A 53955-nucleotide genomic window follows, 5' to 3' on the forward strand; every position below is an offset into this window, starting at 1 on the left:
CTTTGCCCGCTTGAAAGATTGGCGGCGTATCGCAACCCGTTACGACAGATGCGGAGACCTGTTCCTCTCCGCCATCTGCATCGCCGCCATCGTCATCTTTTGGCTGCCAAAATGAGTCCTGACCCTAACATCATGCAGCCAAATAAGGCTATCATAGCAATTGTTGGGATTTTCGTGGTGCGGGTGGAGGGACTTGAACCCCCACGCCTTGCGGCGCTTGGACCTAAACCAAGTGCGTCTGCCATTCCGCCACACCCGCGCCCCCTCGCAATTATCTAGGGCCAAGGGAGAAGTCAACGAAGACGCCCGGCCTGCCCAACCTGTGCCCGGCGCCCGAAATGCTGCCGCGGCGCCGAATTACGGATAGGCAAAACCGATAGGACAGGTTTGCTTCCGGGAGCGATTTTGGCAGGTGCCCTGACCGGCCTTTACAGCCAGTCCCGATTGCCGCTGCCGGTCAGTTCGGACAGCGTGACACCTTCGCGTTCCAGCCGCGCGTCGATATCCCGCGCGATCTGCGCCGCCAGCGAAAATCCCTGATAGACCAGCGCGGAATAAACCTGCACGGCCGAGGCGCCGGCGCGCAGCTTTTGCCAGGCCTGCTCGGCCGAGCCGATGCCGCCGACGCCGATCAGCGCCAGCTTGCCGCCGGTTTCGCGATAGAGCCGCGCCAGAATGCGCGTCGCCCGCTCGAAAAGCGGCGCGCCGGACAGGCCGCCCGCCTCGCCGGCATGGGGTGAATTCAGGCCGTCCCGCGACAGCGTGGTATTGGTGGCGATGATCGCATCGACGGGGGCGGCCAGCGCGACGGCCGCGATATCGGCCAGCGCGGCATCGTCCAGATCGGGGGCGATCTTGATGAAGACGGGCACTCGCCCGGGCAGTTCATCGCGGGCGGCGATCACACCTTGCAGCAATGCCGCCAGCGCCTGCGGCCCCTGCAGGTCGCGCAGCTTCTCGGTATTCGGCGAGGACACGTTGACGGTCAGGAAATCGGCCGCCGACCCGGCGGTGCGCACGACCTGCGCGAAATCGGCGCTGCGATCGGCGCTGTCCTTGTTGGCGCCGATATTCAGCCCGACCGGGATGCCCTGCGGATCGCGGGCCGGGCGGGCGGCAAGGCGCCGCGCGATGGCCTCGGCGCCGTCATTGTTGAAGCCGAAGCGATTGATGATCGCGCGATCCTCGGACAGGCGGAACAGGCGCGGCCGCGGGTTTCCCGGCTGCGGGCGCGGAGTCGCGGCGCCGATCTCGACAAAGCCGAAGCCCGCGCGCATCAGCGCGGGCAGGGCGCGGGCGTTCTTGTCATAGCCGGCCGCCAGCCCGACCGGATTGGGCAGGTCGAGCCCGGCCAGCATCAGCCGCAGCCGGTCCGAGGTCACCGGCCCGCCGGGCAGCGGAACCAGCCCGCGCGACAGCGCCATGATCGACAGATCATGGGCGCGCTCCGGGTCAAGGCGATGCAGCGCCGCCAGGCCCAGCCGCTCGATGGGGTTCATGCCAGTTCTCCGGTGATATGGCCGTCGGGGCCGGAAAGGATGTCGCGGCTCCACAGCACATCGCCGGCCAGCAGCTCGCGATAGAGATGCGGAAACAGTTGCCCGCCGCGCGAGGCCTCCCACCGCAGCCCGTCCAGCCCGTCGCTGTCGAGCGCCAGCAGGCGCAGCCCGGTTTCCCCTGCGAAATGGCGCGACAGGGTTTCCGCCACCTGCGGCCCGGTGGACAGATGAATATAGCCATCCGCCAGATCGACGGGCGCGCCGGAACTGCGCCCCTGCTGCGTGAATGCCTGAAACTCGCGGGCGCGGAAAATCTTGTAGATCAGCATGCGCGGTTCATGCGTCGCGCCGCCCGCTGCGTCAAGCGGTCTTGCGTGGCGCGGCCCGCCGCCGTTTCAGTCGGCGGTCTGGTCCTGCGGGCGCGGAGTATCCCCGCCCTGGTGAAGTTCCTCGGCCAGAAAGCGTTCGAACGCGTCCAGATCCACCGGATCGAACTGCCCGAATCCCTGCATCCAGACCGTCGCATGGCGCAGCCCGTCCGGTTCCAGCTTGCACCAGGTGATGCGCCCGCGCCGCTCCTGCCGGATCAGCCCCGCCGCCGCCAGAACCGCCAGATGTTTCGAGATCGCCGCCAGGCTGACCGCGAAGGGCGCGGCCACATCGGTCACGGCCATGTCATCCTCCAGCAGCATGGCCAGGATGGCCCGCCGCGTCGGATCGGCAAGGGCCGAGAATATGGCGTCCAGCGTGACGATCTGCCTGTCCATCCGCTTCGTTTAACCTGCGGGTTGAATATGGACCGGATGGCAAAGCCGCCGCAAGGGCGCCATTCCTGCTGATCGACGGAAAATAATATCATTTATTTTCAATATATTACCATGTTCCCGGCGGCGCTTGACTCATCGCCGTGCAGCCCCTATCACCGCGCCAAGCGAGTAACGGGGATGTGCGCCTTGGCCGAAAAGCCCGACGATGAGGCGGATCGGCTTCGCGACGCGGATCGCTTGCGCGCCCTCGAGACCCGTCTGAGCGAGCGGAGGGCCGAAAGGCGACCCTCGCGCGGAGGGGAGCATATCAGCCAGGCGAACATGGCCTGGCGCATGGTGACCGAACTTGTGGCCGGGCTGGTCATTGGTTTCGGGATCGGTTTCGGGCTGGACTATCTGACCGGCCTGCGTCCGGTCTTTATGGTGGTCTTTGTGCTTTTGGGCCTTGCGGCCGGCATCAAGACCATGATCAGGACCGCGAACGAAATAGGCAGGACACCGGGGCGGCCCGGCGACGACAAGGATGAGTGACGATGGCGACAGAAGAAGCGGGCGGTCTGGCTTTTCATCCGATGGAGCAGTTCGAGGTTGCGCCGCTGTTCGGTGACGGGCCGGTAAGCTGGTACACGCCGACCAATGCGACGCTGTGGATGGCGCTGTCGGCGCTGGCCATCGTCGGCCTGCTGGTGGTCGGCACCCGCGGCCGGGCGATCGTGCCGAACCGGGTGCAGTCCATCGCCGAGCTGCTTTACGGCATGGTCCGCAAGATGGTCGAGGACGTGACCGGCAAGGACGGGCTGAAATATTTCCCCTATGTGATGACGCTGTTCTGCTTCATCCTGTTCGCGAACTTCCTGGGCCTACTGCCGAAAAGCTTCTCGCCGACCTCGCAGATCGCGATTACCGGCGTGCTGGCCGCGCTGGTCTTTGTCGGCGTCACCGTCCTGGGCTTTGTCAAAAACGGTGCGCATTTCCTGGGCCTGTTCTGGGTCAGTTCTGCGCCGCTGGCGCTGCGCCCGGTGCTGGCCGTGATCGAGCTGATCTCGTATTTCGTGCGCCCGGTCAGCCATTCCATCCGACTTGCCGGCAACATCATGGCGGGCCATGCGGTGATCAAGGTCTTTGCCGCCTTTGCCGCGGTGGCCGCGCTCGCCCCGATCTCGATCCTGGCCATCGTCGCCGTCTACGGCCTCGAAGTGCTGGTATGCCTGATCCAGGCCTATGTCTTCACCATCCTGACCTGCGTCTATCTGAAGGACGCGCTGCATCCCGCGCATTGACGCGCCGGTTCGCGGATCAGGTAAATCGAAAACCCTTTCCAAAGCCTCAAGGAGCATGAATAATGGAAAATCTGGGTCAACTGGGACAGTATCTCGGCGCCGGTCTGGCTTGCATCGGCATGGCGGGCGCCGCCATGGGGGTGGGCAATGTCGCCGGCAACTACCTGTCGGGCGCGCTGCGCAACCCCTCGGCCGCCGCTTCGCAGACCGCCACGCTGTTCATCGGCATGGCCTTTGCCGAAGCCCTGGGCATCTTCTCGTTCCTGGTCGCGCTGCTGCTGCTGTTCGCAGTCTGATCCTTACTGCCATCCTTGCGGTTGGGTGGGGGCATGAGGCGCCCACCCGATTGTGAAACGACCGGCATGGGGTAGGATATGTTCAGCCTGTTGCAACAAACTGCGGCCGATGCGGCGCATGAAGCGGAAGCGGCGGTTTCGGCCGCGGCCGAGGCTGCGAACGCACCCGGCATGCCGCAGCTCAATACCGACTATTTCGGCAACCTGATATTCTGGCTGCTCGTCGTTCTGGCGGTGATCTACTGGGTGCTGTCGCGGATCGCGCTGCCGCGCATCGGCGGGGTCCTGTCGGATCGTCAGGGTGCGATCACCGGCGATCTGGTGGCGGCCGAAGAGTTCAAGCACAAGGCCAAGGAGGCCGAGGCCGCCTATGACAAGGCGCTGGCCGATGCCCGTGCCGAGGCGCAGAAGATCGTCGCCGCGAACAAGGCCGAGATCCAGAAGGATCTGGACGCCGCCATCGCGAAAGCGGATGCGGAAATCGCCGCGCGCGCGGCCGAATCCGAGAAGCGCATCTCCGAGATCCGCGCCTCGGCGGCCGAGGATGCGCGCAGCGTTGCGCGCGAGGTGACCGCCGCCCTGGTCGAGAATTTCGGCGGTGCCGCCGATCCGGGCCAGGTCAATGACGCGGTCGATCAGCGACTGAAGGGGGCGCTGCAATGAAACGTCTGAGCGTTCTGCTGGCCCTGATGGCAAGCCCCGCCCTTGCCGCGACGGGGCCGTTCTTCTCGCTGGCGAATACCGATTTCATCGTGACGCTGGCCTTTCTGGTCTTTGTCGGCATCCTGATCTATTACAAGGTGCCCGGCATCGTCGGCGGGCTGCTGGACAAGCGCGCCGACGGCATCCGCAACGATCTGGCCGAGGCCCGCCGCCTGCGCGAAGAGGCGCAGGAGATCTATGCCAGCTATGAGCGTCGCCAGCGCGAGGTCAGTTCCCAGGCCGATGAGATCGTCGCCAATGCCAAGCGCGAGGCGACCGTCGAGGCCGAAAAGGCCAAGCAGGCGCTCCAGGTTTCGATCGAGCGCCGCCTGAAAGCGGCCGAGGAGCAGATCGCCGGCGCCGAAAGCGATGCCGTCCGCGCCGTGCGCGACCGCGCGATCGTGACCGCCGTCGCCGCCGCGGCCGAGATCCTTGGCAAGCAGTCGAGCGCGGCCGAGCGCAGCGCCGGGATCGACAAGGCCATCGACGAGGTTGCGCAGCGCTTGAACTGACCCGGGGCGCAAGGGCCTCCCGAGGGAAGCATGATCTTAAACACCCCGGATCGCAGGATCCGGGGTGTTTTCCTGTGGGTGCGGGCCTTCCGGTCAGGGGATGAAATTGCCCAGCCAGTTGCCATGCGCCCAGCCCGGCCTGTTATCGGGCCCGAAGGTGATCGCATGCCATGCGCCGCGCTTGCCATATGTGCCCACGCGCTCGCCGTTATAGACCGCGCCGATCATCGGATAATCCGTGCCGGGGCCGCTGCGGACGGCCAGAAAGCCATCGCCGTTCGGGTCCAGCCCCATGACCTCGGCGGCGCCGAAACAGGCTGCCTGGGCGTCGGGCGGGCAATAGGTGTCGAAAGGCACATCGAGCGATTGCGCCTGGCCGGGCGAGATCCAGCTCAGGACAAGGATGGCGGCGACCGGGACGGACCGGCTGGCGGAAATCATCGGATCCTCCTTGCTGCGAACTTTGGATGCGACATGGATTCTACACGAGGATGCGACTGCGGTCATAAGCGTTTGCGCCCGCCGCCCTGTCCTTTTTTGCAGGTCCCGGGGCCGGACCGTGCAAAACGGCAAGGGCCGGCGGTCACCCCGCCGGCCCCATGCCTTGAACTCCGCCGCCGCGATCAGCGGGTCGGGATGATCAGGATCTGCACGCGACGGTTCTGGGCGCGGCCCTGCACCGTGTCGTTCGAGGCGACCGGCTCGCTCGCGCCGCGACCCGAGGTCGAGATGCGCGAAGTGGCGACCCCGCCGGCGGTCAGGATGCCCGCGACGGATTGCGCGCGGCGCACCGACAGGTCCTGGTTATAGGCGGCCGAGCCGGTGCTGTCGGTATGGCCGATCACCTGGATATTGCTGTCGGGATATTGCTGCAGGTTGCGCGCGATGGTGTAGAGATCGTTCTGCCCCTGCGCGCCGACGGCGGTGGAATCGGTCGCGAACAGCGTCGATTCCGGCATGGTCACCGACAGGTAATTGCCGTGGTTCACCACCTGGATATTCGGATTGTTCAGCGATTGCTGCAGCGCCTTTTGCTGCCGGTCGAGGATCGCGCCGCCGATGCCGCCGATCGCTGCGCCCAGAATGGCGCCGCGTGCCGCGTCGCGGCCCTGATCGTTCTTGTCATCGTCGCGGATCGCACCCAGAACGCCGCCCACGACAGCACCACCCAGGGCGCCCTGCTGGGCGCGGCTCATCCCGGACCCGGTCTGATTGCCATAGGGATCGGTGGCGCAGGCGCCGAGGGCGATCACCCCGGCCGAGGCCAGAAGCAGCGAAATGCGGGTTTTCATTCTTTTACCTTTCCTTTGCGGGCGATTCCTGGTCGCCTCTGCTGTTGCCGGGCCAGCGGTTCAGCCGTCCCCGAGGCTGCTGGTCTAAACATCGCCAACATGGCACGGGTTCCCGGCCAAGACCACAACAAGACGCATGGAATCGGGCGCTCTGGCTCACAAGAGAGCGAGAGCGGGCGGCGCGATGCTTGCCCCCTCGCGCGCCAGCAGGGCGCGCTTGACCGAGGCGCCCCAGTGATAGCCGCCGATGCGGCCATCGCTGCGCGTCACCCGGTGGCAGGGCACCGCCCAGGAGACCGGGTTCTGCCCGACCGCCGTGCCGACGGCCCGCAGCGCGCGCGGGCGGCCGATGATCTCGGCCAGGGTGGCATAGCTGATGACCTGACCTCGGGGGACCTGGATCAGGGCGCGCCAGACCTGCAACTGAAAGCCGGTGCCCGACAGGCGCACCGAAATATCGCCGCGTCCCGCGACAAGTGCCTGGATCGCCGGGGCCAGGGCCTCGGGGGCGGGAACGGTCCGTGCGCCGGGCCAGCGCGCCAGCAGGTCCGCCAGAACCTGATCGGCGGGCGTTTCGCCCGCGAAACCCAGCCCCCAGAGCAGGCCCGAGGCCCCCATGGCGACCACCTGTCCCAGAGGCGTGTCGAACTGCCCCAGGCAAAGCACGACTCCCGCCTGAGCCGCAGGAAGGGTGGTGACCGTGATGCGCAGCCCGTCCCCGGGCGGGGTTGGATTCGGGTCGAACAGCATTTCCGTCATGCGGGCCTCGTTCGTCTGTCGCGGGGTTCATCCGTGGATCAGGTTAGCGCATGCGCCCGGCAAATCCAGTCACGGCCTCGCGCGGATGCTTGCGCCCGGCGCGCGCCCGGGGCATCAGACGGCATGGCACGCGCATCGACCCGTCGTATTCCCGCCGCATTGCCCTATGGCATGCAGGTCCAGTTCTTTTCGCGGCTGCGCGCGGCGAATCCGCAGCCGGTGACGGAACTGCAATATGTCAATGCATTCACCCTGCTGGTGGCGGTGGCGCTGTCGGCGCAGGCCACCGATATCGGCGTGAACAAGGCCACCAGGAACCTGTTTTCCCGCGTGACCACGCCCCGGCAGATGCTGGATCTGGGCCTTGAGGCGCTGACCGAGGAAATCAGGACCATCGGCCTGTTCCGGCAGAAGGCGAAGAATGTCATCGCCCTGTCCCGGCGCCTGGTCGAGGAATATGATGGCGAGGTGCCGCAATCGCGCGCCGCCCTGATGACGCTGCCGGGGGTGGGGCGCAAGACCGCCAATGTGGTCCTGAACAGCGTCTTCGGTTTCCCCGCCCAGGCGGTCGATACCCATATCTTCCGGGTCGGCAACCGCACCCGCATCGCGCCGGGCCGCGATGTCGAGGCGGTCGAGCGCGCGATCGAGGATAACGTGCCCGTCGAGTTCCAGCAGAATGCCCATCACTGGCTGATCCTGCACGGCCGCTATATCTGTCAGGCCAAGCGGCCGCGCTGCCGCATCTGCCCGCTGGAAGACCTTTGCCCCTATGAGGAGAAGACCGAATGACGACCCCCTATGTGATCGGGATCGGCAATGCCGTGATGGACGTGATCGCGCCGGCATCCGAGGCGAGCCTTGAGCGGCTGGGCATCGGCAAGGGGATCATGCAGTTGATCGACCGCGAGCGCTCGGAATTCCTGATGGCGGCGCAATCGGCCGACAAGGGGGCGCAGAAGGCGCGGCTGGTTCCCGGCGGCTCGGTCGCCAATACGCTGGCCGGGCTGGGCATGCTGGGCTTGCGGACCGCCTTTATCGGCCGCGTCGCCGCCGACCCGCTGGGCCTGAGCTATGCCGAGCAGACCGAGGCGCAGGGCACGGTCTTTGTCAATCCGCCGGTGGCGGGCGAGGTGCTGCCGACCTCGCGCTCGATCATCTTCGTGACGCCCGATGGCGAGCGGTCGATGAACACCTATCTGGGGATCTCGGCCGAGCTGAGCGGCGAGGATGTGAACCCCGCCACCTTCAGCGGCGCGGACTGGCTGTTCCTCGAGGGTTATCTGTTCGACAAGGATACCGGCAAGGCGGCGTTCCTGAAGGCGGCCGAGGCGTGCCACGCGGCGGGCGGGCAGGCGGGGATCGCGCTCAGCGATCCGTTCTGCGTCGATCGCCACCGCGCCGATTTCCGGCGTCTGGTCGCCGGGCCGATGGATTACGTGATCGGCAATATCCATGAATGGCAATCGCTCTATCAGGTCGAGGATCTGGAAGAGGCGCTGGCGCTTGCCCGCGCCGATTGCGACACGGTGATCTGCACCCGCTCGGGCGAGGATGCGATCCTGATGCGCGGCGATGAGCGGGTGACGGCGCCGGTCCACCGCGTGGTGCCGGTCGATGCCACCGGCGCCGGCGATCAGTTCGCGGCCGGGCTGATCTACGGGCTGGCCATCGGCGCGCCGCTGGCGGCGGCGGGGCGGATGGGCTGCATTGCCGCGGCCGAGGTGATTTCCCATGTCGGCGCGCGGCCCGAGGCCGATCTGCGCGCGGCGTTCCGTGCCGAGGGGCTGATCTGACCGCGCCGCTTGCGCGGTGGCATGGATATTTATCTGAAGAAGAAGGGCAGGGGTGGTTCCCTGCCCTTTGTTGTTGCGCGGCCGGCGCGGTTCACGCCGCCTGTTTGCCGGCGCCGAACCTGTCGTAGAAGGTTTCGCCGCTGGCGGCCATTTCGCGCAGCAGGTCCGGGGTGCGGAAGCGGTCGCCGAATGTCGCCGTCAGATGGTCGGAGATTTCCGCCGCGCGTGCCGCGCCCAGAATGTCCAGCCAGCCGAAGGGGCCGCCCGACCATGGCGCGAAGCCCCAGCCCAGAATCGCGCCGACATCGCCTTCGCGGATGTCTTCGAGCACGCCTTCTTCCAGAGCGCGGACGGCTTCGAGCGACTGGGCGAACATCAGGCGGTGCTGGATATCGGCGAATTCGGGCTGGCTGTCGGCTTCGGGCCATTCGGCCTTGAGTCCGGGCCAGAAACCCTGGCGCTTGCCCTTGTCGTCGTAATCGTAGAAGCCGGCCCCGGATTTGCGGCCCAGGCGGCCCTGATCGAAGAGCTTGAAGATCACCGCATCCACCGCATCATCGGGATAGGCGTCGCCCATCGCGGCCCTGGTCGCCCTGGCGATCTTGACGCCCAGGTCGATCGAGGTTTCATCGACCAGTTGCAGCGGTCCCAGCGGCATGCCCATCATCTTGGCGGCGTTTTCGATCAGCGTCGGGCTGACGCCTTCGGCCACCATGCGGATGCCTTCGTTGATATAGGGCAGGATGCAGCGGTTGGCGTAGAAGAAACGCGCGTCATTCACCACGATCGGGGTCTTGCGGATCTGGCGCACGAAATCCAGCGCCTTGGCCACGGCGCGGGGGCCGGTCTCGCGTCCCTTGATGATCTCGACCAGCGCCATCTTGTCCACCGGGCTGAAGAAATGGATGCCGATGAACTGCTCGGGCCGGGCGCTGGCCTTGGCCAGTTCGCTGATCGGCAGGGTCGAGGTATTGGTGGCGAAGATCGCGTCCGGCGGGATCACGGCCTCGGCCTTTGCCGTCACCTCGGCCTTGATGGCGGGGTCCTCGAACACGGCCTCGACGATCAGGTCGCAGCCGGCAAGTGCTGCGTAATCGGTCGTTGGCGTGATGCGGGACAGGACCTCGGTCTTTTTCTCCTCGGTGGATTTCTTGCGGCTGATCGCCTTGTCCAGCAGGGTTTCGGAATAGGACTTCCCCTTGTCGGCGGAGTCCTGTTTCGCGTCGATCAGCACCACCTCGATCCCGGCCATGGCGCTGACATAGGCGATGCCGGCGCCCATCATGCCGGCGCCCAGGATGCCGACCTTGCTGACCGTCTGGTCGGGGGCTTCGGGGCGGTTCGCGCCCTTTTCCAGCGCGCCCTTGTTGATGAACAGGCTGCGGATCATCGCGCTTGAGCTGGGGTTCATCAGGATATTGGTGAACCAGCGCGCCTCGATCTTCAGCGCCTGGTCGAAGGGCACCATCGCGCCCTCATAGACTGCGCTGAGCAGCGCCTTGGCGGCCGGATAGACGCCCATGGTCTTGCCATGGACCATGGCGCTGGCGCCCACGAAGGTCATGTAACCGGCCGGGTGATAGGGGTCGCCGCCGGGCATCTTGTAGCCCTTGGCGTCCCAGGGTTTCACCAGATCGGCCTCGCCTGCATTCAGCACCCAGTCGCGCGCCGCGGCCAGCGGATCGGCCACGACCTCGTCGATGATGCCGGCGGCCTTGGCCCGCGCCGGATCGCTGAGCTTGCCCTCGAGCAGGAAGGGCGCGGCGGCCATGGCGCCCAGCTTGCGGGTCAGCCGGGTGGTGCCGCCGGCGCCCGGGAAGATGCCGACCATGATTTCCGGCAGGCCGATCTTGGCCCTGGGGTTTTCGGCGGCAAAGATGCGATGCGTGGCCAAGGGCAGTTCCAGCCCGATCCCCAGGGCCGTGCCGGGCAGGGCGCTGGCGACCGGCTTGCCGCCCTTCTTGGTCTTGAAATCCATGCCGGCCAGCTCGATCTTGCGCAACACGCCATGGAGCCGCGTGACCAGGCCAAAGATCGCCTCGGCGCCGCCCTTGTCGCGCAGCGAGCCGATGACGTTCAGATCCATGCCGCCGGCGAAATCCGCCTTGCCGCTGGTGATGACGATGCCCTTGACGGCATCATCGGCCAGAGCCTGGTCGATCAGCGCGTCGAGTTCGCGGATGCCGGCCTCGCTGAGCACGTTCATCGACTTGCCGGGCAGGTCCCAGGTGATGGTGGCGACGCCCCGGGCGTCGGTGTTCATGGTGAAATCGGTCATGTTTCCCCTCCTCAGACGCGTTCGATGATGGTGGCCGCGCCCATGCCGGACGCGATGCACAAGGTCGCGAGACCCAGGTTCTTGTCCTGGCGTTCCAGCTCATCAAGCAGCGTGCCGATGATGATCGCGCCGGTGGCGCCCAGCGGGTGGCCCATGGCGATCGAGCCGCCGTTCACGTTGATCAGCGCCGGGTCGATCTGGAAGGCCTGCTGAAAGCGCAGCACGACGCTGGCGAAAGCCTCGTTGACCTCGAAAAGGTCGATATCGCCGATCGCCATGCCGCTATCCTTCAGGATTTTCTCGGTCACCGGGACCGGGCCGGTCAGCATGATCGTCGGGTCGGTGCCGATCTTGGCGGTGGCGCGGATGCGGGCGCGGGGCTTGAGCCCATGGGCCTTGCCGAATTCCGCATTGCCGATCAGGACGGCGGCGGCGCCATCGACGATACCCGAGGAGTTCCCGGCATGGTGGATATGCTCGATATGGTCCAGATGCGGATATTTCAGCATCGCCACCTTGTCGAAACCGGGCATGGCCTCGCCCATCTCCTTGAAGCTGGGCTTCAACCTGGCCAGATCCTCGGTGCTGGTGCCGGGGCGCATGTATTCGTCGCGGTCCAGAATGGTCAGGCCGTTCTGGTCAAGAACCGGCACGATGGATCTGGCGAAACGGTTTTCCTGCCATGCCAGCGCCGCGCGGCGCTGCGATTCGACGGCCAGCCCATCGGCCTGTTCGCGGGTGAACCCGTATTCGGTGGCGATGATATCGGCGCTGATCCCCTGCGGCACGAAATAGGTCTTGAAGGTCAGGCTGGGATCGACCGCAATCGCCGCGCCGTCGCTGCCCATGGCCACGCGGCCCATCATCTCGACGCCGCCGGCGATATAGGCGTCACCGGCGCCGCCCTTGACCTGATTGGCGGCCAGGTTCACCGCCTCCATGCCCGAGGCGCAGAACCGGTTGATCGCCAGGCCGGGGATCGATTCGTCCAGATCCGAGGCCAGCACGGCCGAGCGCGCCAGACAGCCGCCCTGCTCCTTGACCTGGGTGACATTGCCCCAGATCACGTCCTCGACCGCGTGACCGTCGAGATTGTTGCGCTCCTTGACGGCGTTCAGGAGCCGCGCCGACAGCGCGACCGAGGTGACTTCGTGCAGGCTGCCATCGGGGCGGCCCTTGCCGCGCGGGGTGCGGGCGGCGTCATAGATGAAAGCGTCGGTCATGGGTCCTCCTGTTAAGCCCGGTCGGAAGGATTGCCGGGCATCAGATCGTAAGGGTGTTTCCAGCCGGGGAGCGCGCTGATCGCGCCCAGCCAGCGTTCGATATGGGGCCATTCGGCGCGGTCGAAGCCGAATGGTTCCGGGTAGAACAGGTAGCCGCAACAGGCGAAATCGGCGATGGTCGGGGCCTGATCCGCCACCCAGTCACGCCGGGCCAGATGGTCGTTCAGGATCCTGTAAGCCGCCCTGAGGCGCCCCTGCAGATAGTCGATGGCGCCCTGCGGGCGCTTCTCGGCGGGCAGGAAGTTCGCCAGGAAGCGGGCGGGCCCGGCCTGGCCCGACAGTTTGTGATTGTCTAACATCAGCCAGCGCAGGGTTTCGTTGCGATCGCTGCCAAGGAATTTTCCGCTTCTCTCGGCGAGATGCAGCTGGATCACAGCGGATTGGGTCAGCGTCAGCCCGGCCTCGCGAAAGACCGGAACCTCGCCCATTTCGTTGAGCGCCCGAAATTCGGGGCTGCGGGTTTCGCCGTTGAAGAAATCGACGTGAACCGCCTGCCAGTCATAGCCTGCCAGTTCCATGGTCAGCGCCGCCTTGTAGGCATTGCCGCTTTCGCCGAAGCACCAGAGCTGCGCGGTCATGGTCTCTTTCCTTTCCATGGCCGGGGGCGCTGCCCCCGGACCCCCGGGATATTTTCATGAAGAAGAACGGGGCGCGTTAACCCGAGCGTAACCCTTCACGTCTATAACCGTCGATGCGGTACAGGCTGGGAAGCCGATGACCGCTGAAGGAGAAAGCCCCGCTCCATGGCATTGATGCCTTTGGCCGCGCATGGATCGGGGCGGCTCGTTTCTTCTTCAGTCAAATATCCCCGCCGGAGGCATCCGGCCGTGCCGGCGGGCCCGGAGTTTTCAGAATCGGTCGGCCGCCAGCGCCATGACGGGCTCGGCACCCGATTGAATGCGTGCCAGATGCGTTGCCGTGGCGGGCAGTTCCCGCGCCATGTAATAGCGCCCGGTTGCCAGCTTGGTCTCGTAAAACCCTGCGTCACCGCGGCCCTCGGACAGTGCCTTGCTGGCCGCCGCCGCCATGCGGGTCCACATCAGGCCCAGGGCCACATGGCCGAACATACGCATGAAATCATAGGAGCCGGACAGCGCGGCATTGGGATTCCTTGCGCCGTTTTCCATGAAGAACACGCCTGCCGCCTGCAGGTCCTTCGACGCCGCCTTGAGCGGGTCGAGGAAAGCGGATTTCAGCGCCTCGTCGCCTTCGAGCGATTTGATCGTCTGTTTGACCAGTTCGAAGAAGGCCATGATCGGCTTGCCGCCATCTGCCGCCAGCTTGCGGCCCACCAGATCCAGCGCCTGCACGCCATTCGCGCCTTCGTAGATCATGGTGATGCGGGCGTCGCGCACGAATTGCGACATGCCCTGCTCCTCGATATAGCCATGGCCGCCATAGACCTGCTGCGCCTGTACCGCCGACTCGAAGCCCCGGTCGGTCAGGAAACCCTTGATCACCGGCGTCAGCAGCGAGACCAGCCCGTCGGCCTGTTCGTCGCGTCCCAGACGCGCGCGGTCGATCAGGTTCGCGCCCCAGAAGGCCAGTGCGCGCGCACCTTCGAGAAAGCTCTTCTGCTCCATCAGGTTGCGCCGGATATCGGGATGCACGATCAGCGGGTCGGCCGGACCCGAGGGGTTTTCGGCCCCGGTGACGGCACGGCCCTGCAGGCGCTCGCGGGCATAGGCGACGGCGTTCTGATAGGCATGTTCCGCGATGGCATAGCCTTGCAGTCCGACGCCCAGCCGGGCCTCGTTCATCATCGTGAACATGGCGCGCATGCCCTTGTGAAGATCGCCCAGCAGCCAGCCTCTGGCGCCGTCGAAATTCATCACGCAGGTCGAATTGCCATGGATGCCCATCTTTTCTTCGAGATTGCCCACGCTGACCGCATTGCGATCGCCGAGGGTGCCATCCTGTTTGACCAGGAACTTGGGCACGATGAACAGGCTGATGCCCCTGGTGCCTTCGCCGCCGCCGGGGGCCTTGGCCAGCACCAGATGGATGACGTTTTCCGCCATGTCGTGATCGCCGGCCGAGATGAAGATCTTCTGCCCGGTGATCAGGTAGCTGCCATCGTCCTGCGGCTCGGCCTTGGTGCGCAGCAGGCCCAGATCGGTGCCGCAATGCGGCTCGGTCAGGTTCATGGTGCCGGTCCATTCGCAGCTGACCATCTTGGGCAGATAGGTCTGTTTCTGCTGATCGCTGCCATGGGCATGGATCGCGGAATAGGCGCCGTGGGTCAGGCCCTGATACATGGTAAAGGCCATGTTCGCGGCGGTGAATATCTCGCCCGCGGCCGTGCCGATGACATAGGGCATGCCCTGACCGCCATATTCGGGATCGCAGTCCAGCGCCGTCCAGCCGCCCTCGCGCATCTGGTCAAAGGCGGCGGCGAAGCCCTCGGGCGTATGGACGACGCCGTTTTCCAGCCGGCAGCCCTGCCGGTCGCCGACGGCGTTCAGCGGTGCCAGCACCTCGGAGGCCAGCTTGCCGGCGGCATCAAGGATCGCCTCGGTGAACTCGGGATCAAGATCACCATATGCGGGAAGATCCTGTTTCGAGATCTCCAATACCTCGTGCAACACGAATTGCATGTCGCGGAGGGGGGCGGAGTAGGCGGTCATGGGTTCCTCCTCGGGAAACGGTCGTCAGGTTTCCGTTTTCAGTTTCAGCAGATTGGCCTCGCCCTCGATGAGTTGCTGGCGCAGTTCTTCGATGGCGGCACCCAGTTCGACATATTGGCGTTCCATGTCGGAAAGACGCTCGCGGCCGGTTTTCAATACAGCCTCGGTCTGGGCGATGTTGTGATCGGAGGGATCGTAGAGTTCCAGGAGCTGGCGGATCTGTTCGAGCGAGAAGCCGAAACGCTTGCCGCGCAGGATCAGGGTCAGCCGCGCGCGGTCGGAACGGCCGTAGAGCCGGTGCTGGCCACGGCGCTGCGGAAAGAGAAGCTCGCGCGACTCGTAAAATCGCAGGGTGCGCGGCGTCACGTCGAAGACATCGCACATCTGGCGGATGGTCATCAATTCGGCGCTCATGGCCGATACCCTCCCAGCTCGTTCATTTCACCGCCGCCTGTATAAGCCGGGTTTACGTCTGCGTAACCCGCGACGTCGCGTCAGAAAATGGTCGTCAGGAGGAGGCTACCCCAGATTGGCCGCCCGGTGCCAGATTTCATCCCGCCGAGGCGTCGCCCGCCATCTGGTCCAGCAGGCGCAGCGTCTCGTCGCGCAGCTCGCGCAGGTCCTGCATCGAAGTGTCCAGCTCTTCGCGTTGCTTCTGCAACTGGTCCAGCTGGCGATTGGCCATGCCGATCCAGACGCGATACTGCTCTTGGGTTCCCTTTTCGCCGTAGATCAGCAGCCATTGCCGGATTTCCTCGAGCGAGAAGCCAAAGCGCCGGCCGCGCAGGATCAGCTTCATGCGGGCGACCTCGCGGGCGCCGTAAAAGCGCGAGCGCCCCTCCTTCCGGGGGCTCAGCAGCTCGATATATTCGTAATAGCGCAATGTCCGCGGCGTCACGTCAAAGAGCGCGCACATCTCCTTGAAGGTAATATTTTCGTCATCGGGCATCGTAAGTCTCTATCCCGGGATGCAGGTTCCGGGAAGCCTAGCGTGGCGCAGGGTCAAACTCAACCATGTCGGTGCGGGCTTGCCAGCGGGTATCGGATCGCTACCATCGCCGTGCCGGGACAGCGAAGGACGGGGTGGCGATGCCGGAGCACGAAGACCAGGAGAAACGCAAGCGCATCGCGCGGCAGTTCATCGAGGCGATTCCCCATGCCCAGGCACTGGGGCTGGTGATGGACGATATCGGCCCCGACGGCGCTGCGATCTCGTTGCCCTGGCATGCCGATCTGGTGGGCGATCCGCGCAGCGGGGTGATTCACGGCGGGGTGATCTCGGCGCTGATGGACACCTGCAGCGGGGCGGCGGTGATGGCGCATCCGACCTGTCCCCGCTCGACCGCGACCATCGACCTGCGCATCGACTACATGCGCGCCGCCACGCCCGGGCAGGCGATCCGGGCCAAGGCGCATTGCTATCATGTCACGCGTTCGGTCGCCTTCGTGCGGGCCTGGGCGGCGGATGACGACGAATCGCGCCCCGTGGCCACGGCCACCGGCGCCTTCACCATCGAGCGCTGAGATGGCGGACCGCAACGAACCCCTGGCCGCCATCAAGTCGCGGCGCGACAAGGCGCTGGCCGCACTGGTGGATGGCGTGCCCTATATCCGCTGGCTGGGCATCGCCTTCGACCGGCGCGGGGATGAGCTGACCGCCGTTCTGTCCTATGACCGCAAGCTGATAGGCAACCCGGCGCTGCCGGCCATCCATGGCGGAGTGACGGCGGCATTCCTGGAGGTCACCGCCATTGTCGAGCTGGCATGGACCGCCATCTGGGACGATATGGAAGAGGGGCGCATCGCCCCCGACGCGGCGGTGCCCGACAGCCTGCCGCATCTGCCCAAGACGATCGATTTCACCGTCGATTACCTGCGCTCGGGCCTGCCGCGCGACGCCTATGCGCGGGCGCAGGTGGTGCGGTCCGGGCGGCGTTATGCCAGCGTCCGTGTCGAGGCCTGGCAGGACAATCGCAGCCGGCTTTTCGCGCAGGCGACCGGGCATTTCCTGATGCCGCAGAACGGCTGAGCCATGGCCGGGACGCTTGCGGCCGCCGCGCCGCCGCGCGAGATCACCAATCGCCGCGTGCTGGCGATCGCCCTGCCCATCGTGCTGTCGAATGCGACGATCCCGATTCTGGGCGCGGTCGATACCGGCGTCGTCGGCCAGCTTGGCCGCGCCGCGCCGATTGGCGCGGTCGGCATCGGCGCGGTGATCCTGGCCTCGATCTACTGGATATTCGGGTTTCTGCGCATGGGCACTTCGGGGCTGGTGGCGCAGGCGCATGGCGCCGATGACGGACCCGAGGCGGGGGCGCATCTGCTGCGCGCGCTGGCCATCGGGCTGGGCGCCGGGCTGGCGCTGATCGCGCTGCATGTGCCGCTGTTCGCCGCGGCCTTCCGGCTGGCCCCGGCCTCGGCCGAGGTCGAGCATCTGGCCCGGCAATATCTGGCGATCCGGATCTGGGGCGCGCCGGCCACGATCGCGATCTATGCGGTGACCGGCTGGCTGATCGCGATCGAGCGGACGCGCGCGGTGCTGGTCCTGCAACTGCTGATGAACGGGCTGAATGTGGGGCTGGATATCTGGTTCGTCCTGGGGCTGGGCCAGGGCGTGGGCGGCGTTGCGGCGGCGACGCTGATCGCGGAATGGTCCGGGCTGGCCCTGGGGCTGTGGTTCGCGCGCCACGCGCTTCGCGCCGCCTGGGGCCGGGCCGGGCTCTGGGCGCGCGACCGGGTCGAGCGGCTGGTGCGGGTGAACGGCGATATCCTGATCCGTTCGGTCCTGTTGCAGGGCTCGTTCACCAGCTTCATGTTTCTGGGGGCGGGGCTTGGCGATGTCACGCTGGCCGCCAATCAGGTGCTGATGCAGTTTCTGGGATTCGTCGCCTATGGACTAGACGGCTTTGCCTTTGCTGCGGAATCGCTGGTCGGGCAGGCGATCGGGGCGGGCCGCGCCGACCGGCTGCGCCGCGCGGTGCGGCTGACCTCGCAATGGGGGGCGGTCGGCGCGGCCGTGCTGGCGGCGGCATTCGGGCTGTTCGGCCCGGCGATCATCGACCTGCTGACCACCGCGCCCGAGGTGCGCGAGACCGCGCGGATCTACCTGCCCTGGCTGGTGGCGGCGCCGCTGATCGGCATTGCCCCCTGGATGCTGGACGGCATCTTCATCGGCGCCACCCGCACGCGCGAGATGCGCAATGCCATGCTGGTCTCGGTCGCGATCTATGCCGGGCTGGTCGTGGCGCTGCCGGTCTTTTTCGGCAATCACGGGCTTTGGGCCGCGGTCATGGCGCTGAACGCGCTGCGCGGGCTGACCCTGTGGCGGCTTTATCCCCGCATCGCACAGGCGGCGGGGGCATAAGCGCGCGCGCCCCGGACCGGCCGAAGCGTCGGGCCGGAGCGTCGGATCATGCGTTCGCGGTGACGGCGATCAGGCCTCGTCGATCAGCTGCTGGCGCGCGATGACGCGCAATTCGCCCATCTTGTCGCGGATCGTGGTTTCGTCGGCGATGCCCTCCAGATCGGCCGCGAGCCTGCGGAACACGTCCTCGTCGCCGGGTTCCTCGAAATCCGAGGCGATCACGGTCTGGACATAGTTGCGGGCATCCTCGTCCTTCTTGCCCAGCAGTCCCGCGGCCCATTCGCCGAGCAGACGGTTGCGGCGCGCTTCGGCCCTGAAGTTCAGTTCGGCGTCGCGGGCGAATTTCGCCTCATGCGCGCGCTTGCGATCGTCAAAGGTGGTCATGGCGGCCTCCGGCTAAGGGGTTGTCCCTGGATCATAGCGCAGGATATGCCCAGCCGGGCGCCCTATCGCAAGCCCGTATTGCCCATGACCCCGTTTCTGGCCTATAGCCGCTGTAACACAGTCACCTTGCAGGCGGGAGACGCGCAGAATGGCACCAAGGCGCAAGAAAATCTACGAAGGCAAGGCCAAGATCCTTTACGAAGGCACCGAGCCGGGCACCCTGATCCAGTATTTCAAGGACGATGCGACCGCCTTCAACGCCCAGAAGAAGGCCACGATCGAGGGCAAGGGGGTGCTGAACAACCGCCTGTCCGAATTCTTCATGTCGGGGCTGACCAATATCGGCGTGCCGAACCATTTCATCCGCCGCATCAACATGCGCGAGCAGCTGATCCGCCAGGTCGAGATCATCCCGCTGGAGGTGATCGTCAGGAACTTTGCCGCCGGATCCATCGCCAAGCGGCTGGGACTCGAGGAAGGCACGCCGCTGCCGCGTCCGATCGTCGAATACAGTTTCAAGAATGACGAGCTGGGCGATCCGATGGTCAGCGAGGAATATATCATCGCCTTCGGCTGGGCCAGCCAGCAGGATCTGGACGATATCGTGTCGCTGGCGCTCCGGGTGAACGATTTCCTGTCGGGCGTGTTCTTCGGCGTCGGCATCAAGCTGATCGATTTCAAGATCGAGATCGGCCGGATCTGGGACGGCGATTTCATGCGTCTGGTCGTTGCCGACGAGATCAGCCCCGATTCCTGCCGGTTGTGGGATGTGAAGACGGCGCAGAAACTGGACAAGGATGTGTTCCGCCGCGACCTTGGCAGCCTGACCGATGCCTATACCGAGGTCGCGCGCCGGCTGGGCCTGATGCCCGCCAATACCGCGACCATCACCAAACCGACGCTGATCAACTGAAAGGCCCGAAAATGAAAGCCCCGTTCAAGGCCCGTGTCACCATCATGCTGAAGGACGGGGTTCTGGACCCTCAGGGCGAGGCGATCCGGCATGCGCTTGGCGGTCTGGGGTTCCAGGGCGTCGAGGGCGTGCGGCAGGGCAAGGTGATCGAGCTGGATCTGGCGGCGGGCGATGCCGAATCGGCCCGGGCCGAGGTGGCGCGGATGTGCGAATCGCTGCTGGCCAATACCGTGATCGAGAAATACGCCGTCGAGATCCTTTGATCCGCCGGACCGGGGCGCTGCCCCGGACCCCGGGATATTTCGGTGAAGAAGAAGGCCGGCGATGCGGGAGGGTGTCGCGTGATCGACCGTCTGTCGATGTTCATGGTTCTGGCGCGCGAGCGGCATTTCGGCCGCGCCGCCGAGGCCCTGGGGATCACGCAGCCGTCGCTCTCATCAGCCATCAAGGCCCTTGAGGAACAACTGGGCGTGCAGCTTGTGCGCCGCGGGTCGCGCTATCAGGGGCTGACGCCCGAGGGCGAGCGCGTGCTGGAATGGGCGCGCCGGATCGTCGCCGATGCGCGCGCCATGCAGGCCGAGATGGAGGCCTCGCGCAGGGGCGTGTCGGGGCTGTTGCGGATCGGCGTGATCCCCACCGCCATGCCCCGCATCGCCGAGCTGACCGGGCCGTTTCTGCGCCGCCATCCCAATGCCGGGGTCTCGATCCTGTCGCGGTCATCGGATGAGATCCGCGATCAGATCGAGGCGCTGGAACTGGATGCCGGCGTCACCTATCTGGACAGCGAGCCCCTGGGCCGGGTGCAGAGTTTGGAACTGTATCGCGAGACCTATTGCCTGATCGCGCGCGACAGCGAGACCGGTCCGGTGAGCTGGGATGACGCGGCGCTGCGGCCGCTTTGCCTGCTGACGCGCGACATGCAGAACCGCCGCATCGTGACCCGGCATCTGCTGGAGGCGGGAGGGGATGCGGCGCCGCGGGTCGAATCGACCTCGATGCTGGCGATCCTGTCGCATGTCGCGACCGGCGACTGGGCGGCGATCCTGCCGCAATCGCTGGCCCAGGGACTGCCGCTGCCCGATGGCGTCAAGGCGCGTGCGCTGACCGGCAACGGGCATCTGGTCGGACTGGTGACGGCGCGCCGCGAGCCGCATCCTCCGCTGGTCGAGGCGTTGCTGCGGGCGGCCCGGTCAATAGATTCTTTCAATTGATAGACGGGACATTGTAATTGTTTTAGCTATCGACGGTCGCTAGTCTGGTTCGACGATGAAAGAGCCAGGACCGACCCAGCCATGACCATGACAGCGTTCTCCGCTGATTCCCGCGAGCGTCTTGACGCCATCATTGCCGCCCATCGTGACCGCGAGGGGCCGCTTTTGCCGATCCTGCACGATGTTCAGGCCGAATGGGGGTTCATTCCCGAAGAGGCGCAGCCGGTGCTGGCCGAAGCCCTGGGGATGACCCGGGCGGAAATTCATGGCGTCGTCAGTTTCTATCACGATTTCAGGGATAAGCCGGCCGGATCTCATGTCCTGCGCCTGTGCCGGGCCGAGGCCTGCCAGTCGATGGGAGCGGATGCGCTGGCCGATGAGGTTCGCGCCGCGCTTGGCATCGATTTCCACGAGACGACGCCGGACGGGCGGCTGACGCTGGAGCCGGTCTTTTGCCTGGGGCTGTGCGCCTGCGCGCCCTCGGCGCAGATGGGCGAGCGGCTGCTGGGCCGCGCCGATCTGGGCAAGGTGCAGCGTATGGTCGCGGAGGCGGGCGCATGAGGGTCTGGGTTCCGCTTGATGCCGCCGCCCGCGCATTGGGTGCCGATGAGATCGCCGCCGGGCTGGCCGGGGAGTTCGATGTCACGCGCAACGGCACGCGCGGCATGATCTGGCTGGAGCCGCTGGTCGAGGTGGAACGCGACGGTGTGCGCCATGGCTACGGCCCGGTTGCGCCCGAGGATGTGCCGGCGCTGGCCGAGGCGATCCGTTCGGGCGCGGATCATCCGCTGGCACTGGGGCCGGTCGATGACCTGCCCTGGATGAAGGCGCAGAAGCGGCTGACCTTCGCCCGCGTGGGCGTGATCGACCCGCTGTCGCTTGAGGAATATCAGGCCCATGGCGGGCTGCTCGGGCTGCGCCGCGCCATCGAGGCCGGGCCGCAGGCCATTGTCGATGAGGTCACCGAATCCGGGCTGCGCGGGCGCGGAGGGGCGGGGTTCCCGACCGGCATCAAGTGGAAGACGGTGGCCGGCGCGCCGGGGCCGCGGAAATACATCGTCTGCAATGCGGATGAGGGCGACAGCGGCAGTTTCGCCGACCGCATGCTGATGGAGGGCGATCCGCTGACCCTGATCGAGGGCATGGCGATTGCCGGCATCGCGACCGGCGCCACGCAGGGTTACGTCTATATCCGCAGCGAATACCCGGATGCGATCCGGATCATGGACGCCGCGATCGTGGCGGCGCGGCAGGCCGGCGTGCTGGGCGCCTCGGTCCTGGGGTCCGGGCATGCCTATGACATGGAGGTGCGCGTGGGCGCCGGCGCCTATGTCTGCGGCGAGGAAACCAGCCTGCTCAACAGCCTTGAGGGGCGGCGCGGCACGGTGCGCGCCAAGCCCCCGATCCCGGCGCTCGAGGGGTTCTTGGGTCGGCCGACCGTGGTCAATAACGTCATCTCGCTGGCCAGCGTGCCCTGGATCATGGCCCATGGCGGGGCGGCGTATGCGGCCTTGGGGATCGGGCGCTCCAAGGGCACGATCCCGATCCAGATCGCCGGCAATGTCCGCCATGGCGGGCTGTTCGAGGCCGCTTTCGGCATGTCTCTGGGCGAGATCGTCAACGAGATCGGCGGCGGCACCGCCTCCGGGCGGCCGGTCAAGGCGGTGCAGGTGGGCGGCCCGCTGGGAGCCTATATCCCGCCCTCGGAATTCGACGTGCCCTTTGGCTATGAGGAACTGGCCGGGCGCGAGGGGCTTTTGGGCCATGCCGGCATCACCGTGTTCGACGACAGCGCCGACATGCTGAAACTGGCGCGTTTCGCGATGGAGTTCTGCGCCGTCGAAAGCTGCGGCAAATGCACGCCCTGCCGCATCGGCTCGGTCCGGGGGGTAGAGACCATCGACCGGATCGCGGCGGGCGACGTTGACGCCATCCCGATCCTGACCGATCTTTGCAATACGATGAAATGGGGTTCGCTTTGCGCCCTGGGGGGCTTTGCGCCCTTTCCGGTGATGTCGGCGCTGACCCATTTCCCCGATGATTTCAGCGGGCGCGGAATGCCGCGCAAGGAGGCCGCAGAATGAAGGATTTCATTATTCCCGACCGCGACATGGGCACGCCCCCGGTCAAATCCGATGTCACCGTGAACCTGACCGTGGACGGCATCGCGGTCGCCGTGCCCGCCGGCACCAGCGTGATGCGCGCGGCCGCCGTCGCCGGCATCTCGGTGCCGAAGCTTTGCGCCACGGATCATGTCAGCGCCTTTGGCTCGTGCCGTCTTTGCGTGGTCGCGATCGAGGGCATGCGCGGCGCGCCCGCCTCCTGCACGACGCCGGTGGCCGAGGGCATGGTGGTCCATACCCAGACCGAGGATATCGCCCGCATCCGCAAGGGCGTGATGGAGCTTTATATCAGCGATCACCCGCTGGACTGCCTGACCTGCGCCGCCAATGGCGATTGCGAATTGCAGGACATGGCCGGCGCCGTGGGTCTGCGCGAGGTGCGTTTCGACCCGGGCGCCAACCATTTCATGCAGCGCGAGGCCGGGGCACCGAACCCCGAATATCGGCCCAAGGACCAGTCGAACCCCTATTTCACCTTCGATCCGGCGAAATGCATCGTCTGTTCGCGCTGCGTGCGCGCCTGCGAAGAGGTGCAGGGCACATTCGCCCTGACCATCGAGGGGCGCGGCTTTGACAGCCGGGTGTCGGCGGGGATGGACAGCGACAATTTCCTGTCCTCGGATTGCGTCAGTTGTGGCGCCTGCGTGCAGGTCTGCCCGACCGCCACGCTGATCGAGAACAAGGTGATCGATATCGGCACGCCCGAGCATATCGTGAAGACCACCTGCGCCTATTGCGGGGTGGGCTGTTCCTTCGATGCGCATATGCGCGGCGAGGAAGTCGTGCGCATGGTGCCCAGCAAGGACGGCAAGGCGAACCGGGGCCATAGCTGCGTCAAGGGGCGTTTCGCCTGGGGTTATGCCACCCATCAGGACCGCCAGACCCGGCCGATGATCCGCGAGAACATCACCGATCCCTGGCGCGTGGTCGGCTGGGACGAGGCGCTGGATTTCGCCGCCTCCCGCCTGAGGGCCGCGCAACGGGATCACGGGGTCGATGCCATCGGTGTCATCACCTCGTCGCGCTGCACCAATGAGGAAACCTATCTGGTCCAGAAACTGACGCGCGCGGTCTTTGGCAACAACAATACCGATACCTGCGCCCGGGTCTGCCATTCGCCCACCGGCTACGGGCTCAAGACGACCTTCGGCACCTCGGCCGGGACGCATGATTTCGATTCCGTCGACGATACCGATCTGGCGCTGATCATCGGCGCCAATCCTACCGACGGCCATCCGGTCTTTGCCAGCCGGCTGCGCAAGCGGCTGCGGCAGGGGGCGGGGCTGATCGTGCTGGACCCGCGCGAGATCGACCTGCTGAAAACCCCGCATATGGGGCAGGGGCTGCACCTGCCCTTGCGGCCGGGCACCAATGTCGCCGTGCTGACCGCCATCGCGCATGTGATCGTGGCCGAAAAGCTTTATGACGAGGATTTCATCCGCAAGCGCTGCGACTGGGACGAATTCGCCGCCTATAGCGAATTCCTGCTGGACCCGCGCCATTCCCCCGAAGAGGTCGAAAAGCTGAGCCGCGTGCCCGCCGATCTGATCCGGCAGGCGGCGCGCGCCTATGCTGCCGCGCCGCGCGCCAGCATCTATTACGGGCTGGGCGTGACCGAACATTCGCAGGGCTCGACCACGGTGATGGCGATCGCGAACCTGGCCATGATGACCGGCAATATCGGCGTGCCGGGCACCGGCGTGAACCCGCTGCGCGGCCAGAACAACGTCCAGGGCTCCTGCGACATGGGCTCGTTCCCGCATGAATATCCGGGTTACCGCCATGTCTCGGACCCCGAGGCGCGGGCGATCTATGAACGCGCCTGGGGCGTCAGCCTGCGCGAGGAACCGGGGCTGCGCATCCCCAACATGTTCGACGAGGCGCTGGCGGGCCGTTTCCGGGGCCTGTATTGTCAGGGCGAGGATATCGTGCAATCCGACCCGGATACGAAACATGTGACCTCGGCGCTGTCGGCGATGGATATCGTCATCGTCCACGACCTGTTTCTGAACGAGACCTCGAATTACGCGCATGTCTTCCTGCCCGGATCGAGCTTTCTGGAAAAGGATGGCACCTTCACCAATGCCGAGCGGCGCATCAACATGGTCCGCCGCGCCATGACGCCCAAGAACGGCTATGAGGACTGGCAGATCACCCAGATGCTGGCCAACCGGATGGGGGCGGGCTGGGACTATACCCACCCGCGCGAGATCATGGCCGAGATCGCGCTGACCACGCCCAGCTTCTCGGGCGTGACCTATGATCTGCTGGACCGCGAAGGCTCGGTGCAATGGCCCTGCAACGAGGCCGCGCCGCTGGGCACGCCGGTCATGCATATCGACGGTTTCGTGCGCGGCAAGGGACGCTTCATCCACACCGAATATGTCGCGACCGAGGAACGCAGCGGCGCCCGCTTCCCGCTGTTGCTGACCACCGGGCGGATCCTTTCGCAATATAACGTGGGCGCGCAGACGCGGCGGACCGACAACACCGTCTGGCACCCCGAGGACGTGCTGGAGATACACCCTTCGGACGCGGAAAACCGCGGCATTCGCGATGGCGACTGGGTGCGCGTGGCCTCGCGCTCGGGGGAAACCACCTTGCGGGCGACGATCACCGAACGGGTGGCGCCCGGTGTGGTCTACACGACTTTCCATCACCCGGCGACCCAGGCCAATGTGGTGACCACGGATAATTCCGACTGGGCCACGAACTGCCCCGAATTCAAGGTGACGGCCGTGCAGGTCAGCCCCTCGAACGGCCCGTCGGACTGGCAGGAGGAGTATCGCAGCCATTCCGAACTTGCCCGCCGCATCCTGCCCACGGCAGCCGAGTAACCCCGTGAGGGACGCAGGCTCCGGCGTGATGCGCTGGCAGGATGGCGGCTGGCTGGAGGCCGCCCCGCCGCCCGCGCCGCAGGAATGTCCGGTGGCCATCGTCATCGACGGCATGTCCCAGGCGGTGCTGATGGCGACGCCGCGGGATCTGCGCGATTTCGCCCTGGGCTTTGCCCTGACCGAGGGGCTGATCGCCGCCCCCGGCGATGTGCTGGACTATGAGCAGGCCGAGGTGCAGACCGACGGTTTCCCGGCGCGAGAGGCGCGGCTTTGGCTGCGTCCCGGCCTTGCCGCCGGGCTGGCCGAACGCCGCCGCAGCATGGTCGGGCCGGTGGGTTGCGGGCTTTGCGGCGTGGACAGCATCGCGGCCGCCCTGCCGCCGGTCGTCCCCGTCGCCTCGGACTGGACGATGCCGCCCCTTGATGTCGCCCGCGCCATGGATGCACTGGCGGGCGGGCAGGTTTTGCGCCGCGAAACCCCCGCGATTCACGGCGCCGCCTTCTGGGACGGCAGCCGCGCCATCACGCGCGAGGATGTCGGCCGCCATAATGCGCTGGACAAGCTGGCGGGCGCGCTGGCGCAGGCCGGCGCGGATGCTGGGCAGGGTGCGATCGTCATGTCCTCGCGCCTGTCTGTCGATCTGGTGCAGAAGGCGGCGCGGATCGGCGCGCCGGTGCTGATCGGCGCCAGCGCCCCCACGGGGCTGGCGCTGCAATGGGCGGAACGCGCCGGCATCACCCTGATCGCGCGTGCGCGCGGCGCGAATTTCGATCTTTACACCCACCCCCGGCGCATCGCCGGCAACCGAGGCCCCGATGTCTGACAATTCCGACAAGCTGATCCGCATGGCCGGCCAGATGGCCGATTTCTTTCGCAGCCAGCCCGACCGTCCCGCGCCCGAGGCCGTGGCCGAGCATATCAACGATTCCTGGACCTATCGCATGCGCCGCGACCTGATCGAGCGGATCGAGGCCGGCGCCGAGGCCGATCCCATCGTGCGCGCGGCCGTCGCCCATATCGAACTGCCGCCCAAGGCATAGTGGCGCCGATTTTGCCCCTGCCGCGCGGGTTTGCGCCGTGATAGCGTGGCGCCATGGCACAGCTTCCCTCCCGACAAGAGATTCTCGACTGGGTATCGGATCATCCCGATGCCACGGCGAAACGCGATATCGCCAAGGCCTTCGGCATCAAGGGCGCCGCCCGGATCGAGCTTAAGCGCCTGCTCAAGGAGCTTGAGGCCGAGGGGCTGCTGGAGCGCCGCCGGCGCCACTACCTTGACGCCGAAAAGCTGCCCCCCGTCACCGTGATCCAGATCCTGCCGCCCGATGCGGATGGCGATCTGTTCGCGCGTCCGATGGAATGGCAGGGCGAGGGGCCGATGCCCCGCATCCTGTATGCGCCGCTCAAATCCGACCCGGCCATTGCCGCCGGCGAACGCATCCTGGCCCGGCTGATCGAGGTCCGGGGCGAGGATCACCAGTATCAGGCCCGGCTGATCCGCCGCATCGGCACCGTGAAGCACCGCATCGTCGGCATCTATCGCGAAAGCCGCAACGGGGCCGAGGGTGGCGGCCGCATCCTGCCCATCGACAAGGGCTCGGACAAGGAATGGCAGGTGCGGCCGGGCGATGCCCATGGCGCGCAGAACGGCGAATTGGTCGAGGCCGAGCAAAGCGGCCCGCGCGGCCGGCTTGGCCTGCCCGTGGCGCGGATCGTGGAGCGTCTGGGCGATCCTTCGGCACCGCGCGCGGTCAGCCTGATCGCCATTCACCAGCATGGCATTCCCGACGATTTCCCCGATGCGGTGATGGCCGAGGCGGATGCCCAGAAACCCGCCACGATGAAGGGGCGCGAGGATTTGCGCCACCTGCCGCTGGTCACCATCGACCCGGCCGATGCGCGCGACCATGACGATGCCGTGGCCGCCGAAACCCATGCGGATGGCGGCGCCACGCTCTGGGTCGCCATCGCCGATGTGGCCCATTATGTGCGCCCGGGCAGCGAACTGGACCGCGAGGCGCGCAAGCGCGGTAACTCGACCTATTTCCCCGATCGCGTCGTGCCGATGCTGCCCGATATCCTGTCGGGCGATCTGTGTTCCTTGCACGAGGGCGTGGACCGTCCGGTGATCGCGCTGCGCATGCGGCTGGACGCGCAGGGCAACAAGACCGGCCACAGCTTTCACCGTGCGATGATGCGATCCGCCGCCAGCCTCAGCTATGAACAGGCGCAGGCGGCCGCTGACGGCAAGCCCGATGCGCAGACCGAGGCGGTGCTGGACAGCGTGATCCGGCCGCTCTGGGCGGCTTATGAGTTGCTGAAATCGGCCCGCGCGCGCCGCCAGCCGCTGGAGCTGGACCTGCCGGAACGCAGGATCGTGTTGACCGGGGACGGGCGGGTGAAATCCGTCAATTTCCGCGACCGTTTCGACGCGCACCGGCTGATCGAGGAATTCATGGTGCTGGCCAATGTCGCCGCCGCCGAGGAACTGGAACGCCTGCGCCGCCCGCTTCTGTATCGCGTGCACGAGGAACCCACGGCCGAGAAGCTGGACGCGCTGCGCGAGGTGGCCGAGGCCTCGGGCTTTACGCTGGCCAAGGGGCAGGTCTTGCAGACCCGGCATCTGAACCGGCTGCTGGAACAGGCGGCGGGGTCGGATTTCGACGAGCTGATCAATATGACCGCGCTGCGGAGCATGCAGCAGGCCTATTATTACCCGGAAAATTACGGCCATTTCGGGCTGGCGCTGCGCTCCTATGCGCATTTCACCTCGCCCATCCGGCGCTATTCCGACCTGATCGTGCACCGGGCGCTGATCCTGGGCCATAAATGGGGCAAGGACGGGCTGTCGGACTGGGATATCGAGAACCTCTCGGACACCGCCAAGCAGATCAGCGATACAGAGCGGCGCTCCATGGCGGCCGAGCGCGACACGACCGACCGCTATCTGGCCGCCTATCTGGCCGACCGGGTCGGGGCCGAGTTTTCGGGCCGGATCAGCGGCGTGCAGAAATTCGGGGCCTTCATCCGGTTGGACGAGACCGGCGCCGACGGGCTCCTGCCCATTCGCGAGATCGGCAATGAATATTTCCACTATGACCCCGATGCGCAGGTGCTGCTGGGGGCCGAGACGGGGCTGGAAATCGGCATCGGCCAGCGCGTGACCGTGCGCCTGTCCGAGGCGGTGCCGCTGACCGGCGGGCTGATGCTGGAACTGCTGGAACTGGAAGGCCGCGCCCTGCCGCAGGGCAGCGGGCGGCGCGGCAAGGGCAAGGGGCCGGTGCGCAAGCGTGCGACGCAGGCCCGGCTGGCCGAACTGAAGCGGGCGCAGAAACGCAGGCGGGTGCGCCGCGCCAGATGACCGGGACGAAAAAAGGCGGGCCATGGCCCGCCTTTTCGTCTTTTCCCGGGATTGCGCGGGCTAAAGAAGCAGCAGCCCCGCGCCGATCACCAGGCCGGTCACCAGCAGCATGACCACGCAGAAACCCATGATGTCGCGCGCCTTCAGCCCGGCAATGCCCAGCATCGGCAGCGCCCAGAAGGGTTGCAGCAGGTTGGTCCAGGCATCGCCCCAGGCCACGCCCATGGCGACGCGGGCGATATCGGCGCCAAGCGCCTCGGCCGCGGGCAGCATGACCGGGGCCTGCACCGCCCATTGGCCGCCGCCCGATGGCACGAAGATATTGACGATGCCGCCGGCGATGAAGCTCCAGAAGGGCAAGGTTTCGGCGGTCGAGATCGAGACGAAGAATTCCGACATGCTGGCCGCCAGGCCCGAGCCGGTCATGATCGCCATGATCCCGGCATAGAAGGGGAACTGGATCACGATGCCCGCGCCGCCCTTGACGGCGTTGTCCAGTGCCGAAAGCAGGCTGCGCGCGGTGCCGTGCAGCACGACGCCCAGGAACAGGAAGATGGTGTTGACCACGTTCAGGTTCAGCCCGCCGCCGCCGGCGAAATACATCACCAGCCAGATCACGCCGGGAATGCCCACCAGCCACATCAGGATGCGGCTGTTCTCCATCCGCTCGGCGGGGGTGTCGGGCGCGATGGGGGCCGGCTCGGGCGCATCCTCGAGCTTGGCGCGATCGACCAGGACGGTGTCCTCGTCGCTGGGCACCATCATGCGGTTGGCGATCGGCATGACGACGACAAGAACCGCGACGATGGCAAGGTTCCACCAGGCAAAGATGGTCTCCGAGGTCGGGATCAGGCCGATCTGATCCTCGGTGAAATGGCCCGGCGTCGAGATGGTCAGCGGGATCGAGCCGGAAATGCCGCCATGCCAGATCACGAAGCCGGAATAGGCGGCGGCGACCAGCAGCCGGTAATCGACCCGGACCTGCCGCGCCAGTTCACGCGCGAAGATCGCGCCCACAACCAGGCCAAAGCCCCAGTTCAGCCAGGCGGCGGCCAGCGACACCAGCGTGACCAGCACCACGGCCGATCCGGCCGAGCTTGCCAGCCCCGCCAGCCGGGCCAGCAGCGCACGCACCGGCGGCGAACTGGCAAGGATATAGCCGGTGACCAGCACCAGCAGCATCTGCATCGAGAATTCCAGCAGTTTCCAGAAACCGTCGCCCCACATGCGGATGACGGCGGTGGGGCTGTTGCCCTCGAAGATCATCGCACAGGCGGCGGCGATGATGGTCAGGACCAGCACGAAGATGAAGGCATCGGGCAACCAACGCTCCATCAGGCGCGTGGCCGGGCGGGACAGGGCGCGCAACATGTTGTGGGGACTCCTTATGTGAACACTCTGGAATGATTGTTGCACAGGATTTTTGAAAGTCCACCATCAGGAATGGCAAAAGCTGTGGGTTGCTGCCGCGCAACGCGAAAAAGGGCGGCCGCGGCCGCCCTTTCATCGCGTTCGTGATATCGGGGCGCGATCAGCCGATGGCGGCGGCGCGCACGTCATCGTCGATCTTGTCGGCATATTGGGCGAAATTGTCGCTGAACATGCCGACCAGCCTCAGCGCCTGGGCGTCATAGGCGGCGGGATCCTTCCAGGTCTGGCGCGGATCCATCAGCCGGTCGTCGACGCCGGGCACCGAGACCGGCACCTCGAAACCGAAATTCGGATCCTTGCGGAACTGGACATCGTTCAGCGAGCCGTCGAGCGCCGCGGTCAGCAGGGCGCGGGTCGCCTTGATCGGCATGCGGTTGCCGGTGCCATAGGCGCCGCCGGTCCAGCCGGTATTGACCAGCCAGCAGCTGGCGCCGGTCGCGGCGATCTTTTGCTGCAGCAGCTTGCCATAGACCTCGGGGCGGCGCGGCATGAAGGGGGCGCCGAAGCAGGTCGAGAAGGTCGGCGTCGGTTCGGTCACGCCGATCTCGGTGCCCGGCGTCTTGGAGGTGAAACCGGACAGGAAATGATACATGGCCTGCGCCGGGGTCAGCCGCGCGATCGGCGGCAGCACGCCATAGGCGTCGCAGGTCAGCATGATGACGTTTCTGGGCTGCCCGCCGACCGAGCTTTCCGAGGCGTTCGAGATCATGTCCAGCGGATAGGCGGCGCGCATGTTCTCGGTGATCGAGCTGTCGTCGAAATCCAGCTCGAGCGTGTCGGGATGATAGACCATGTTCTCGATCACGGTGCCGAATTTCGAACAGGTGGCATGGATCTCGGGCTCGGCCTCGGCGCTGAGGTTGATCGTCTTGGCGTAGCAGCCGCCTTCGAAATTGAAGATGCCCGTATCCGACCAGCCATGTTCGTCATCGCCGATCAGGACGCGCGACGGATCGGCCGAAAGCGTGGTCTTGCCGGTGCCCGACAGGCCGAAGAAAATCGCCGAGTCGTCGGGGTTTCCGATGGCGTGATTGGCCGAGCAATGCATCGGCATGATGCCCTTTTCCGGCAGCAGATAGTTCAGCAGCGTGAAGACGGTCTTCTTGTTCTCGCCGCCATAGGCGGTATTGCAGATCAGGATCATCTTGCGCTCGAAGTTGATCGCGATCACGGTTTCCGAACGGCAGCCATGGCGCGCGGGATCGGCCTTGAAGCTGGGGCAGTTGATGATGGTGAAGCCGGGGGTGAAGCCGGCCAGTTCATCGGCCCTGGGGCGGCGCAGCAGGTTGCGGATGAACAGGCCGTGCCAGGCCAGTTCGGTGACCACCCGCACGTCCAGCCGATGGGCCGGATCGGCGCCGCCGAACAGGTCCTGCACGAAATAATCCTTGCCCTTCATATGTGCCAGCACGTCGGCATACAGGCGATCGAAGGCATCGGGTTCCATCGGGCGGTTGTTTTCCCACCAGATCGTGTTTTCGACGGCGGGGGTGCGCACCACATGCTTGTCCTTGGGCGAGCGGCCGGTATGCGCGCCGGTCGTGACGAGAAGGGTGCCGCCCAGTCCCACGCGCCCCTCGCCGCGCCGCACTGCCGCCTCGATCAGGCCGGGTTCGAGCAGGTTGTAATAGACATTGCCGAGCTCCGTGATTCCCTGGTCTTCAAGACGGCAATTCGGATTGACGCGCGGTTCGGTCATGGCACCTGTGCTCCTGAGAATGGCTCTGGCCGACAACCGGCCGTTGCGGACCTATAGCATGGCATATTCGTTGATAAAGCGCACTTATGGGCAAGGTTAGCGCAACCAGAGTTGGTTAGCGCAATCATTTGCGCAACCTTGGCTTTATGCCTCGGAAATCGTCACAAGGAGGTGCCGCAAGCGGGGCCGCGACGGGATGATTCGCGGTGCCGGACCACAGGGGGAGCCGATGATCCTGCATGCATCCTGCGTCGCCCATTGCGGGCGCGGGCTTCTGATCCTGGGGCCGTCGGGCGCCGGAAAATCGACGCTCGCCCTTGCGATGATGGCGCTTGGCGCGTCTCTCGTGGCCGATGACCGCACCCTGTTGCATGGCGAAGCGGGGCGGATCATGGCCGATTGCCCGCCGACGATCCGCGGCAGGATCGAGGCGCGCGGCGTCGGTATTCTGAAAGCGCAGGCTTGCGGACCTGTCGAACTGGCTCTGGCGGTCGACCTGGGTCAGGCTGAACCGGAGCGTCTGCCACCTCTGCGCCGGTTCGATACTTCCCTGGGGACTCTGCCGCTTGTGCTGGGGGCGGGGCGCGTTCATCTTGCCTCAATATTATTGCAGTATCTTGACGCAGGGCGCGCGGATACGGAACTGGACGATGGTGAATGACGCAATGTCGGAAATGCGGTGGTCGCAGGATGAACAGGCGCAGCGGCTGGTGCTGGTGACCGGCCCGTCGGGCGCGGGGCGCTCGACCGCGATCAATGTGCTTGAGGATCTGGGTTACGAGGCGATCGACAACCTGCCGCTGTCGCTGGTGCCGCGGTTGCTGGACGGGCCGGTGCGGCCGGTGCCTCTGGCGCTCGGGCTGGACGTGCGCAACCGCGACTTTTCGGCCGCCAACCTGATCGAACTGACCGACCGCCTCACCCGTTTGCCCGAATATGCGCCCGTGGTGCTGTTTCTCGACTGCTCGACCGAACAGCTCCTGCGGCGCTTCAACGAAACCCGCCGCCGCCATCCCCTGCGATCCGAGGGCGCGCCTCTGGACGCCATCCTGGCCGAGCGGGACATGCTGGCGCCGATTCGCGCCCGCGCCGATGTGCTGGTCGACACCTCCGAACTGTCGCCGCATGATCTCAAGGCGGAACTGGCGCATTGGTTCGTGACCGAGCCGGGCCGGCGGCTGACCGTCTCGGTGCAGTCGTTCTCCTACAAGCGCGGGGTGCCGCATGGCCTGGACATGATGTTCGACTGCCGTTTCCTGGCCAACCCGCATTGGGAGCCGGAGCTGCGCCCGCTGGACGGCCGCGACGCCTCGGTTCAGGACTTTGTCGCCGCCGATCCCCGATTCGCCGAATTCTTCCAGAAAGTGCGTGATCTTGCACTTTTCACCCTGCCTGCCCATGTGGATGAGGGTAAGGCCCATCTGGCAATCGGCTTCGGCTGCACCGGCGGGCAGCACCGATCTGTCACAATGGCGGAAAAAATGGCGGATGCGCTTGCGAAAGCAGGCTGGCAAGTGTCAATTAGGCATCGGGAACTTGAACGCCGTGAAAAGGCGCCGGCACCTGCGGATGATGGTCGCGAACAAAGCACACATGCAGCCGGTGCCGGGGCTTGACGGCTGTGCGTGGTGGAAGGAATTGATCGGGATTGTCATCGTGGCACATGGGGGGCTGGCGCGGGAATATCTTGCGGCGGTCGAGCATGTTGTGGGGCCGCAAACGGGCATCAGGGCTGTGGCGATCGAGGAAAACCACGATCGGGGCGAAAAGCAGGCGGAAATCTGCGTCGCGGCCGATTCGGTGGATTCGGGCGCCGGCGTGGTCGTGGTCACGGACCTGTTCGGGGGCTCGCCCTCGAACCTGTCCTTGCTGGCCTGTGCTGCGCATAACCGGTCGATCCTTTACGGGGCGAATCTGCCCATGCTGGTCAAGCTGGCAAAATCGCGCAAGATGCCGGTTGCCGATGCCGTGGCGCTGGCCAAGGATGCCGGGCGCAAGTACATCAACAGTTATGACGTCAGCCCGGCCGACATCCTTCCGATCCCAAAACGCGTTGCTTCATGAATGAACAGATGAACGGGGCCGTCACCCTTGAACTGGCGATCATCAACGAAAAGGGCCTGCATGCGCGGGCCAGCGCCAAATTCGTCGAGACCGTCGAGCGATTCGATGCCCAGGCCATGGTCGAAAAGGACGGGATGAGCGTGTCGGGTGATTCGATCATGGGGCTGTTGATGCTGGCCGCGCCGCGCGGCAGCATGATTACCGTCGTCACCAAAGGCGCGCAGGCGGCCGAACTGGCCGATGCTCTGAGCGCGCTTGTCAGAGATTATTTCGGCGAAGGCATGTAGGGGCGGTCCGCAGTTTGGCCCGCGAATCCTATCATCACGGAAATTTGCGCCAGGCATTGGTCGAGGCCACGGTCAGCCTGATCGAAGACAAGGGGCCGCAGGCCTTTACCCTGGCCGAGGCCGCCCGGCTGGCCGGCGTCAGCGCGGCGGCCCCCTATCGGCATTTCACCGGCCGCGACGATCTGCTCGAGGAGGTCGCCCGGCAGGGCTTCGAGGAATTCGGCGACCGGCTGGAGGTTGCCTTTGATGCCGGCCGCCCCCGGGCGCTGACCGCCTTTTTGCGCATGGGGCAGGAATACCTGAACTTTGCGGCGGCGCGGCGGGGCTATTACATGGCCATGTTCGAATCCGGCATCTCGATCACCGGAAATCCGGGGCTGTCGCAGGCCGCTGACCGGGCGCGGGGCGTGCTGGTCCAGGGGGCCGAGGCGCTGTTTCACGAGACGTCCGGGGACCGGCGACCGCCCGCCGGCATGGTGGCGGATCATATCTGGGCGCTCAGCCATGGCGTGGTCGAACTGTTCAGCCGCGGCAAGCCGGGCAGCCGCTCGCCGATCTCGCCCGCCGATATGCTGGAAAGCGCTGCGCTGATCTATCTGCGCGGGCTGGGCGCGATCGCGGACTGAAAAATTTGCAGCCCCACCCTTGACGCAGGCGCCTGGGTTCCTCATCTATGTAAATGTAATTAACATTCACATGGAAGGGAACGCATATGAATACCGAAATCGCCCCGCGCCCCTCTGCCATCGACCGGATCGGCCAGATTCTGGCCAGTATCCGCGACTGGCTGGATGAGCGCGGCAAAGGGGCCTGGATCGTCGTCATGATCCTTGGCTTCATCGTCGTCTGGCCCCTCGGGCTGGCCATTCTGGGTTATATGATATGGAGCAACCGCATGTTTTCCTGCCGTCACGGCCATGAACGCCGCAGCCGCCATTCCGCCCCCTCGACCGGGAATTCCGCATTCGACGCCTATCGCGAGGAAACGCTGAAGCGGCTTGAGGACGAGCACCGCGAGTTCCTGGGCTTTCTGCAAAAGCTGCGCGAGGCCAAGGACAAGGCCGAGTTCGACCAGTTCATGGAAAGCCGCACGCCGCCCGCCAAGGAGGCGCAGGCCTGACACGACGCGGGCCGGGGAACTCCCCGGCCCGCTGCTTTATGCGGCATCACCGCTCAATAGGAATACTGGCGGTAGATCGGGGTCAGATCGCCCGCCCATTCGCCGTGATACCTGTCCAGCAGTTCATCGGCGGGCACCTTGCCCGTCTCGATGCTTTCCTTCAGCGCGTTCAGGAAATGGGTCTCATCGGGGACAAGGCCGCCGGCGCCACTGCGGGCGCGGGATTTCAGACCGGCTTCGGCGATCTCCAGCACCTGACGCGCCAGATCGCGCATGACCGTGCCGTCAACCCGCGCATCCAGCGCATGAAGCCCGGCCTCGCGCCGCCAGGCCTCGCGGGTTTCGGCGCTCCAGCCCTTGACCAGATCCCAGGCCGCATCCAGCGAGGACTGGTCATAGATCAGCCCGACCCAAAGCGCGGGCAGGGCGCAAAGCCGCCGCCAGGGGCCGCCATCGGCGCCGCGCATCTCGATGAATTTCTTGACCCGGGCCTCGGGGAAGACGGTGGTCAGGTGATCGGCCCAGTCCGACAGCGTCGGCACCTCGCCGGGCAGGGCGGGCAGGCGGCCGTTCAGGAAATCGCGGAAGGACTGCCCCAGGGCGTCGATGTACTTGCCGTCGCGATAGACGAAATACATTGGCACATCAAGGACATAGTCCACCCATCTTTCATAGCCCATGCCGTCCTCGAAGGCAAAGGGCAGCATGCCGGTGCGGGCATCGTCGAGATTCTGCCAGATATGCGCGCGCCAGCTTTTCCAGCCGTTCGGCTTGCCGTCGAGAAAGGGTGAATTGGCAAAGAGCGCATTCGCCACCGGCTGCAGGGCCAGCGCCACGCGCAGTTTCCGCACCATGTCCGCTTCCGAGGCGAAATCCAGATTCACCTGAACGGTGCAGGTGCGATACATCATCTGCCGGCCCAGCGTGCCGACCCGGCCCATGTAATCGGTCATCAGCCGGTAGCGGCCCTTGGGCATCATCGGCATCTGGTCCTGGCTCCAGACCGGCGCCGCGCCCAGCCCGATGAAGCCGGCGCCCAGCCTGTCGGCGACGGTCTTGACCTCGGCCAGATGGCTGTTCACCTCGTCGCAGGTCTGGTGAATGTTCTCGAGCGGCGCCCCCGAAAGCTCCAGCTGGCCCCCCGGTTCCAGGCTGATATTGGCGCCGTCGCGCTCCAGCCCGATGATGTATTCGCCCTCGAGCACAGGGGTCCAGCCGAAACCGTCGCGCAACCCTTCGAGCATGGCCCTGACCGAGGGCTGGCCGGCATCCGCGTCATAGGGCAGGGGTTGCAGATCGGACTGGCGATAGCCGAATTTCTCGTGCTCGGTGCCGATGCGCCATGCCTCGCGCGGCTTTTCGCCCGCTGCCAGATATTCGGCCAGTTGTTCGCGGCGCTCGATCGGGCCGCCGCCCTGCTGGGGTATGGACATCGGTGGCCTTTCGTTTGCCGTGGGTGTCACAGGTGGCAAGCGCGACGCGTCAAGTCAAGGTATCGCGTGCGGGTCTGGTCCAAAGGGTCTGGAAGGCGGGCGCGTCGCCGGCAAGCGCGGCCGAAACCCGCCCCATGTCGATTCCGGGCAGCGTGGCAAAGGCGCCGGCCAGCATTTCCGCCCCGGCGGCATCGGCGGGCACCAGAAGCGCCTGCCCGTCCAGACGCTTCAGCCGCCAGTGCCGCCGGCCGTTCAGCCGCAACAGCCTGATTTCGGCCAGTTCGGGCAGGGGCATCTCGCCCCCCATCAGGCGGTTCGGCGACAGGTAGCGGATCGCGCCCTCGTCCAGTTCGACCAGGCCGGGACCCAGCGAATCGTGGCGAAAGCGCATCCTGCGGCGCGCGTCCAGCGCCCAGAGGACCGAGCCAAGCGCCAGAATCGCGCCCAAGGGCCAGAACAGCCAGCCGCCCAGCGAAAACAGCCACAGGCCGAACCCGGCCGAGGCCAGGGCCGCCCCGGTTTCGGCCCATGGGCGCAGCCGGGCAGCCAGTTCCGGCCGGATCATCCCAGGGCCAGCGTCATGTCGCGATGCGGAATGCCGGCATCGTCATAGACCGGGCCATGGGCGGCAAAGCCGAAGCGTTCGTAAAAGGTGATCGCATGGGTCTGCGCGCTGAGCTTTACCCGCGTGATGCCCGGGATGCCGCGCAGTTCCTCGATCGAGGCCTCGATCAGGCGCGCGCCAAGGCCGGTGCCGCGCGCCGGCTTGCGCACCGCGACGCGGCCGATCTTGCCGGTGTCACCCAGCAGCAACAGCCGCGCCGTGCCCAGCGGCTGGCCGCCCTCGCCACGGGCCAGAAGATGGATGGCCGAACCGTCCAGATCGTCGATTTCCTCGGCCTCGGACACGCCCTGTTCGACGATGAAGACCTCGCGCCGGATGCTGCGGCACGCCTCGATATCCTCGGTTCTTTCGATCATGAGAAGTAGCTTTCCAGAATGCGTCGGTAGATGCGGGCAAGCTGGCGCACCTGATCTGCCGGCACGCGCTCGTCCACCTGATGCATGAAATGGCCGACCAGGCCGAATTCAAGGACCGGGCAGTGATCCTTGACGAAACGCGCGTCCGAGGTGCCGCCGCTGGTCGACAGAACCGGCTCGATCCCGGTTTCCGCGCGCACCACGCCGGCCACCAGATCGACAAAGGGGCCGGGCTTTGTCAGGAAGCTCTCGCCCGAGATATCGGTCGCGATGCTGAACTCCACCCCGGTTTCCGCCGCGATGGCCCGCGCCCGGTCGCGGATCATCCGGTCCAGGCTGTCGCCCGTATGCAGGTCGTTGAAGCGGATATTGACGGTCGCGCGGGCCTTTTCGGGAATCACGTTCGAGGCCGGATTGCCGCAATCGATCGTGGTGACCTGCAGGCCCGAGGGATCGAAATGCGGGCTTCCCGCGTCCAGCGGGCTGGCGGTCAGATCATGCAGCAGGCGCAGCAGCGCATGGACCGGGTTGCGCGCGCGATGCGGATAGGCGGCATGGCCCTGCAGGCCCTGCGCCTCGATCCCGAAAGTGACCGAGCCGCGCCGGCCGATCTTGATCATCTCGCCCATGCGGTCGGGGTTCGAGGGCTCGCCGACGATGCAGACATCCATCCGCTCGCCCTGCTGCCGCATCCAGTCCAGCAGGGCGCGCGTCCCGTCCTTGCCGGGGCCTTCCTCGTCGCCGGTGATGGTCAGGATCACCGCGCCCGCGGGCGGTGTCTCGGTCACGAAGCCGATGGCGGCGGCGGCAAAGGCGGCGACGGCCGATTTCATGTCGGTGGCGCCGCGCCCCCAGATCCAGCCGTCTTGCCGATGCCCGGAAAAGGGCGGGTGGGTCCAGCTGGCGGGATCGCCCGGCGGCACGACATCGGTATGACCGTTGAAGCCGAATGTCCGGGCCGCCCCTTTCGCGCCCCAGCGGGCAAAGAGGTTCGGCACGCCGTTGCGGTCGACGCGATGACATTCGAACCCCGCCGCGCCCAGTTCAGCGGCCAGCAATTGCAGCGCGCCGCCTTCCTCGGGCGTGACCGAGGGGCAGCGGATCAGTCTTGCGGTCAGGTCGGCGGGGTCGGGCGTCCGGGTCATCTGGTGGCTGCGTTCTTGCTGTTCGGGCCTGATTACACCGGCTGGCCAAGGACCGCCAGCGCGCGGCGGATCAGGTTGCCGCCGGTCATGACCAGCAGGATCAGGGTCCAGCGCCGGAACTGCGCCACGTCCAGCCGGTCATGGGCCTTGAAGCCCAGCCACATGCCGATCACGGCAGGGATCACCACGATTCCCGACAGGGGCAGCGTCTGGGCGTTCAGCACCCCCGATTGCAGATGCGCCACCGACAGCACCACCGCGCCCAGCAGGAAGACGACGCCCTGGACGCGGACCTGTTCGGTTTTCGGCATGCCGATCGACAGCAGATAGACGATCAGCGGCGGCCCCCAGATCCCCGAGACGCCGCCGTAAAGCCCGCCGATGATCCCCGAGACGATCTCGACCCGGCGGCGGTGATGGATCGGGATCGCCATGCTGCGCCCGCTGAGCTGCCACAGGGCGAACAGCGTGATCGGCACGCCCAGCAGCAGATACATGATCCATTGCGGGATCACCGGCGCGAACATGGCCGAGATCGGGATGAACAGCAGCACCATGCCGATATGCCAGCGAAAGCGAAGCGTCGTCTCCCATGCCGCGCGCCAGCCCTGCCGCATGGCCTGGCCCAGATTGGCAAACAGCGTCGGCAGGATCAGCACGGCCAGCGCCTGCTGCGCGGTCAGGAACGAGCCCAGCACCGACATCATGATCATCGGCATCGCGAAGCCCACCGCGCCCTTGACGAAGCCCGAGAACAGCGTGACGGCGATGACCAGCCAGAAGATCGAGGGGTCCAGTCCGAACATGGCCGCCAGATTGCTGTGCCCTGCGCGCGGCTGCAAGACGGGAAATATGGGCCGCGGCCGCTATTGCAAGCGGGTGACTCGGCGGCAGCGATCTGCGCGGGCTTGCTGGACAGGCCGCGACGATCAGGCATTATTGCGCATGCCAACAGAACGGAGCTGCCAATGACCCGCCTGCCCATGATTTCCGCGGCGCTTGCCGCGATGCTCGGCCTTGCCGCATGCGAGCCGACGACGCTGAGCGCGTCCGGCGAGAATATTCCCACCGGTCCCTATGTTCTGGTCGGCATCGGCGCCGATACCGTGCCCGAGCGAAATGTCGGCCTGACCATCGAGTCCGACGGCTCGATCAGCGGACAGGGGCCCTGCAACAGCTATGCCGCCGCGCAGACCGCCGAGCCCCCGGCTTTTGCCCTGGGGCCGATGACCACCTCGCGCTCGGGCTGCTCGGGCCGTGCCGGGCGGCTGGAATCGCGCTATTTCCAGGCGCTGGCGCAGGCCACCGGCATCACTTTCCTGGGCGGCGTGCTGACCATCGAGGGGCCGACCTACCTGACCTATGAGCCGGGCTACCGCAAGGAAGAATAGGCCGGCATCAACCCCCCGCCGCCGCGCACCCCCGCGCGGCGGCTAGAGATCCGGCGCGGCCAGCCGCGCGATCAGCCGCGCGCGCGCCGGCGGCAGCGGTTTTCCAAGATGCTCCTCGGCCAGCCGGGTGCGCAGGAAATATCCTGTCAGTTCAAGGGCATCAGCCAGGCCGCCATTGCCGCGCCCGCCCAGCAGCGCGGGCAGGGGCAAAAGCCGGGGCGCCCAGTCGCCGGCCGCCTGCGCGCTGACCGCCCGGCCCGAGCGGGGGCTGACATAGGCCAGCCCCTCGCGCGAGCCGGTGACCGCGCAGCGGCTCAGGTCAAGGCCGAAGCCCAACTCGTCCAGAAGCTGCATTTCCCAATGCAGATAGGCCTCGGCCCATGCCTCACCTGCATCCATCAGGTCCAGAAGGCTCTCGGTCGTGTCGGTCAGGCGGGGATGGGGGTCGCGCTCGGGCAGGGCAAAGACCAGCATCGCGGTCACCGCGTTGACCCCGGCCAGCGCATCGGCGCTGCCGATCAGGCCGGGACGCGCACGGGCGGGTTCCAGCGCGAAAGTGCCCAGCTGATCCTGAAGCCGGGCGCGCCAGCGCAGGCTGACCCGATTGCCCGGCTGCAGCATGGCCGCGCGTTTCGCGCTGGCCCCGCCCGGCACCAGGCCCGAGATCAGCCCGGCCTCGCGCGAGAGCGCCGTCAGGATCACGCCGGCCTCGCCATGCCTGCGCTGGCTCATCACGCTGGCCTCGCCGCTCCACTCCATCGCCGTCAGCCGCTGTCGGGCGTGCAGTGCGAGGCGTCAGTGCCGCGCGATACCGCCAGGAACTGCGCCCGGCCGCGCAGCGGGTCGAACAGTTCGGCCCCGGTGCCGGTCAGGAATGCCTGCGCGTTCAGGGCGGTGATCTCGTCGTAAAGCGCGGCGCGGCGGCCGGCATCCAGATGCGCCGCCACCTCATCCAGAAGCAGGACCGGGCTTTCGGCATCCAGCGCCCGGGCATTGGCAAGGATCAGCGACAGAAGCAGCGCCTTTTGCTCGCCGGTCGAGGACAGCGCGGCGGGCATGTCCTGCGCCCCCCAATGCGCGCCCAGATCGGCGCGGTGCGGGCCGGTCAGGCTGCGGCCGGCGGCCATGTCGCGGGGTCGCGTCCCGGCCAGACGGGCGGCGATGCTGTCGGGGTCGGGGTCGTCGGCCATGCCTTCGCCCGGCAAAAGCGTCAGCCGGGCGGCGGGAAAGGCGGTCTCGGCCCCGTCCTGCGCCGCCATGATCCGCGCGATGGCGTCCAGCCGGTTGCGGGTCAGCGCCGCGCCCATATCGGCCATCTGGCTTTCCAGCGCGCGATACCAGCCCGGATCGCGGATCCCGTCGCGCAAGAGCCGGTTGCGCTCGCGCATCGCCTTGTCATAGCCCAGAGCGTCCTCGGCATGGCCGGGCGCAAAGCTCAGCGTCACCCGGTCGAGAAAGCGCCGCCGCTGTTCGGGCGTATCGGTCCAGAGCCGGTCCATGGCGGGGGTCAGCCAGATCACCCGCAAGAGCCGCCCCAAAGCGGCCTGCGGGCCGGGCTTGTCGTCGATCATGACCTCGCGCGGCTGGCCGGGTCGGGCGCGGGTCAGCACCTGTCTGTCGTCGATTTCGGCGCGGATCTGCCAGCCGACATCCGGCCCGCGACGCGCCTGTTCGCCGGGCGGGACGCCGCGCATGCCGCGGCCGGGGGACAGCATGGAAACCGCTTCCAGGATATTCGTCTTGCCTGCCCCGTTCGGCCCGAAAATGGCCAACGGCCGGCGATCCGCCTGCAGATCGAGCCTGGCCCAGCTGCGAAACTGCGTCAGATGCAGGCGCGTCAGCGTCACACGCGCATCGGCATGACGACATAGACGGCCGAGGTATCGCCGCCCTCGCGGATCAGCGCCGCGTCGCCCGAGCCGTTGAACAGAAAGACCGCGTTCTCGCGTTCGATCTGGCTGGCGATCTCGTGCAGGTATTTGGCGTTGAAGCCGATCTCGAGCGGCTCGTCGCCATAGCCCACGGCCAGTTCCTCATCGGCGGCGCCGGCGTCGGGGGCGTTCACCGACAGGACCAGACGATCCTCGTCCAGCGCCAGTTTCACGGCGCGCGAGCGCTCGCTGCTGACGGTGGCGACGCGGTCCACGGCCTTGGCGAAATCGCCGGCATCGACCTCGAGCTTGCGGGTATTGCCCGAGGGGATGACGCGGCTGTAATCGGGGAACGTGCCGTCGATCACCTTGGAGGTCAGGGTGATTCTGGGGGTGGCGAAGCGCACCTTGGTCTCGCTGACCGAGACGGCAATCTGCGCCTCGTCATCGTCCAGCAGCTTGCGCAGCTCGGCCACGGTCTTGCGCGGCACGATGACGCCGGGCATGTCGGCCGCGCCCTCGGGCAGGGGGGCGTCGATGCGGGCCAGCCGGTGGCCATCGGTCGCCACGCAGCGCAGGCTGGTGCCGTCCTCGGTCTGGGCGACATGCATGTAGACGCCGTTCAGGTAATAGCGCGTCTCTTCGTTCGAGATGGCGAATTTCGACTTGTCGAACAGCCGCCGCAGCGCCGTGGCGGGGGCCGAGAAATTGGCGCTGTATTCGGACGAGGACATGACCGGAAAATCCTCGCGCGGCAGCGTGGCCAGGCTGAAATTCGAGCGCCCCGCCTGCACCGTCAGCCGGTCCGTGGCGCTGTCCAGCGCCAGTTGCACCAGCGACCCGTCCGGCAGCTTGCGGGCGATGTCATTGAGCATCCCGGCCGAAACCGTGGTGGCGCCGGGGCGCTCGACCTGCGCGGTGGCGCGATCGACGATCTCGGTATCCAGATCGGTGGCACGGAAGCTGACACCCTCGGGCGTGGCCTCGATCAGCACATTGGCCAGGATCGGTATGGTGTTGCGGCGTTCGACGACGGATTGGGCCTGGGATACGGCCTTTACCAGATCGGCACGTTCGATCGAGAATTTCATGGTCATGCCCCTATGTCGTTCTGGCCTCGGGCCGGGAATGGCCGTGCGGGGCGCCAATTTGGCACAAACCCGCGCGGGGTCAAGGTGTCAGGCTCAGGCTTCCAGAAGACGCCGCAGCAGGTCGATATCCTCGGCCAGCCCGCTATCGGCGCCGCGCAACTCCTCGATCTTGCGCACGCCGTGCATGATCGTGGTGTGATCGCGGCCGCCGAAGCGGCGCCCGATCTCGGGCAGGGAACGCGAGGTCATCTGCTTGGCCAGATACATGGCGATCTGGCGCGGCCGCGCGACGGTGCGCACGCGCTTGGGGCCGATCATGTCCGCCAGGCGGATATTGTAATGCTCGGCGACCTTGCGCTGGATTTCCTCGATCGAGACCTTGCGGTCGTTCGCGCGCAGGATGTCGGCCAGGCATTCCTGCGTCATGTCCAGCGTGATCTCGCGCCCCATCAGGCTGGCAAAGGCAAAGAGCCGCTGCAGCGCGCCCTCCAGCACCCGCACGTTCGAGGTGATTCGATGGGCCAGGAACTCCAGCACGCCCGGCGCCATCTGCAACCCGGGATATTGCGTGCGGAACGCGTCGGTCTTGGATTGCAGGATGCCCAGCCGCAATTCGTAATCGGTCGGGTGCAGGTCCACGATCAGGCCGCATTGCAGGCGCGACTTGATCCGCTCCTCCATATCCTTGATCTCGCCCGGGGCGCGGTCGGCCGAGATGACGATCTGCTTGCCCTGATCGACCAGGGTATTGAAGGTATGGAAGAATTCCTCTTGCGTGGAATCCTTGCCGCCGATGAACTGCAGGTCATCCACCATCAGGACCGAGACGGTGCGGAAGAGTTCCTTGAAATCCATCACCGTGCGCTCGCGCAGTGCCTGCACGAAACGGTACATGAACTGCTCGGCCGAGAGATAGAGCACCCTGGCCTCGGGCTGGTTGGCCCGGATCTCGCGCGCGATGGCATGCATCAGGTGGGTCTTGCCCAGCCCGACCCCGCCATAAAGAAACAGCGGGTTGAAGGTCACCGGGCCGCCTGCGGCGACGCGCAGCGCGGCGGCATGGGCCAGTTCGTTGGGCTTGCCGACGACGAAATTATCGAATGTGAAGCGCTGGTCCAAGGGCGCGGTCAGTTCCTCGCCCGCGGCGGGGCGCGGGGCGGGGGCGCGCCTGGCGGGCGCGGCCGCCTGACGCGCGGTCTGGGCGCGGGTCTCGAAGGTGACGCGATGCACCGGGCTGCCGACGCGGCCCAGCACCTTCACGATATCGTCGCTGTAATGGCGAGAGACCCAGTCGGAGAGAAAGCGCGTGGGGCTGGCGATGGTCGCGGTGCCGTCATCGACGCCGGTCAGGCGCAGCGGCTCGATCCAGGTGGCGAAGCTGTCTGCTCCGATGATTTTCTGCAGTTCTTCACGCGCCTGCCCCCAAAGCTTGTCCATCTCGCCCAGTCCGTTTCTTGTCCCCGTACCCTGCCGGGTTTTCCGGCATGGGACGATCCTTACCTTGGCGCCGGGGGGGCACTGGCAGACGGCAACACGAAACCCCACCGCCAGGGCGGTGATCGGGGCCGTTTGCGGCCGGGATGTGCAGACATGAAGCGTTGACCGGCAGTCGCCGGCGCGCGCATCGATGGTAGCGGATCCTGTGACGATCCCGCTGCCTTTCTGACCGGCCGGTGGCAGCCTTCCGATCAGAACATGTCCCCCAGGTGCGAGGTGAATCGCCATTGGAAGCTAGCAAGAAGCAGGGCCCGCCAGCAACCGATCTTCGCGCTTGACAGCGGATTTGCCCGCTCGAATCTGACAGCGCTGTAACATCCGCGCGAAGGATCGCAAGCCATTGAAAACATTAGCTTGACGTAGCGGAAGTTAAGGAAAAAAGGCGCACATCGGCAGAGTGCGCCCCTTTGCAATTCTACCGATAGTTGCGCAAAAGCCGCAGCCGATCAGGCGGCCGACAGCGCCTTCACGCGGGCCGCGAGCCGCGAGATCTTGCGGGCGGCGGTGTTCTTGTGAACCACCCCTTTGGTGACGCCGCGCATCAGTTCGGGCTGGGCGATCCGCAGGGCTTCGCGGGCGGCGTCGGCATTGCCGCTGGCAATGGCTTCCTCGACCTTGCGCAGGAAGGTCCGGATCCGGGAGCGGCGCGCCTTGTTGACGGCGGTCCGGCGCTCGATCTGGCGGGCGCGCTTTTGGGATTGGGCTGTATTGGCCATGGGTGCGGTCCTGTCTGTTCTTTGTCTTTCGGTAACGCAAAAGCCCCATGGCGCCGCCCGGAACGGACGGTCATGATTCTTGCCTTAAGCGGGCCCACGCGCATGTAAGCCCGGCCCTATACAGGGGCCGGGCGCAAAAGCCAAGCGGAAATCAGCGGTCGCGGAATTGCGGCTCGCGCTTTTCCAGAAAGGCGCTCATGCCTTCCTTCTGGTCCTCGGTCGCGAACATCGCCTGGAAATTGCGCCGCTCGAACAGCAGCCCTTCGCTCAGCGTGGTCTCATAGGCGCGGTTGACCGCCTCTTTCGCGGCCATGACGGCGATCTGCGATTTCTCGGCGATCTTTCTGGCGGCGGCGACCGCCTCGGGGATCAGCTTGGCGGCCGGCACCACCCGGCTGACCAGGCCCGAGCGCTCGGCCTCGGCCGAATCCATGAAGCGCCCGGTCAGGTGCATTTCCATGGATTTCGACTTGCCGACGAACCGGGTCAGGCGCTGCGTGCCGCCGATCCCGGCGATGACGCCCAGATTGATCTCGGGCTGGCCGAACTTGGCGTTGTCGGCGCAGATGATGAAATCGCAGGCCATGGCCAGTTCGCAGCCGCCGCCAAGCGCATAGCCGGCGACCGCCGCGATGATCGGCTTGCGGGTCGCGGTGATCCGGTCGACCTCATCGCCGAACAGGTTCTCGGTATAGACATCCACGAAGCTTTTCGAGGACATCTCCTTGATGTCGGCGCCGGCGGCAAAGGCCTTGTCGCTGCCGGTCAGCACGATGCAGCGCACCTTTTCGTTCCGGTCCGCCTCGGTCAGGGCATCGCCAAGCTCTTGCATGAGCTGCGAATTCAATGCGTTCAGCGCCTCGGGCCGGTTCAGCCGGATCAGCGCAACATTGTCGTCGATCTCGACGGTGAGGGTCTGGTAAGCCATCGCTTTTTTGCCTTTTGTGGGAACAAGCAGACCGTGCTTCGTAACAAATCCGGCACCGCAAGGCCAGCGCCACGCAGCGTCCCTTCGGCCCGGCCATCGCCGGCTTCGGCCATGGCCCTGAGTTTCATTTCTGGCATTGCGGGCAGAAATAGCTTGACCGGGCGGATTGCACGATGCGGCGGATCGCGCCCGGGCAACCGGGTCTGGGGCAGGGCGCGCCCTCGCGGTCATAGACGCGAAAGGCGTGCTGGAAATAGCCCAGCTCGCCCGTCGCCTGCCGGTGATCGCGCAGGGACGAGCCGCCCGCCGCGATCGCCTCGGTCAGCACGTCGCGGATATGGCCGGTCAGTGCCGCGATGCGCGCCGCACCGATGCGGCCGGCGGCGCGGCGCGGGTCGATCCCGGCGCGGTGCAGCGCCTCGCTGACATAGATATTGCCCAGCCCGGCGACGATTCGCTGGTCCAGCAGCGCCGTCTTGACCGGGCTGCGCCGCCCGGCAAAGGCCGCGATCAGCACCTCGGGGGTGAAGCCGTCCGACAGCGGCTCGGGGCCCAGATGCGCCAGCAGGGGATGGCTGGCGCCGGGCGCGACCAGATCGACCATGCCGAAGCGGCGCGCGTCGTTGAAGGTGATCCGCGTGCCCCGGTCGGTCCAGAACACCACATGATCGTGGCGCGGCAGGATCGCCGGATCGCGATGAAACCCGCCCTGCGCCTGATCCTCGATCAGCATCCGCCCGGACATGCCCAGATGCAGAAGCAGGCTGCCGCGATCCTGCAGCTCGGCCAGGATGTATTTCGAGCGCCGGCGCAGCGCGACCACCCGCGCGCCGGTCAGCACCTGCACCAGATCGGGCGGCAGCGGCCAGCGCAGATCGGGGCGCCGGGCCTCGGCGCGGGCGATCACCTGGCCTTCCAGATGTGGCTGAAGGCCGCGCAGCACGGTTTCAACCTCGGGCAGTTCTGGCATTTTTCTTCCATTCATCGCATCTTGCGCCCGCGACCTGTGGCGCGGAGCGCGCATCCGGTCTATCTGGGCGCATAAAGACGGATGGACAAGCGATATGACCCCTGACGAGCCCAAAGAGACCCATTTCGGCTTTCGCACCGTGGCCGAGGATGACAAGGCCGGGCTGGTTCATGGCGTCTTCTCGCGCGTGGCCTCGCGCTATGACGTGATGAACGATCTGATGAGCGTCGGCATCCACCGGGTCTGGAAAACCGCGATGATGGACTGGCTGGCGCCGCGTGCCGGCCAGCACCTGCTGGATGTGGCGGGCGGGACCGGCGATATCGCGTTCCGGTTTCTGGACCGCGCGCCGGGCGCCCGCGTCACCGTCTGCGACATGACCGAATCGATGCTGATCGAGGGCCGCAACCGCGCCGAGGCGGGCCAGCTGGCCGACCGCCTCACCTGGGTCACCGGCGACGCGATGGCGCTGCCCTTTCAGGATGACAGCTTCGACCGCTACACGATCAGCTTCGGCATCCGCAATGTCACCCGCATCCCCGACGCGCTGGCCGAGGCGCGGCGCGTCCTGCGCCCCGGCGGGCGCCTGCTGGTGCTGGAGTTCAGCCAGATGCCGGTGCCGATGCTGCAATGGCTTTACGACCGCTATTCCTTCAACGTGATCCCGGCCATGGGGCAGGTGGTGGCCAATGACCGCGACAGCTATCAGTACCTGGTCGAATCGATCCGCAAGTTCCCCGATCAGGAGACTTTCGGCCAGATGATCCGCGAGGCCGGATTCGGCCGCGTGCAGTGGCGCAATCTCTCGATGGGGATCGCCGCGCTGCATTCGGGCTGGAAGCTCTAGATGCGCGGACCCCACAATATCTGGCGCCTGATCCGGACCGGCGCCACATTCGAGCGTACGGGCGCGATGAAGGTCGCGCTGGATGCGCTGAACGCGCCCCCCCGCGTGCGCGCCGCCGCGCGCATCCTGGGCTGGCCCTTTGCCTGGCTGGGCTACAAGGGCGATCCGAACCTGCCGCCGGTCACCCGCGCGATCACCGCATTGGGCCCGGCCTATGTGAAATTCGGCCAGATTCTGTCGACCCGGCCCGATGTCGTCGGTGTCGAACTGGCCAATCAGCTGTCGATGCTGCAGGATCGTCTGCCGCCCTTTGCGACCGCGCGGGCGCGCCAGACCATCGCCGAGGCGGTGGGGCGGCCCGTCGACGAGCTGTTCACCGAGTTTTCCGATTCGGTGGCGGCGGCCTCGATCGCGCAGGTGCATCGCGCGCGCCGCGCCGATAACGGCCGCGAGGTCGCGGTCAAGGTGTTGCGCCCGGGGATCGAGAGCGCCTTTCGCCGCGATATCGACGCCTTCCATTTCGCTGCCGACATGATCGAGCGGCTGTCCCCGGGCAGCCGCCGCCTGCGTCCGCGCGACGTGATCAGCCATTTCGAATCGGTGGTGACGGGCGAGCTGGACCTGCGGCTCGAAGCGGCCTCGGCCTCGGAATTCTCGGAAAACACCGCTCGGGACGAAGGCATGGCCGTGCCGATGCCGCATTGGCATCTCAGCGCGCGGCGGGTGCTGACCAGCGACTGGGCCGAGGGCATCCCGATGGGCGATCTCGCCGGGCTGCGCGCTGCCGGCCACGACCTGCCGGCCTTGGGCTCGCGGGTGTTGCAGATGTTCCTGCGCCACGCGCTGCGCGACGGCTATTTCCATGCCGACATGCATCAGGGCAATCTCAAGGTCGCGGCCAATGGCGATATCGTCATCTACGATTTCGGCATCATGGGCGAGATCGACGAATATACCCGCCGCGTCTATGCCGAGATCCTGATGGGCTTCATCCGCCGCGATTACGAACGCGTCGCGCGGGTGCATTTCGAGGCGGGCTATGTGCCCCGCGACCGCGACATGCTGGAATTCGCCCGCGCGCTGCGCGCCGTGGGCGAGCCGATCTTTGGCGCCGATGCCAGCCGCATCTCGATGGCCAATCTGCTGGCCTATCTGTTCGAGGTGACCGAGCGTTTCGGCATGGCCACCCGGACCGAGCTGATCCTGCTGCAGCGCACCATGGTCGTGGTCGAGGGCGTGGCCCGGTCGCTGAACCCGCAGATCAACATGTGGGAGGTCGGCAAGCCGGTGGTCGAAAGCTATATCCGCGACAATCTGGGCCCGCGCGCGGCGGTGCGCGACGCGGCGCGGATCGCGCAGGTCATCGGCCGTTTCGCGCCGCTGCTGCCGGAATTCCTGGAACGCAAGATGCCCGAGCTTTTGCGCGACGCGGCAGGGCGCGACGATGGCAGGCGTCGCGGGCGGCGCGATCTGCTGCGCGGCATGGCCGCCGGCGCGGCGATCGCCGGCATCGCCTTTCTGGCGGGCGCGCTGCTGGTCTGACGGCGCGTGCCGGCTGCGGCGCGCGGGCATTCGCATCGCAAGCTCGGGCTTGAGCGTGGCCCGGCATTGTTCTAACGCTGGCACATGCGGATTCTCTATCTTGGCGACGTGATGGGGCGGGCCGGACGGCGCGCCATATCCGAGGGGCTCGGCCCGCTGAAGGATAAGCTCAATGTCGATTTCACCGTGGTGAACGGTGAAAACGCCAGCGGCGGCATGGGGCTGACCGGCGGTCACGCCAGGCTGATCCTGGATGCCGGCGCCGATTGCATCACCCTGGGCGATCACGCCTTTGACCAGAAGGACATGCTGTCCTTTATCGAATCCGAGCCGCGCATCATCCGGCCGCTGAACTATTCCAAGGCCGCGCCCGGTCGCGGCGCGCGGGTGTTCGAGGCGACGCGCGGGCGCAAGGTGCTGGTCGCGCAGGTGCTGGGCCAGGTGTTCATGAAGCGGCCCTTCGACGATCCGTTCTCGGCCATCGACGCGGTGCTGCGCGCCCATGTGCTGGGCGGCGCCGTTCAGGCCGCCGTCGTCGATATCCATGCCGAGGCGACCAGCGAAAAGATGGCCATGGGCCATTGGTGCGACGGCCGCGCCAGCCTTGTCGTCGGCACCCATACCCATGTGCCGACCGCCGACACGATGATCCTGAACCGTGGCACGGCCTATCAGTCCGATGCCGGCATGTGCGGCGACTATGACAGCATCATCGGCATGGACAAGGCCGAGCCGCTGCGCCGCTTCCTGACCGGCATGGCCTCGGAGCGCTTTGCCCCGGCCGAGGGCGAGGCCACGCTTGCCGGCGTCATCGTCATTACCGACGACCGCACCGGGCTGGCCACCTCGGTCGAGCCGGTGCGCGCGGGCGGCCGGCTTGTCCCTGCGCCAGCGGCGGGCTGAGGGTTCAGCTTGCGCTTGCGCGATTTTCGGTAAAAAACGTATTACCCAGCGGATGAGTCGAGATTTCGCGGCAGCTTTGCAGGTAATGGATGCTCGGATTTGAACTGACTGGCACGAATGCGGCAATCGCCATGCTGATCATCGTGGCCATCACCTTCGTTCAGTTTATCCGCGAAAAACATCCGCCCGAGGTGGTCGCCATCGGCGCGGCGGCGACGATGATGGCGCTAGGGCTGCTGCCGGTGGAACGGGCGGCAACCGTGCTGTCCAATGCCGCGCCCTGGACCATCGCCTTCATGTTCCTGATCATGGGCGGGCTGCTGCGGACCGGCGCGCTGGAGATGATGTCGCGCATCGTCTCGGCCCGGATCTCGACCAATCCGGTGCTGACTATCGTGTCGCTGTTCGCCTTTGTCATCGTCGCCTCGGCGATCATGAACAATACGCCGGTCGTGGCGGTGATGATCCCGATCTTTATCCAGATCGCCGTCAGGCTTGGAATTTCCCCCTCCAAGCTGCTGATGCCGCTGAGCTATTTCACCATCATGGGCGGCATGATGACGCTGCTGGGCACCTCGACCAACCTGCTGGTGGACGGTGTGGCGCGCGATGCGGGCATGGAGCCCTTTACCATTTTCGAGATCGCGCCGGTGGGCATCGCGGTCACCCTGGCCGGCATCGCCTATTTCGCGCTGATCGGCTGGAAGCTGCTGCCCAGCCGCACTTCGCTGGCCGCCTTTCTGGGTGGCCGCCGCGAGATGAAATATTTCACCGAGGTCGCGATTCCCGAGGATTCCGGCCTTGTCGGGCAATCGGTGCATGAGGTGCCGCTGTTCAAGCGCGATGCCGTGCGGGTGATCGACGTCTTGCGCGGCGACGCCTCGCTGCGGCGCAATCTGGCCGAGGTGGTGCTGGAGCCGGGCGACCGGGTCGTGCTGCGCACCGAGATGGCCGACCTGCTCGAGATGCAGGGCAACAAGAACCTGCAGATGGTCGACAAGCTGAGCTCGGTCGCCACCGAAACGGTCGAGGTGCTGATCTCGCCCGGCGCGCGGCTGATCGGGCGGCGGCTGGGCGACATGCGTCTGCGCCGCCGCTATGGCGTCTATGTGCTGGCCGCCCACCGGCGCAGCCAGAATATCGGCCGCCAGCTTGACGATCTGGTCGTGCGCGTGGGCGATACGCTGCTGCTGGAAGGCGCGCCCGAGGATATCGGCCGGCTGGCCGTCGATATGGAACTGCTCGATGTCTCGCGCCCCTCGGCCCGCGCCTATCGCCGCGAAAAGGCCCCGATCGCGATTCTGGCGCTGCTGTCGGTCGTGGTGCTGGCGGCGCTGAACATCGCGCCGATCATCGGGCTGGCCTTTGTCGCCTCGGCGGTGATCCTGCTGACGCGCTGCGTCGATGCCGAAGAGGCGTTCTCCTTTGTCGATGGCCGGCTGCTGGCGATGATCTTTGCCATGCTGGCGGTCGGGCAGGCGCTGGAACATACCGGGACAGTCACGCTGATCGCCCAGTTCCTGACCCCTTACCTCAGCGGCCTGCCGCCATTCGTCACGCTGGTCTGCGTCTATTTCCTGGGCCTCGCGATGACCGAGGTGCTGTCGAACAATGCCGTTGCCGTGCTGCTGACTCCGATCGCCATCGCGCTGGCGCAGTCATTGGGCCATGATCCGCGGGCCTATGTCGTGGCGGTGATGTTCGCCGCCACCGTCGCCTTTGCCACACCGATCGGCTATCAGACCCATATGATGGTCTATGGTCCCGGCGGCTACAAGTTCAGCGATTTCATCCGTGTGGGGATTCCGCTGGACATCATCACCGGCATCGTGGCCTGCCTGACGATCCCGCTGTTCTGGCCGCTCTAGCGCGGCCGGTCGCCGTCGAAGCCGGCGCGGATCGCGGCCTCGCTGCCTGCCGACAGGGTCTTGCGCGTCTCGCCCGCCACGGGGATCGGATCGTGCAGCCGCACCGTCACGCTGCCTTGCGGAGATTGCGCAAGCACCGCCAGCAGATGCGGCCCCAGTGCCATATCGCCCCACCAGCCGTAGAAACGCGGATCGCGGCCCTTGGGGGCGCGATAGCTGGCGCTCATCGGCTGGATGGCCAGGGTGCCGGGCAGGGCGGGGTCCAGAAAGCCCTGGAACAGCGTCGGCTTGAAGGGCAGCACCCGGCGCCCGTCGCTGCTGGTGCCCTCGGGAAAGAACAGCAGGCGGTGGCCGGCGCGGGTGCGGGCGGCGAATTCCGCGGCCTGGGCGCGGGCCAGTTTCGGGTCGCGGGCGACGAAATGGGTATTGGTGACGCGGGTCAGGATATTGATGCCCGGCCAGTTCGCCACCTCGGATTTGGAGACGAAGAACACCGGCATGGCGGCGTTCAGCACAAAGATATCCAGCCAGCTTGAATGATTGGCGACGATCGCGCCGGGGCCGCGCAGGGGCTGGCCCTCGCACCGCCATTTCAGTCCCAGGATCCGCAGGCAGATCCGGCAGACGCCCTGCACCCATGGCCCGGTGGCGGGCCGGCGCGGACCGGCGAACAGCCGCTCGATCAGGCGCAGCGGCACGATCAGCAGCACGCCAAGCGCCAGCACGGCGATGATGCCCCCGCCGCGCAGCGCCGCCAGCAGCCAGCCCCGCAGGCCGGGGCGGGGCGCGGCGGGCGGCGCGGCCGAGTCCCGCCAGGTGCCGGGGCCGCGCGGGTTCATGGCTGGCGTCGCGTCTCGTAGAGCCGGCGTTGCTTTTCAGGCATGGTG

At 66.4% G+C, this 53955-nt stretch carries 59 protein-coding genes, 1 tRNA gene and 1 pseudogene (1 of these 61 only partly in view); 31 read left to right on the forward strand and 30 right to left on the reverse strand.

Annotated features, from left to right (window positions below; genetic code table 11):
• Window positions 1-115 (forward strand): annotated as a pseudogene (locus IT41_RS20680) (IS5/IS1182 family transposase); the annotation flags it as partial.
• A gap of 60 nt (window positions 116-175) precedes the next feature.
• On the opposite strand, the gene IT41_RS08355 reads toward IT41_RS20680, so the two are convergent.
• From IT41_RS08355 to IT41_RS08370, 4 genes are all read right to left on the reverse strand, one after another.
• A tRNA-Leu gene (locus tag IT41_RS08355) sits at window positions 176-259 on the reverse strand.
• 169 nt (window positions 260-428) lie between these two features.
• Window positions 429-1499 (reverse strand): quinone-dependent dihydroorotate dehydrogenase, encoded by a 1071-nt coding sequence (locus IT41_RS08360; protein WP_036740240.1) that lies wholly within the window; start codon window positions 1497-1499, stop codon window positions 429-431.
• Window positions 1496-1828, reverse strand: a complete 333-nt coding sequence (locus IT41_RS08365; protein ID WP_036740241.1) for a DUF952 domain-containing protein — start codon at window positions 1826-1828, stop codon at window positions 1496-1498. Before IT41_RS08365 ends, IT41_RS08360 begins: the two co-directional genes overlap by 4 nt.
• 66 nt (window positions 1829-1894) lie before the next feature.
• Window positions 1895-2266, reverse strand: a complete 372-nt coding sequence (locus IT41_RS08370) for an ArsR/SmtB family transcription factor (protein ID WP_036740243.1) — start codon at window positions 2264-2266, stop codon at window positions 1895-1897.
• Window positions 2267-2443: 177 nt separating this feature from the next.
• Here IT41_RS08370 and IT41_RS08375 point away from each other — a divergent pair, with 177 nt between their 5' ends.
• The 5 genes from IT41_RS08375 to IT41_RS08395 all read left to right on the forward strand — a co-directional run bounded on the left by IT41_RS08375 (window position 2444) and on the right by IT41_RS08395 (window position 5056).
• Window positions 2444-2797 carry an AtpZ/AtpI family protein gene (locus IT41_RS08375; RefSeq protein ID WP_414811548.1) on the forward strand — a complete coding sequence of 118 codons (354 nt, stop codon included), beginning with the start codon at window positions 2444-2446 and terminating at the stop codon, window positions 2795-2797.
• 2 nt (window positions 2798-2799) lie between these two features.
• A complete protein-coding gene (locus IT41_RS08380; protein WP_036740244.1) occupies window positions 2800-3546 on the forward strand; it encodes a F0F1 ATP synthase subunit A in 747 nt (248 codons plus the stop codon).
• 62 nt (window positions 3547-3608) lie between these two features.
• Window positions 3609-3842 (forward strand): F0F1 ATP synthase subunit C, encoded by a 234-nt coding sequence (locus tag IT41_RS08385; RefSeq protein ID WP_036740245.1) that lies wholly within the window; start codon window positions 3609-3611, stop codon window positions 3840-3842.
• A 78-nt stretch (window positions 3843-3920) separates the two neighbouring features.
• Entirely contained in the window at window positions 3921-4505 is a 585-nt protein-coding gene (locus IT41_RS08390) for a F0F1 ATP synthase subunit B' (RefSeq protein WP_036740246.1), read from the forward strand.
• Entirely contained in the window at window positions 4502-5056 is a 555-nt protein-coding gene (locus tag IT41_RS08395; RefSeq protein WP_036740248.1) for a F0F1 ATP synthase subunit B, read from the forward strand. The genes IT41_RS08390 and IT41_RS08395 overlap by 4 nt, the downstream gene beginning before the upstream one ends.
• Window positions 5057-5149: 93 nt before the next feature.
• Here the strand turns inward: IT41_RS08395 and IT41_RS08400 are convergent, their stop codons facing one another.
• The 3 genes from IT41_RS08400 to IT41_RS08410 all read right to left on the reverse strand — a co-directional run bounded on the left by IT41_RS08400 (window position 5150) and on the right by IT41_RS08410 (window position 7107).
• Window positions 5150-5497 (reverse strand): SH3 domain-containing protein, encoded by a 348-nt coding sequence (locus IT41_RS08400; RefSeq protein WP_052081353.1) that lies wholly within the window; start codon window positions 5495-5497, stop codon window positions 5150-5152.
• Between the two features lie 182 nt (window positions 5498-5679).
• Entirely contained in the window at window positions 5680-6348 is a 669-nt protein-coding gene (locus IT41_RS08405) for an OmpA family protein (protein ID WP_036740249.1), read from the reverse strand.
• A 156-nt stretch (window positions 6349-6504) separates the two neighbouring features.
• Complete coding sequence (locus IT41_RS08410) at window positions 6505-7107, reverse strand: methylated-DNA--[protein]-cysteine S-methyltransferase (RefSeq protein WP_036740250.1); 603 nt, start codon at window positions 7105-7107, stop codon at window positions 6505-6507.
• A 171-nt stretch (window positions 7108-7278) separates the two neighbouring features.
• Here IT41_RS08410 and nth point away from each other — a divergent pair, with 171 nt between their 5' ends.
• A complete protein-coding gene (nth, locus tag IT41_RS08415) occupies window positions 7279-7899 on the forward strand; it encodes an endonuclease III (protein ID WP_036740428.1) in 621 nt (206 codons plus the stop codon).
• On the forward strand, window positions 7896-8903 hold the full coding sequence (locus IT41_RS08420; protein WP_036740251.1) for an adenosine kinase: 1008 nt from the start codon (window positions 7896-7898) through the stop codon (window positions 8901-8903). The genes nth and IT41_RS08420 overlap by 4 nt, the downstream gene beginning before the upstream one ends.
• A gap of 91 nt (window positions 8904-8994) precedes the next feature.
• Here the strand turns inward: IT41_RS08420 and IT41_RS08425 are convergent, their stop codons facing one another.
• From IT41_RS08425 to IT41_RS08450, 6 genes are all read right to left on the reverse strand, one after another.
• Window positions 8995-11181, reverse strand: a complete 2187-nt coding sequence (locus IT41_RS08425; protein ID WP_036740252.1) for a 3-hydroxyacyl-CoA dehydrogenase NAD-binding domain-containing protein — start codon at window positions 11179-11181, stop codon at window positions 8995-8997.
• A gap of 11 nt (window positions 11182-11192) precedes the next feature.
• Window positions 11193-12404: an acetyl-CoA C-acetyltransferase gene (locus IT41_RS08430; protein ID WP_036740253.1), complete on the reverse strand. Its 1212-nt coding sequence runs from the start codon at window positions 12402-12404 to the stop codon at window positions 11193-11195.
• A gap of 11 nt (window positions 12405-12415) precedes the next feature.
• Window positions 12416-13042, reverse strand: coding sequence for a glutathione S-transferase family protein (locus IT41_RS08435; RefSeq protein ID WP_036740431.1), 627 nt, complete (start codon window positions 13040-13042; stop codon window positions 12416-12418).
• Between the two features lie 270 nt (window positions 13043-13312).
• Window positions 13313-15091 (reverse strand): acyl-CoA dehydrogenase C-terminal domain-containing protein, encoded by a 1779-nt coding sequence (locus IT41_RS08440; protein WP_036740255.1) that lies wholly within the window; start codon window positions 15089-15091, stop codon window positions 13313-13315.
• 24 nt (window positions 15092-15115) lie between these two features.
• Window positions 15116-15505, reverse strand: coding sequence for a MerR family transcriptional regulator (locus IT41_RS08445; protein WP_036740256.1), 390 nt, complete (start codon window positions 15503-15505; stop codon window positions 15116-15118).
• 136 nt (window positions 15506-15641) lie between these two features.
• Window positions 15642-16040, reverse strand: coding sequence for a MerR family transcriptional regulator (locus IT41_RS08450; RefSeq protein ID WP_036740258.1), 399 nt, complete (start codon window positions 16038-16040; stop codon window positions 15642-15644).
• A gap of 140 nt (window positions 16041-16180) precedes the next feature.
• On the opposite strand from IT41_RS08450, the gene IT41_RS08455 reads away from it, so the two are divergent.
• Genes IT41_RS08455 through IT41_RS08465 form a run of 3 tightly spaced genes read left to right on the forward strand, consistent with a single transcriptional unit; the run spans window position 16181 to window position 18455 of the window.
• Window positions 16181-16615: a PaaI family thioesterase gene (locus tag IT41_RS08455; RefSeq protein ID WP_052081354.1), complete on the forward strand. Its 435-nt coding sequence runs from the start codon at window positions 16181-16183 to the stop codon at window positions 16613-16615.
• A gap of 1 nt (window position 16616) precedes the next feature.
• Window positions 16617-17120 carry a PaaI family thioesterase gene (locus IT41_RS08460; RefSeq protein WP_036740259.1) on the forward strand — a complete coding sequence of 168 codons (504 nt, stop codon included), beginning with the start codon at window positions 16617-16619 and terminating at the stop codon, window positions 17118-17120.
• Between the two features lie 3 nt (window positions 17121-17123).
• Window positions 17124-18455 (forward strand): MATE family efflux transporter, encoded by a 1332-nt coding sequence (locus tag IT41_RS08465; protein WP_036740261.1) that lies wholly within the window; start codon window positions 17124-17126, stop codon window positions 18453-18455.
• 69 nt (window positions 18456-18524) lie between these two features.
• Here the strand turns inward: IT41_RS08465 and IT41_RS08470 are convergent, their stop codons facing one another.
• Complete coding sequence (locus IT41_RS08470) at window positions 18525-18839, reverse strand: DUF1476 domain-containing protein (protein WP_036740262.1); 315 nt, start codon at window positions 18837-18839, stop codon at window positions 18525-18527.
• A gap of 148 nt (window positions 18840-18987) precedes the next feature.
• Here IT41_RS08470 and purC point away from each other — a divergent pair, with 148 nt between their 5' ends.
• The 9 genes from purC (at window position 18988) to rnr (ending at window position 29284) form a co-directional block, all read left to right on the forward strand.
• On the forward strand, window positions 18988-19752 hold the full coding sequence (gene purC, locus IT41_RS08475; RefSeq protein WP_036740263.1) for a phosphoribosylaminoimidazolesuccinocarboxamide synthase: 765 nt from the start codon (window positions 18988-18990) through the stop codon (window positions 19750-19752).
• Window positions 19753-19763: 11 nt separating this feature from the next.
• On the forward strand, window positions 19764-20015 hold the full coding sequence (gene purS, locus IT41_RS08480) for a phosphoribosylformylglycinamidine synthase subunit PurS (RefSeq protein ID WP_036740264.1): 252 nt from the start codon (window positions 19764-19766) through the stop codon (window positions 20013-20015).
• Window positions 20016-20093: 78 nt separating this feature from the next.
• Window positions 20094-20963, forward strand: a complete 870-nt coding sequence (locus IT41_RS08485; protein ID WP_036740435.1) for a LysR family transcriptional regulator — start codon at window positions 20094-20096, stop codon at window positions 20961-20963.
• A gap of 81 nt (window positions 20964-21044) precedes the next feature.
• Entirely contained in the window at window positions 21045-21524 is a 480-nt protein-coding gene (locus tag IT41_RS08490) for a formate dehydrogenase subunit gamma (protein ID WP_036740265.1), read from the forward strand.
• Window positions 21521-23047, forward strand: coding sequence for a formate dehydrogenase beta subunit (locus IT41_RS08495; RefSeq protein WP_036740266.1), 1527 nt, complete (start codon window positions 21521-21523; stop codon window positions 23045-23047). Before IT41_RS08490 ends, IT41_RS08495 begins: the two co-directional genes overlap by 4 nt.
• Window positions 23044-25923, forward strand: a complete 2880-nt coding sequence (fdhF, locus tag IT41_RS08500; RefSeq protein ID WP_036740267.1) for a formate dehydrogenase subunit alpha — start codon at window positions 23044-23046, stop codon at window positions 25921-25923. The genes IT41_RS08495 and fdhF overlap by 4 nt, the downstream gene beginning before the upstream one ends.
• Before the next feature lie 4 nt (window positions 25924-25927).
• Complete coding sequence (gene fdhD / locus IT41_RS08505; protein WP_052081355.1) at window positions 25928-26746, forward strand: formate dehydrogenase accessory sulfurtransferase FdhD; 819 nt, start codon at window positions 25928-25930, stop codon at window positions 26744-26746.
• A complete protein-coding gene (locus tag IT41_RS08510) occupies window positions 26739-26963 on the forward strand; it encodes a formate dehydrogenase subunit delta (RefSeq protein ID WP_036740269.1) in 225 nt (74 codons plus the stop codon). Before fdhD ends, IT41_RS08510 begins: the two co-directional genes overlap by 8 nt.
• Window positions 26964-27016: 53 nt before the next feature.
• Window positions 27017-29284, forward strand: coding sequence for a ribonuclease R (rnr, locus tag IT41_RS08515; protein WP_036740271.1), 2268 nt, complete (start codon window positions 27017-27019; stop codon window positions 29282-29284).
• 60 nt (window positions 29285-29344) lie between these two features.
• Here rnr and IT41_RS08520 read toward each other — a convergent pair whose 3' ends face one another.
• Entirely contained in the window at window positions 29345-30655 is a 1311-nt protein-coding gene (locus tag IT41_RS08520; RefSeq protein ID WP_036740272.1) for a short-chain fatty acid transporter, read from the reverse strand.
• Between the two features lie 160 nt (window positions 30656-30815).
• Window positions 30816-32414, reverse strand: coding sequence for a phosphoenolpyruvate carboxykinase (locus tag IT41_RS08525; protein ID WP_036740274.1), 1599 nt, complete (start codon window positions 32412-32414; stop codon window positions 30816-30818).
• 229 nt (window positions 32415-32643) lie between these two features.
• Here IT41_RS08525 and IT41_RS08530 point away from each other — a divergent pair, with 229 nt between their 5' ends.
• The 6 genes from IT41_RS08530 (at window position 32644) to IT41_RS08555 (ending at window position 35885) form a co-directional block, all read left to right on the forward strand.
• Window positions 32644-33075, forward strand: coding sequence for an HPr kinase/phosphorylase (locus IT41_RS08530; protein WP_036740275.1), 432 nt, complete (start codon window positions 32644-32646; stop codon window positions 33073-33075).
• Window positions 33065-34030: an RNase adapter RapZ gene (rapZ, locus tag IT41_RS08535; protein WP_139221645.1), complete on the forward strand. Its 966-nt coding sequence runs from the start codon at window positions 33065-33067 to the stop codon at window positions 34028-34030. Before IT41_RS08530 ends, rapZ begins: the two co-directional genes overlap by 11 nt.
• A gap of 22 nt (window positions 34031-34052) precedes the next feature.
• Window positions 34053-34478 carry a PTS sugar transporter subunit IIA gene (locus tag IT41_RS08540; RefSeq protein WP_036740439.1) on the forward strand — a complete coding sequence of 142 codons (426 nt, stop codon included), beginning with the start codon at window positions 34053-34055 and terminating at the stop codon, window positions 34476-34478.
• Entirely contained in the window at window positions 34475-34765 is a 291-nt protein-coding gene (locus IT41_RS08545; RefSeq protein WP_036740276.1) for an HPr family phosphocarrier protein, read from the forward strand. Before IT41_RS08540 ends, IT41_RS08545 begins: the two co-directional genes overlap by 4 nt.
• Window positions 34766-34779: 14 nt before the next feature.
• Entirely contained in the window at window positions 34780-35391 is a 612-nt protein-coding gene (locus IT41_RS08550; protein WP_036740278.1) for a TetR/AcrR family transcriptional regulator, read from the forward strand.
• Window positions 35392-35477: 86 nt separating this feature from the next.
• Entirely contained in the window at window positions 35478-35885 is a 408-nt protein-coding gene (locus IT41_RS08555; RefSeq protein WP_036740279.1) for a DUF2852 domain-containing protein, read from the forward strand.
• A gap of 53 nt (window positions 35886-35938) precedes the next feature.
• Here the strand turns inward: IT41_RS08555 and IT41_RS08560 are convergent, their stop codons facing one another.
• Genes IT41_RS08560 through IT41_RS08580 form a run of 5 tightly spaced genes read right to left on the reverse strand, consistent with a single transcriptional unit; the run spans window position 35939 to window position 40250 of the window.
• Window positions 35939-37318, reverse strand: a complete 1380-nt coding sequence (locus IT41_RS08560) for a glutamate--cysteine ligase (RefSeq protein WP_036740280.1) — start codon at window positions 37316-37318, stop codon at window positions 35939-35941.
• 49 nt (window positions 37319-37367) lie between these two features.
• Complete coding sequence (locus IT41_RS08565) at window positions 37368-37883, reverse strand: hypothetical protein (RefSeq protein WP_036740281.1); 516 nt, start codon at window positions 37881-37883, stop codon at window positions 37368-37370.
• The gene (locus IT41_RS08570; protein WP_036740282.1) at window positions 37880-38299 is read right to left on the reverse strand and encodes a GNAT family N-acetyltransferase; all 420 of its coding nucleotides are present in this window, start codon (window positions 38297-38299) and stop codon (window positions 37880-37882) included. The genes IT41_RS08565 and IT41_RS08570 overlap by 4 nt, the downstream gene beginning before the upstream one ends.
• Complete coding sequence (gene dapE / locus IT41_RS08575) at window positions 38296-39444, reverse strand: succinyl-diaminopimelate desuccinylase (protein WP_036740283.1); 1149 nt, start codon at window positions 39442-39444, stop codon at window positions 38296-38298. The genes IT41_RS08570 and dapE overlap by 4 nt, the downstream gene beginning before the upstream one ends.
• A 32-nt stretch (window positions 39445-39476) precedes the next feature.
• Window positions 39477-40250, reverse strand: a complete 774-nt coding sequence (locus IT41_RS08580; RefSeq protein WP_036740441.1) for a sulfite exporter TauE/SafE family protein — start codon at window positions 40248-40250, stop codon at window positions 39477-39479.
• 162 nt (window positions 40251-40412) lie between these two features.
• Between IT41_RS08580 and IT41_RS08585 the strand changes: the two genes are divergently transcribed.
• A complete protein-coding gene (locus IT41_RS08585; RefSeq protein WP_036740284.1) occupies window positions 40413-40835 on the forward strand; it encodes an META domain-containing protein in 423 nt (140 codons plus the stop codon).
• Between the two features lie 42 nt (window positions 40836-40877).
• Here the strand turns inward: IT41_RS08585 and recO are convergent, their stop codons facing one another.
• The 7 genes from recO to mutM all read right to left on the reverse strand — a co-directional run bounded on the left by recO (window position 40878) and on the right by mutM (window position 47908).
• The gene (gene recO, locus IT41_RS08590; RefSeq protein WP_036740285.1) at window positions 40878-41594 is read right to left on the reverse strand and encodes a DNA repair protein RecO; all 717 of its coding nucleotides are present in this window, start codon (window positions 41592-41594) and stop codon (window positions 40878-40880) included.
• 5 nt (window positions 41595-41599) lie between these two features.
• Window positions 41600-42682, reverse strand: coding sequence for a DNA replication/repair protein RecF (recF, locus tag IT41_RS08595; protein ID WP_036740286.1), 1083 nt, complete (start codon window positions 42680-42682; stop codon window positions 41600-41602).
• Window positions 42679-43797, reverse strand: a complete 1119-nt coding sequence (gene dnaN, locus IT41_RS08600; RefSeq protein WP_036740444.1) for a DNA polymerase III subunit beta — start codon at window positions 43795-43797, stop codon at window positions 42679-42681. The genes recF and dnaN overlap by 4 nt, the downstream gene beginning before the upstream one ends.
• 93 nt (window positions 43798-43890) lie before the next feature.
• Complete coding sequence (gene dnaA, locus IT41_RS08605) at window positions 43891-45234, reverse strand: chromosomal replication initiator protein DnaA (protein WP_036740287.1); 1344 nt, start codon at window positions 45232-45234, stop codon at window positions 43891-43893.
• Between the two features lie 506 nt (window positions 45235-45740).
• A complete protein-coding gene (gene rpsT / locus IT41_RS08610) occupies window positions 45741-46010 on the reverse strand; it encodes a 30S ribosomal protein S20 (protein WP_036740288.1) in 270 nt (89 codons plus the stop codon).
• 151 nt (window positions 46011-46161) lie between these two features.
• A complete protein-coding gene (locus IT41_RS08615) occupies window positions 46162-46938 on the reverse strand; it encodes an enoyl-CoA hydratase (RefSeq protein WP_036740290.1) in 777 nt (258 codons plus the stop codon).
• A 124-nt stretch (window positions 46939-47062) separates the two neighbouring features.
• On the reverse strand, window positions 47063-47908 hold the full coding sequence (gene mutM / locus IT41_RS08620) for a bifunctional DNA-formamidopyrimidine glycosylase/DNA-(apurinic or apyrimidinic site) lyase (protein ID WP_036740292.1): 846 nt from the start codon (window positions 47906-47908) through the stop codon (window positions 47063-47065).
• Window positions 47909-48002: 94 nt separating this feature from the next.
• On the opposite strand from mutM, the gene ubiE reads away from it, so the two are divergent.
• From ubiE to IT41_RS08640, 4 genes are all read left to right on the forward strand, one after another.
• Window positions 48003-48755 (forward strand): bifunctional demethylmenaquinone methyltransferase/2-methoxy-6-polyprenyl-1,4-benzoquinol methylase UbiE, encoded by a 753-nt coding sequence (gene ubiE, locus IT41_RS08625; protein WP_036740293.1) that lies wholly within the window; start codon window positions 48003-48005, stop codon window positions 48753-48755.
• Complete coding sequence (gene ubiB, locus IT41_RS08630; RefSeq protein ID WP_036740294.1) at window positions 48756-50297, forward strand: 2-polyprenylphenol 6-hydroxylase; 1542 nt, start codon at window positions 48756-48758, stop codon at window positions 50295-50297.
• Between the two features lie 84 nt (window positions 50298-50381).
• Window positions 50382-51200, forward strand: a complete 819-nt coding sequence (locus tag IT41_RS08635; RefSeq protein ID WP_036740295.1) for a TIGR00282 family metallophosphoesterase — start codon at window positions 50382-50384, stop codon at window positions 51198-51200.
• A gap of 89 nt (window positions 51201-51289) precedes the next feature.
• Window positions 51290-53068: an SLC13 family permease gene (locus IT41_RS08640; protein WP_036740297.1), complete on the forward strand. Its 1779-nt coding sequence runs from the start codon at window positions 51290-51292 to the stop codon at window positions 53066-53068.
• On the opposite strand, the gene olsA is transcribed toward IT41_RS08640, so the two are convergent.
• Both olsA and olsB read right to left on the reverse strand, forming a co-directional pair.
• Window positions 53065-53907 carry a lyso-ornithine lipid O-acyltransferase gene (gene olsA, locus IT41_RS08645; RefSeq protein ID WP_036740299.1) on the reverse strand — a complete coding sequence of 281 codons (843 nt, stop codon included), beginning with the start codon at window positions 53905-53907 and terminating at the stop codon, window positions 53065-53067. The two genes, IT41_RS08640 and olsA, sit on opposite strands and share 4 nt — an antisense overlap.
• Window positions 53904-53955 carry the final stretch of an L-ornithine N(alpha)-acyltransferase gene (gene olsB / locus IT41_RS08650; RefSeq protein ID WP_036740302.1) on the reverse strand. 728 nt of this gene lie beyond the right edge of the window, so 52 of the gene's 780 nt are visible here — the last part of the coding sequence; its start codon lies beyond the right edge, outside the window; the stop codon is at window positions 53904-53906. The genes olsA and olsB overlap by 4 nt, the downstream gene beginning before the upstream one ends.

This window comes from Paracoccus halophilus (assembly GCF_000763905.1).
Taxonomy (GTDB): Bacteria; Pseudomonadota; Alphaproteobacteria; order Rhodobacterales; family Rhodobacteraceae; genus Paracoccus; species Paracoccus halophilus.

What these genes read in the sequence shown, in the direction of transcription:
- IT41_RS08380 (WP_036740244.1), top strand. Translation starts at nt 2,800, where the DNA reads ATGGCGACAGAAGAAGCGGGCGGTCTGGCTTTTCATCCGATGGAGCAG.
- purS (WP_036740264.1), top strand. Translation starts at nt 19,764, where the DNA reads ATGAAAGCCCCGTTCAAGGCCCGTGTCACCATCATGCTGAAGGACGGG.
- IT41_RS08560 (WP_036740280.1), bottom strand. Translation starts at nt 37,318, where the DNA reads ATGTCCATACCCCAGCAGGGCGGCGGCCCGATCGAGCGCCGCGAACAA.
- IT41_RS08405 (WP_036740249.1), bottom strand. Translation starts at nt 6,348, where the DNA reads ATGAAAACCCGCATTTCGCTGCTTCTGGCCTCGGCCGGGGTGATCGCC.
- fdhF (WP_036740267.1), top strand. Translation starts at nt 23,044, where the DNA reads ATGAAGGATTTCATTATTCCCGACCGCGACATGGGCACGCCCCCGGTC.
- recO (WP_036740285.1), bottom strand. Translation starts at nt 41,594, where the DNA reads ATGGAGTGGAGCGGCGAGGCCAGCGTGATGAGCCAGCGCAGGCATGGC.
- mutM (WP_036740292.1), bottom strand. Translation starts at nt 47,908, where the DNA reads ATGCCAGAACTGCCCGAGGTTGAAACCGTGCTGCGCGGCCTTCAGCCA.
- IT41_RS08385 (WP_036740245.1), top strand. Translation starts at nt 3,609, where the DNA reads ATGGAAAATCTGGGTCAACTGGGACAGTATCTCGGCGCCGGTCTGGCT.
- IT41_RS08395 (WP_036740248.1), top strand. Translation starts at nt 4,502, where the DNA reads ATGAAACGTCTGAGCGTTCTGCTGGCCCTGATGGCAAGCCCCGCCCTT.
- IT41_RS08530 (WP_036740275.1), top strand. Translation starts at nt 32,644, where the DNA reads ATGATCCTGCATGCATCCTGCGTCGCCCATTGCGGGCGCGGGCTTCTG.
- IT41_RS08410 (WP_036740250.1), bottom strand. Translation starts at nt 7,107, where the DNA reads ATGACGGAAATGCTGTTCGACCCGAATCCAACCCCGCCCGGGGACGGG.
- IT41_RS08460 (WP_036740259.1), top strand. Translation starts at nt 16,617, where the DNA reads ATGGCGGACCGCAACGAACCCCTGGCCGCCATCAAGTCGCGGCGCGAC.
- dapE (WP_036740283.1), bottom strand. Translation starts at nt 39,444, where the DNA reads ATGACCCGGACGCCCGACCCCGCCGACCTGACCGCAAGACTGATCCGC.
- purC (WP_036740263.1), top strand. Translation starts at nt 18,988, where the DNA reads ATGGCACCAAGGCGCAAGAAAATCTACGAAGGCAAGGCCAAGATCCTT.
- IT41_RS08580 (WP_036740441.1), bottom strand. Translation starts at nt 40,250, where the DNA reads ATGTTCGGACTGGACCCCTCGATCTTCTGGCTGGTCATCGCCGTCACG.
- IT41_RS08390 (WP_036740246.1), top strand. Translation starts at nt 3,921, where the DNA reads ATGTTCAGCCTGTTGCAACAAACTGCGGCCGATGCGGCGCATGAAGCG.
- IT41_RS08450 (WP_036740258.1), bottom strand. Translation starts at nt 16,040, where the DNA reads ATGCCCGATGACGAAAATATTACCTTCAAGGAGATGTGCGCGCTCTTT.
- IT41_RS08570 (WP_036740282.1), bottom strand. Translation starts at nt 38,299, where the DNA reads ATGATCGAAAGAACCGAGGATATCGAGGCGTGCCGCAGCATCCGGCGC.
- IT41_RS08430 (WP_036740253.1), bottom strand. Translation starts at nt 12,404, where the DNA reads ATGACCGACGCTTTCATCTATGACGCCGCCCGCACCCCGCGCGGCAAG.
- IT41_RS08495 (WP_036740266.1), top strand. Translation starts at nt 21,521, where the DNA reads ATGAGGGTCTGGGTTCCGCTTGATGCCGCCGCCCGCGCATTGGGTGCC.
- IT41_RS08360 (WP_036740240.1), bottom strand. Translation starts at nt 1,499, where the DNA reads ATGAACCCCATCGAGCGGCTGGGCCTGGCGGCGCTGCATCGCCTTGAC.
- IT41_RS08520 (WP_036740272.1), bottom strand. Translation starts at nt 30,655, where the DNA reads ATGTTGCGCGCCCTGTCCCGCCCGGCCACGCGCCTGATGGAGCGTTGG.
- IT41_RS08510 (WP_036740269.1), top strand. Translation starts at nt 26,739, where the DNA reads ATGTCTGACAATTCCGACAAGCTGATCCGCATGGCCGGCCAGATGGCC.
- IT41_RS08490 (WP_036740265.1), top strand. Translation starts at nt 21,045, where the DNA reads ATGACCATGACAGCGTTCTCCGCTGATTCCCGCGAGCGTCTTGACGCC.
- IT41_RS08435 (WP_036740431.1), bottom strand. Translation starts at nt 13,042, where the DNA reads ATGACCGCGCAGCTCTGGTGCTTCGGCGAAAGCGGCAATGCCTACAAG.
- dnaN (WP_036740444.1), bottom strand. Translation starts at nt 43,797, where the DNA reads ATGAAATTCTCGATCGAACGTGCCGATCTGGTAAAGGCCGTATCCCAG.
- IT41_RS08425 (WP_036740252.1), bottom strand. Translation starts at nt 11,181, where the DNA reads ATGACCGATTTCACCATGAACACCGACGCCCGGGGCGTCGCCACCATC.
- IT41_RS08370 (WP_036740243.1), bottom strand. Translation starts at nt 2,266, where the DNA reads ATGGACAGGCAGATCGTCACGCTGGACGCCATATTCTCGGCCCTTGCC.
- IT41_RS08585 (WP_036740284.1), top strand. Translation starts at nt 40,413, where the DNA reads ATGACCCGCCTGCCCATGATTTCCGCGGCGCTTGCCGCGATGCTCGGC.
- rapZ (WP_139221645.1), top strand. Translation starts at nt 33,065, where the DNA reads ATGGTGAATGACGCAATGTCGGAAATGCGGTGGTCGCAGGATGAACAG.
- rnr (WP_036740271.1), top strand. Translation starts at nt 27,017, where the DNA reads ATGGCACAGCTTCCCTCCCGACAAGAGATTCTCGACTGGGTATCGGAT.
- IT41_RS08465 (WP_036740261.1), top strand. Translation starts at nt 17,124, where the DNA reads ATGGCCGGGACGCTTGCGGCCGCCGCGCCGCCGCGCGAGATCACCAAT.
- IT41_RS08400 (WP_052081353.1), bottom strand. Translation starts at nt 5,497, where the DNA reads ATGATTTCCGCCAGCCGGTCCGTCCCGGTCGCCGCCATCCTTGTCCTG.
- IT41_RS08440 (WP_036740255.1), bottom strand. Translation starts at nt 15,091, where the DNA reads ATGACCGCCTACTCCGCCCCCCTCCGCGACATGCAATTCGTGTTGCAC.
- rpsT (WP_036740288.1), bottom strand. Translation starts at nt 46,010, where the DNA reads ATGGCCAATACAGCCCAATCCCAAAAGCGCGCCCGCCAGATCGAGCGC.
- IT41_RS08525 (WP_036740274.1), bottom strand. Translation starts at nt 32,414, where the DNA reads ATGACCGAACCGCGCGTCAATCCGAATTGCCGTCTTGAAGACCAGGGA.
- IT41_RS08470 (WP_036740262.1), bottom strand. Translation starts at nt 18,839, where the DNA reads ATGACCACCTTTGACGATCGCAAGCGCGCGCATGAGGCGAAATTCGCC.
- IT41_RS08545 (WP_036740276.1), top strand. Translation starts at nt 34,475, where the DNA reads ATGAATGAACAGATGAACGGGGCCGTCACCCTTGAACTGGCGATCATC.
- IT41_RS08635 (WP_036740295.1), top strand. Translation starts at nt 50,382, where the DNA reads ATGCGGATTCTCTATCTTGGCGACGTGATGGGGCGGGCCGGACGGCGC.
- nth (WP_036740428.1), top strand. Translation starts at nt 7,279, where the DNA reads ATGCAGGTCCAGTTCTTTTCGCGGCTGCGCGCGGCGAATCCGCAGCCG.
- IT41_RS08420 (WP_036740251.1), top strand. Translation starts at nt 7,896, where the DNA reads ATGACGACCCCCTATGTGATCGGGATCGGCAATGCCGTGATGGACGTG.
- IT41_RS08640 (WP_036740297.1), top strand. Translation starts at nt 51,290, where the DNA reads ATGCTCGGATTTGAACTGACTGGCACGAATGCGGCAATCGCCATGCTG.
- ubiB (WP_036740294.1), top strand. Translation starts at nt 48,756, where the DNA reads ATGCGCGGACCCCACAATATCTGGCGCCTGATCCGGACCGGCGCCACA.
- dnaA (WP_036740287.1), bottom strand. Translation starts at nt 45,234, where the DNA reads ATGGACAAGCTTTGGGGGCAGGCGCGTGAAGAACTGCAGAAAATCATC.
- ubiE (WP_036740293.1), top strand. Translation starts at nt 48,003, where the DNA reads ATGACCCCTGACGAGCCCAAAGAGACCCATTTCGGCTTTCGCACCGTG.
- IT41_RS08445 (WP_036740256.1), bottom strand. Translation starts at nt 15,505, where the DNA reads ATGAGCGCCGAATTGATGACCATCCGCCAGATGTGCGATGTCTTCGAC.
- IT41_RS08455 (WP_052081354.1), top strand. Translation starts at nt 16,181, where the DNA reads ATGCCGGAGCACGAAGACCAGGAGAAACGCAAGCGCATCGCGCGGCAG.
- olsA (WP_036740299.1), bottom strand. Translation starts at nt 53,907, where the DNA reads ATGAACCCGCGCGGCCCCGGCACCTGGCGGGACTCGGCCGCGCCGCCC.
- IT41_RS08555 (WP_036740279.1), top strand. Translation starts at nt 35,478, where the DNA reads ATGAATACCGAAATCGCCCCGCGCCCCTCTGCCATCGACCGGATCGGC.
- IT41_RS08365 (WP_036740241.1), bottom strand. Translation starts at nt 1,828, where the DNA reads ATGCTGATCTACAAGATTTTCCGCGCCCGCGAGTTTCAGGCATTCACG.
- IT41_RS08375 (WP_414811548.1), top strand. Translation starts at nt 2,444, where the DNA reads ATGTGCGCCTTGGCCGAAAAGCCCGACGATGAGGCGGATCGGCTTCGC.
- IT41_RS08565 (WP_036740281.1), bottom strand. Translation starts at nt 37,883, where the DNA reads ATGATCCGGCCGGAACTGGCTGCCCGGCTGCGCCCATGGGCCGAAACC.
- IT41_RS08615 (WP_036740290.1), bottom strand. Translation starts at nt 46,938, where the DNA reads ATGGCTTACCAGACCCTCACCGTCGAGATCGACGACAATGTTGCGCTG.